The organism is Ancylobacter radicis (genome assembly GCF_018449475.1).
Lineage (GTDB): Bacteria > Pseudomonadota > Alphaproteobacteria > Rhizobiales > Xanthobacteraceae > Ancylobacter > Ancylobacter radicis.
Window position 1 is genome coordinate 55,422 of the sequence record NZ_JAHCQH010000014.1, and the last position, 54,061, is coordinate 109,482.

55 protein-coding genes and 3 tRNA genes (2 of these 58 only partly in view) are annotated in these 54,061 nt (G+C 67.4%); 29 read left to right on the forward strand and 29 right to left on the reverse strand.

Annotation, left to right across the window (positions count from 1 at the left end):
* From KIP89_RS03345 to KIP89_RS03360, 4 genes are all read right to left on the reverse strand, one after another.
* Nucleotides 1-1,499: the 5' portion of a uracil-xanthine permease family protein gene (locus tag KIP89_RS03345; protein ID WP_213754001.1), read on the reverse strand. Its footprint begins 208 nt before the window's first position; only the first 1,499 of its 1,707 coding nucleotides appear in the window; it begins with the start codon at nt 1,497-1,499; the stop codon falls past the left edge of the window.
* 337 nt (nt 1,500-1,836) lie between these two features.
* Nucleotides 1,837-1,912, reverse strand: a tRNA-Asn gene (locus KIP89_RS03350).
* A gap of 90 nt (nt 1,913-2,002) precedes the next feature.
* Nucleotides 2,003-3,802 (reverse strand): ABC transporter ATP-binding protein, encoded by a 1,800-nt coding sequence (locus KIP89_RS03355; RefSeq protein WP_213754002.1) that lies wholly within the window; start codon nt 3,800-3,802, stop codon nt 2,003-2,005.
* A 213-nt stretch (nt 3,803-4,015) separates the two neighbouring features.
* Nucleotides 4,016-4,089, reverse strand: a tRNA-Cys gene (locus tag KIP89_RS03360).
* 276 nt (nt 4,090-4,365) lie between these two features.
* Between KIP89_RS03360 and KIP89_RS03365 the strand changes: the two genes are divergently transcribed.
* From KIP89_RS03365 to KIP89_RS03385, 5 genes are all read left to right on the forward strand, one after another.
* Nucleotides 4,366-5,028: a protein-L-isoaspartate O-methyltransferase family protein gene (locus KIP89_RS03365; RefSeq protein ID WP_213754003.1), complete on the forward strand. Its 663-nt coding sequence runs from the start codon at nt 4,366-4,368 to the stop codon at nt 5,026-5,028.
* A 182-nt stretch (nt 5,029-5,210) separates the two neighbouring features.
* Nucleotides 5,211-6,620 carry a TolC family outer membrane protein gene (locus KIP89_RS03370; protein ID WP_213754004.1) on the forward strand — a complete coding sequence of 470 codons (1,410 nt, stop codon included), beginning with the start codon at nt 5,211-5,213 and terminating at the stop codon, nt 6,618-6,620.
* A 257-nt stretch (nt 6,621-6,877) separates the two neighbouring features.
* Nucleotides 6,878-8,098, forward strand: a complete 1,221-nt coding sequence (locus tag KIP89_RS20090) for a DUF2497 domain-containing protein (protein ID WP_369807038.1) — start codon at nt 6,878-6,880, stop codon at nt 8,096-8,098.
* Between the two features lie 131 nt (nt 8,099-8,229).
* The gene (locus KIP89_RS03380) at nt 8,230-11,067 is read left to right on the forward strand and encodes a valine--tRNA ligase (protein ID WP_213754005.1); all 2,838 of its coding nucleotides are present in this window, start codon (nt 8,230-8,232) and stop codon (nt 11,065-11,067) included.
* A gap of 65 nt (nt 11,068-11,132) precedes the next feature.
* Nucleotides 11,133-11,849 (forward strand): MgtC/SapB family protein, encoded by a 717-nt coding sequence (locus KIP89_RS03385; RefSeq protein ID WP_213754006.1) that lies wholly within the window; start codon nt 11,133-11,135, stop codon nt 11,847-11,849.
* 12 nt (nt 11,850-11,861) lie between these two features.
* Here KIP89_RS03385 and KIP89_RS03390 read toward each other — a convergent pair whose 3' ends face one another.
* A complete protein-coding gene (locus tag KIP89_RS03390) occupies nt 11,862-12,272 on the reverse strand; it encodes a lysozyme inhibitor LprI family protein (RefSeq protein WP_213754007.1) in 411 nt (136 codons plus the stop codon).
* Nucleotides 12,273-12,517: 245 nt separating this feature from the next.
* Here KIP89_RS03390 and ilvD point away from each other — a divergent pair, with 245 nt between their 5' ends.
* On the forward strand, nt 12,518-14,245 hold the full coding sequence (gene ilvD / locus KIP89_RS03395; protein WP_213754008.1) for a dihydroxy-acid dehydratase: 1,728 nt from the start codon (nt 12,518-12,520) through the stop codon (nt 14,243-14,245).
* Nucleotides 14,232-15,095 carry a tetratricopeptide repeat protein gene (locus KIP89_RS03400; RefSeq protein WP_213754009.1) on the forward strand — a complete coding sequence of 288 codons (864 nt, stop codon included), beginning with the start codon at nt 14,232-14,234 and terminating at the stop codon, nt 15,093-15,095. Before ilvD ends, KIP89_RS03400 begins: the two co-directional genes overlap by 14 nt.
* 78 nt (nt 15,096-15,173) lie before the next feature.
* On the opposite strand, the gene xth is transcribed toward KIP89_RS03400, so the two are convergent.
* Genes xth through KIP89_RS03415 form a run of 3 tightly spaced genes read right to left on the reverse strand, consistent with a single transcriptional unit; the run spans nt 15,174 to nt 17,112 of the window.
* Nucleotides 15,174-15,962: an exodeoxyribonuclease III gene (xth, locus tag KIP89_RS03405; RefSeq protein WP_213754010.1), complete on the reverse strand. Its 789-nt coding sequence runs from the start codon at nt 15,960-15,962 to the stop codon at nt 15,174-15,176.
* 38 nt (nt 15,963-16,000) lie between these two features.
* Nucleotides 16,001-16,750, reverse strand: coding sequence for a 5'-methylthioadenosine/adenosylhomocysteine nucleosidase (locus tag KIP89_RS03410; protein ID WP_213754493.1), 750 nt, complete (start codon nt 16,748-16,750; stop codon nt 16,001-16,003).
* Entirely contained in the window at nt 16,750-17,112 is a 363-nt protein-coding gene (locus tag KIP89_RS03415; protein ID WP_213754494.1) for a HesB/IscA family protein, read from the reverse strand. Before KIP89_RS03415 ends, KIP89_RS03410 begins: the two co-directional genes overlap by 1 nt.
* Before the next feature lie 109 nt (nt 17,113-17,221).
* Between KIP89_RS03415 and KIP89_RS03420 the strand changes: the two genes are divergently transcribed.
* The 14 genes from KIP89_RS03420 (at nt 17,222) to KIP89_RS03485 (ending at nt 32,152) form a co-directional block, all read left to right on the forward strand.
* Nucleotides 17,222-18,394: a deoxyguanosinetriphosphate triphosphohydrolase gene (locus KIP89_RS03420; protein WP_213754011.1), complete on the forward strand. Its 1,173-nt coding sequence runs from the start codon at nt 17,222-17,224 to the stop codon at nt 18,392-18,394.
* 60 nt (nt 18,395-18,454) lie between these two features.
* Complete coding sequence (gene argS / locus KIP89_RS03425; RefSeq protein WP_213754012.1) at nt 18,455-20,221, forward strand: arginine--tRNA ligase; 1,767 nt, start codon at nt 18,455-18,457, stop codon at nt 20,219-20,221.
* Nucleotides 20,222-20,341: 120 nt separating this feature from the next.
* Nucleotides 20,342-22,024 carry an SPOR domain-containing protein gene (locus KIP89_RS03430; protein WP_213754013.1) on the forward strand — a complete coding sequence of 561 codons (1,683 nt, stop codon included), beginning with the start codon at nt 20,342-20,344 and terminating at the stop codon, nt 22,022-22,024.
* A gap of 25 nt (nt 22,025-22,049) precedes the next feature.
* Nucleotides 22,050-23,078, forward strand: a complete 1,029-nt coding sequence (gene nagZ, locus KIP89_RS03435) for a beta-N-acetylhexosaminidase (RefSeq protein WP_213754014.1) — start codon at nt 22,050-22,052, stop codon at nt 23,076-23,078.
* A gap of 18 nt (nt 23,079-23,096) precedes the next feature.
* The gene (locus KIP89_RS03440; protein ID WP_213754015.1) at nt 23,097-23,900 is read left to right on the forward strand and encodes a segregation and condensation protein A; all 804 of its coding nucleotides are present in this window, start codon (nt 23,097-23,099) and stop codon (nt 23,898-23,900) included.
* Nucleotides 23,897-24,604: an SMC-Scp complex subunit ScpB gene (scpB, locus tag KIP89_RS03445; RefSeq protein WP_213754016.1), complete on the forward strand. Its 708-nt coding sequence runs from the start codon at nt 23,897-23,899 to the stop codon at nt 24,602-24,604. Before KIP89_RS03440 ends, scpB begins: the two co-directional genes overlap by 4 nt.
* Nucleotides 24,605-24,635: 31 nt before the next feature.
* Nucleotides 24,636-25,715 carry an ABC transporter ATP-binding protein gene (locus KIP89_RS03450; RefSeq protein ID WP_213754017.1) on the forward strand — a complete coding sequence of 360 codons (1,080 nt, stop codon included), beginning with the start codon at nt 24,636-24,638 and terminating at the stop codon, nt 25,713-25,715.
* 66 nt (nt 25,716-25,781) lie between these two features.
* Entirely contained in the window at nt 25,782-26,006 is a 225-nt protein-coding gene (locus KIP89_RS03455) for a twin-arginine translocase TatA/TatE family subunit (RefSeq protein WP_213754018.1), read from the forward strand.
* Between the two features lie 59 nt (nt 26,007-26,065).
* Nucleotides 26,066-26,893, forward strand: a complete 828-nt coding sequence (tatB, locus tag KIP89_RS03460) for a Sec-independent protein translocase protein TatB (RefSeq protein WP_213754019.1) — start codon at nt 26,066-26,068, stop codon at nt 26,891-26,893.
* Complete coding sequence (tatC, locus tag KIP89_RS03465; protein WP_213754020.1) at nt 26,890-27,684, forward strand: twin-arginine translocase subunit TatC; 795 nt, start codon at nt 26,890-26,892, stop codon at nt 27,682-27,684. The genes tatB and tatC overlap by 4 nt, the downstream gene beginning before the upstream one ends.
* 141 nt (nt 27,685-27,825) lie before the next feature.
* Nucleotides 27,826-29,199, forward strand: coding sequence for a serine--tRNA ligase (gene serS, locus KIP89_RS03470; protein ID WP_213754021.1), 1,374 nt, complete (start codon nt 27,826-27,828; stop codon nt 29,197-29,199).
* 132 nt (nt 29,200-29,331) lie between these two features.
* Nucleotides 29,332-30,096, forward strand: a complete 765-nt coding sequence (gene surE / locus KIP89_RS03475) for a 5'/3'-nucleotidase SurE (protein ID WP_213754022.1) — start codon at nt 29,332-29,334, stop codon at nt 30,094-30,096.
* Between the two features lie 33 nt (nt 30,097-30,129).
* Complete coding sequence (locus tag KIP89_RS03480; protein WP_213754023.1) at nt 30,130-30,780, forward strand: protein-L-isoaspartate(D-aspartate) O-methyltransferase; 651 nt, start codon at nt 30,130-30,132, stop codon at nt 30,778-30,780.
* A 151-nt stretch (nt 30,781-30,931) separates the two neighbouring features.
* Complete coding sequence (locus KIP89_RS03485) at nt 30,932-32,152, forward strand: peptidoglycan DD-metalloendopeptidase family protein (protein ID WP_250152177.1); 1,221 nt, start codon at nt 30,932-30,934, stop codon at nt 32,150-32,152.
* Between the two features lie 75 nt (nt 32,153-32,227).
* On the opposite strand, the gene KIP89_RS03490 is transcribed toward KIP89_RS03485, so the two are convergent.
* The gene (locus tag KIP89_RS03490; RefSeq protein WP_250152178.1) at nt 32,228-33,151 is read right to left on the reverse strand and encodes an ATP-binding protein; all 924 of its coding nucleotides are present in this window, start codon (nt 33,149-33,151) and stop codon (nt 32,228-32,230) included.
* A gap of 204 nt (nt 33,152-33,355) precedes the next feature.
* On the opposite strand from KIP89_RS03490, the gene yajC reads away from it, so the two are divergent.
* From yajC to KIP89_RS03520, 6 genes are all read left to right on the forward strand, one after another.
* Nucleotides 33,356-33,697 carry a preprotein translocase subunit YajC gene (yajC, locus tag KIP89_RS03495; protein WP_213754025.1) on the forward strand — a complete coding sequence of 114 codons (342 nt, stop codon included), beginning with the start codon at nt 33,356-33,358 and terminating at the stop codon, nt 33,695-33,697.
* A gap of 46 nt (nt 33,698-33,743) precedes the next feature.
* Entirely contained in the window at nt 33,744-35,342 is a 1,599-nt protein-coding gene (gene secD, locus KIP89_RS03500; RefSeq protein ID WP_213754026.1) for a protein translocase subunit SecD, read from the forward strand.
* 14 nt (nt 35,343-35,356) lie between these two features.
* Nucleotides 35,357-36,325 (forward strand): protein translocase subunit SecF, encoded by a 969-nt coding sequence (secF, locus tag KIP89_RS03505; RefSeq protein WP_213754027.1) that lies wholly within the window; start codon nt 35,357-35,359, stop codon nt 36,323-36,325.
* Between the two features lie 51 nt (nt 36,326-36,376).
* Nucleotides 36,377-36,754, forward strand: a complete 378-nt coding sequence (locus KIP89_RS03510; RefSeq protein ID WP_213754028.1) for an Mth938-like domain-containing protein — start codon at nt 36,377-36,379, stop codon at nt 36,752-36,754.
* Nucleotides 36,755-36,771: 17 nt separating this feature from the next.
* Entirely contained in the window at nt 36,772-37,623 is an 852-nt protein-coding gene (locus tag KIP89_RS03515) for a phytoene/squalene synthase family protein (protein ID WP_213754029.1), read from the forward strand.
* Between the two features lie 91 nt (nt 37,624-37,714).
* The gene (locus KIP89_RS03520) at nt 37,715-39,214 is read left to right on the forward strand and encodes a phosphomannomutase/phosphoglucomutase (protein ID WP_213754030.1); all 1,500 of its coding nucleotides are present in this window, start codon (nt 37,715-37,717) and stop codon (nt 39,212-39,214) included.
* Between the two features lie 82 nt (nt 39,215-39,296).
* On the opposite strand, the gene KIP89_RS03525 is transcribed toward KIP89_RS03520, so the two are convergent.
* The 4 genes from KIP89_RS03525 to KIP89_RS03540 form a co-directional block, all read right to left on the reverse strand.
* Nucleotides 39,297-39,692 (reverse strand): hypothetical protein, encoded by a 396-nt coding sequence (locus KIP89_RS03525; RefSeq protein WP_213754031.1) that lies wholly within the window; start codon nt 39,690-39,692, stop codon nt 39,297-39,299.
* Nucleotides 39,692-40,540 (reverse strand): 3-deoxy-8-phosphooctulonate synthase, encoded by an 849-nt coding sequence (gene kdsA / locus KIP89_RS03530; RefSeq protein ID WP_213754032.1) that lies wholly within the window; start codon nt 40,538-40,540, stop codon nt 39,692-39,694. Before kdsA ends, KIP89_RS03525 begins: the two co-directional genes overlap by 1 nt.
* A gap of 29 nt (nt 40,541-40,569) precedes the next feature.
* Complete coding sequence (locus tag KIP89_RS03535) at nt 40,570-41,580, reverse strand: KpsF/GutQ family sugar-phosphate isomerase (protein WP_213754033.1); 1,011 nt, start codon at nt 41,578-41,580, stop codon at nt 40,570-40,572.
* 145 nt (nt 41,581-41,725) lie between these two features.
* Nucleotides 41,726-43,150, reverse strand: a complete 1,425-nt coding sequence (locus tag KIP89_RS03540) for a mannose-1-phosphate guanylyltransferase/mannose-6-phosphate isomerase (RefSeq protein WP_213754034.1) — start codon at nt 43,148-43,150, stop codon at nt 41,726-41,728.
* A gap of 268 nt (nt 43,151-43,418) precedes the next feature.
* Here KIP89_RS03540 and KIP89_RS03545 point away from each other — a divergent pair, with 268 nt between their 5' ends.
* Entirely contained in the window at nt 43,419-44,531 is a 1,113-nt protein-coding gene (locus tag KIP89_RS03545) for an AI-2E family transporter (RefSeq protein ID WP_213754035.1), read from the forward strand.
* A 137-nt stretch (nt 44,532-44,668) separates the two neighbouring features.
* Nucleotides 44,669-44,745 (forward strand) — tRNA-Asp (locus KIP89_RS03550).
* A 1,263-nt stretch (nt 44,746-46,008) separates the two neighbouring features.
* Here KIP89_RS03550 and KIP89_RS03555 read toward each other — a convergent pair.
* The 16 genes in view from KIP89_RS03555 to KIP89_RS03630 are tightly spaced (at most 47 nt apart) and all read right to left on the reverse strand, a layout consistent with a single transcriptional unit that may run on beyond the window.
* Nucleotides 46,009-46,278 carry a hypothetical protein gene (locus tag KIP89_RS03555; protein WP_213754036.1) on the reverse strand — a complete coding sequence of 90 codons (270 nt, stop codon included), beginning with the start codon at nt 46,276-46,278 and terminating at the stop codon, nt 46,009-46,011.
* Nucleotides 46,275-46,739 carry a hypothetical protein gene (locus tag KIP89_RS03560; protein WP_213754037.1) on the reverse strand — a complete coding sequence of 155 codons (465 nt, stop codon included), beginning with the start codon at nt 46,737-46,739 and terminating at the stop codon, nt 46,275-46,277. Before KIP89_RS03560 ends, KIP89_RS03555 begins: the two co-directional genes overlap by 4 nt.
* Before the next feature lie 2 nt (nt 46,740-46,741).
* Complete coding sequence (locus KIP89_RS03565) at nt 46,742-47,245, reverse strand: hypothetical protein (protein WP_213754038.1); 504 nt, start codon at nt 47,243-47,245, stop codon at nt 46,742-46,744.
* Nucleotides 47,242-48,273 carry a DNA cytosine methyltransferase gene (locus KIP89_RS03570; RefSeq protein ID WP_213754039.1) on the reverse strand — a complete coding sequence of 344 codons (1,032 nt, stop codon included), beginning with the start codon at nt 48,271-48,273 and terminating at the stop codon, nt 47,242-47,244. The genes KIP89_RS03565 and KIP89_RS03570 overlap by 4 nt, the downstream gene beginning before the upstream one ends.
* Nucleotides 48,270-48,956 (reverse strand): hypothetical protein, encoded by a 687-nt coding sequence (locus KIP89_RS03575; RefSeq protein ID WP_213754040.1) that lies wholly within the window; start codon nt 48,954-48,956, stop codon nt 48,270-48,272. Before KIP89_RS03575 ends, KIP89_RS03570 begins: the two co-directional genes overlap by 4 nt.
* A complete protein-coding gene (locus tag KIP89_RS03580; protein WP_213754041.1) occupies nt 48,949-49,188 on the reverse strand; it encodes a hypothetical protein in 240 nt (79 codons plus the stop codon). The genes KIP89_RS03575 and KIP89_RS03580 overlap by 8 nt, the downstream gene beginning before the upstream one ends.
* Nucleotides 49,185-49,331 (reverse strand): hypothetical protein, encoded by a 147-nt coding sequence (locus KIP89_RS03585; RefSeq protein WP_213754042.1) that lies wholly within the window; start codon nt 49,329-49,331, stop codon nt 49,185-49,187. Before KIP89_RS03585 ends, KIP89_RS03580 begins: the two co-directional genes overlap by 4 nt.
* Nucleotides 49,328-49,693, reverse strand: a complete 366-nt coding sequence (locus tag KIP89_RS03590; protein ID WP_213754043.1) for an HNH endonuclease — start codon at nt 49,691-49,693, stop codon at nt 49,328-49,330. Before KIP89_RS03590 ends, KIP89_RS03585 begins: the two co-directional genes overlap by 4 nt.
* Nucleotides 49,683-50,750, reverse strand: a complete 1,068-nt coding sequence (locus tag KIP89_RS03595) for a DUF5131 family protein (RefSeq protein ID WP_213754044.1) — start codon at nt 50,748-50,750, stop codon at nt 49,683-49,685. The genes KIP89_RS03590 and KIP89_RS03595 overlap by 11 nt, the downstream gene beginning before the upstream one ends.
* Nucleotides 50,743-51,366, reverse strand: a complete 624-nt coding sequence (locus KIP89_RS03600; protein ID WP_213754045.1) for a DUF1643 domain-containing protein — start codon at nt 51,364-51,366, stop codon at nt 50,743-50,745. The genes KIP89_RS03595 and KIP89_RS03600 overlap by 8 nt, the downstream gene beginning before the upstream one ends.
* A complete protein-coding gene (locus tag KIP89_RS03605; RefSeq protein WP_213754046.1) occupies nt 51,359-51,604 on the reverse strand; it encodes a hypothetical protein in 246 nt (81 codons plus the stop codon). The genes KIP89_RS03600 and KIP89_RS03605 overlap by 8 nt, the downstream gene beginning before the upstream one ends.
* Nucleotides 51,597-52,166: a sulfotransferase family protein gene (locus tag KIP89_RS03610; protein ID WP_213754047.1), complete on the reverse strand. Its 570-nt coding sequence runs from the start codon at nt 52,164-52,166 to the stop codon at nt 51,597-51,599. The genes KIP89_RS03605 and KIP89_RS03610 overlap by 8 nt, the downstream gene beginning before the upstream one ends.
* Nucleotides 52,159-52,521, reverse strand: a complete 363-nt coding sequence (locus tag KIP89_RS03615) for a hypothetical protein (RefSeq protein ID WP_213754048.1) — start codon at nt 52,519-52,521, stop codon at nt 52,159-52,161. Before KIP89_RS03615 ends, KIP89_RS03610 begins: the two co-directional genes overlap by 8 nt.
* Nucleotides 52,514-53,356 carry a hypothetical protein gene (locus KIP89_RS03620; RefSeq protein WP_213754049.1) on the reverse strand — a complete coding sequence of 281 codons (843 nt, stop codon included), beginning with the start codon at nt 53,354-53,356 and terminating at the stop codon, nt 52,514-52,516. Before KIP89_RS03620 ends, KIP89_RS03615 begins: the two co-directional genes overlap by 8 nt.
* Nucleotides 53,357-53,403: 47 nt before the next feature.
* Nucleotides 53,404-53,946 (reverse strand): hypothetical protein, encoded by a 543-nt coding sequence (locus KIP89_RS03625; protein WP_213754050.1) that lies wholly within the window; start codon nt 53,944-53,946, stop codon nt 53,404-53,406.
* A protein-coding gene (locus KIP89_RS03630; protein WP_213754051.1) for a hypothetical protein crosses the window boundary here: on the reverse strand, nt 53,943-54,061 show its 3' end. 496 nt of this gene lie beyond the right edge of the window; only the last 119 of its 615 coding nucleotides appear in the window; the start codon falls outside the window, past its right edge; it ends in the stop codon at nt 53,943-53,945. Before KIP89_RS03630 ends, KIP89_RS03625 begins: the two co-directional genes overlap by 4 nt.

Here is a 54,061-nt window from a genome sequence, read left to right on the forward strand (position 1 = left end):
CGCGCCTCCATCTCCAGCGCGCCGTCGGCCACGCCCGTGTCGATGAGCGTTTCCACCGCCTCGGCCACCACCGGGATCGCGGCGGCGATGACATCGCGCCGCGCGCCCCACAGATCGCCCTGCCGCTCCAGGAACTCCATCGCGGTTGTGAAGGGGTTGTCCTCCGCCGTCACCGGGACGGAGGCGGTCTGGCGGATGCCGATCTGGAACACGAGGTTGAGGATCACGGCGACCGCCGTGGAGACCGAGAGCGGCGATTCAAGGATCGGCTGGGCCCATTCCGGCGACTGGTGGACCAGTTCCGGGAGCACCGCGACGGCAAGGCCCGCCAGCACGGCGAAGCCGACGGTGAAGATGCGCCGGTCGGACAGGCGGCGGGACAGGATCAGCTCCATGCCGGCGACGATCAGGAAGGCGGCGCTGTAGAGCAGGATGGCGCCGATCACCGGCGCCGGAATCACGGTCAGCGAGGCGATCAGCTTGGGCGAGAAGGCCGCGAGCAGCATGACCACGCCCGAGACGATGCCGATGCGCCAGGAGGTCGAGCCAGTGGCAAAGGCGACGCCGATGGCGGCGGAGGAGGAGGCGCTGGCAAAGCCCCCGGTCACCGCCGTGCCCATGTCGCTCACCGTATTGGCGCGGATGGCGCGGGCCGCCTGATTCATGTCGGCCCGGCGCCAGTCGGCATCGTCCATGCGCTGCATGGAGACGACGGTACCCAGCATGTCCACCGCCGAGATCACTCCGGTCAGGATCGCCGCCGGGAGGATGGCCCAGGAAAAGCCGAGGCCGGGCCAGCCCAGGCTCGGCAGGTCGATATAGGGCAGGGTGGAGTACGTCGCCTCGTCCGGCGCGATCGCGACGCCGGTATAGATGGCGAGGAACCAGCCGACGGCGGCGCCGATCGCCACCGCGAACAGCCGCAGCAGGCCGCGCGAGAAAATGGCCAGAAGCACGATCACCGCGAGTGCGGTGAAGCTCACCAGAATATAGCGTCCATCCGCCAGCGAGCCTGCTTCCTCGCCGAGGCCGAACATGCGGCGCAGCGAGGGCTCGGCCAGCGCCACGCCCAGCATGGTGACCGCCACGCCGCAGATTTCCGGCGGGAACAGCGTGCGCATCGCGTTCATGAAGCGGGTGAGCGAGAGCTGCGTGAGCGCCGCGATCAGGCTCATCGTCACATAGACCGCCGGGCCGCCCGCCGCATAGGACTGCATCGCCAGCGGCAGATGCGCCATGTTCGGGATCTGCACGAGCAGCAGCCCCGACCCGGTGCGCGGCCAGCATTCCAGCAGCGTCGCCACGCCCATGAAGATGATGCAGCTGGTGATCAGCGTCTGGGTGGCATCGAAGGACAGGCCTGCCTCGGTGGCCGCCACCAGCGGATAGACGATGAACAGCAGCGACAGCGTCGCGTGCTGGACGCCGAGAATCAGCAGCGTGGTGACGGGGGGCTTCTCGTCGGCGGCGTAGAGGATGTTCTGTGGCTTGCGCGGCATTCGGGAGCTCGAAAGAGAGGGAGCGTCCCGTCCGCGAAACGAGGGGCGCCGGCCCCGCGCGGGCGGTGCCGGAACGGCGCGCGTCGAGGCCGGGAATCCGTGGCGCGACTATGGCGTCAAGCCGCCACGCCCGCAAGCGCGCGGCGCGGCTGAGGCGGGCGCGAGACGCCGCCATCCCGTCTCGGACACCGGGTTCAGTTTCGTGTGCTGTGGTAGGTGCCGGCGGACATCACGGTGACGACAGGCCGCCGGATGCCGAGGGTCGCGACAAGGGTCCACGCCGCCTCGATGAAACGGCGCGGGGGCATAAGCCGGACAATGTGGGGATGAGAAAGAGTGGCTCCCTGAGCAGGACTCGAACCTGCGACCATTCGATTAACAGTCGAACGCTCTACCAACTGAGCTATCAGGGAACAGAGACGCGCCTGAGCGCCTCGGAGGCCGGCCATATAGCAACGCGATTCCGGTTTGTGAAGTCGCAACCGCGTTGCCTGTGGATATTCTCACGCGCTGAGGCGTTCTTCCTGCCCGGAAAACTGCAGCTGGTGGAAGTTGAAATAGCGCCCGCGCTTGGCCACCAGCTCTTCGTGGCGGCCACTTTCGACCACCCGGCCGCTGTCGATGACGCAGATGCGATCGGCGTTCACGACAGTCTGCAGCCGGTGGGCGATGACGATGGTGGTGCGGTTCTGTTCCAGCAGGCGCAGCGCCTTCTGGACCTCGGCCTCCGATTCGCTGTCGAGCGCGGCTGTGGCCTCGTCCAGCAGCAGGATGGGCGCGTTCTTGAGGAAGGCGCGGGCAATGGCGATGCGCTGGCGCTGGCCGCCGGAGAGCTGGGCGCCATGTTCGCCGACGCGGCTGTCATAGCCGTCATTGAAGCCCATGATGAAGTTGTGCGCATTGGCGGCACGGGCGGCTTCCATGATGTCCTCGTCGGAGGCTCCGGGACGTCCGGTCGCGATATTCTCGCGGATCGTGCCGGAGAACAGGAACACATCCTGGCTGACGAAGCCGACGGCCTCGCGCAGCGACCGGTAGGTGACGCCGCGTATGTCCTGCCCGTCGATCTGGATGGTTCCCGAATCGACCTCGTAGAACCGCTCGATGAGGCTCATGATGGTGCTCTTGCCGCCGCCCGAGGGGCCGACCAGCGCCGTCGTCTTGCCGGCCTCGGCGATGAAGCTCAGCCCGCGCAGCACCGGCTCATCCTCGCGATAGCCGAAATGGACGTCGTCGAAGGCGATTTCGCCCTTCTCGATGTTCAGCGCCGGCGTGCCGGGCTGGTCGGTCTCGACAGCGGGACGGTCGAGGATGTCGAACAGCATGCGCGCGCCGATGAGGTGCGTGGTGAGGTCGATGTTGAGCCGCGCGAGGCGCTTGGCCGGCTCATAGCTGAGCAGAAGGGCGGTGATGACGGAGAAGAACTCGCCCGGGGTCCGTCCCGCGTGCAGCACGCCCCAGCCGGCATACATGACGACCAGGCCGATCGCGACGCCGCCAAGGGCCTCCATCAGCGGGCCCGACTGCGACTGCGCCCGGATCATCCGGTTGGACGCCTTTTCCATGCGGTCGACGCGGTCATAAATCTTGGTGCGCAGGTCGTCCTCCATGGTGAAGGACTTCACCGTGCGGATGCCCTGAAACGCTTCGATCGACTCGGTCATGATCTGCGAGGCGGCGTGGAATTCCCGCGAGAAGATCTTCTGCACCTTGCGGATCAGGCCGCGCACGCCACCGACGGCGATCGGCATGACGATGAGGCCGATCAGCGCCATGAAGGGATCCTGGATGATCATGACCGCCGTCAGGCCGATGACCGAGAGAAGATCGCGGCCGAGGCTGGTGATGATGAGATTCAGGACATTGCGCGCGCCCTGCGCACCCGTGGTGAAGCGCAGCATGATTTCGGCGGTGTGGCTGCCGCTGAAGAAGCGCACATCCTGCGAGAAGAGTCGGTCGAGCACCCGCTTCTGATTGTCGGCGACGATGCGGTTGCCGACGCGGGCGAGCGTGACGGACTGCCCGTATGACGCGAAGCCCTTGATGATGCTGAGCGCCAGCACGGAAGCGGAGAGAATCCAGATCGCCGCCGAGTTCTGCTCGACGAAGATACGGTTGATCACTGTGCCCATGAGATAGGCGAGCCCCGAGGTGGAGCCGGCCATCAGACCCATGAAGACGAAGGAGATGGCGTAGCCCTTCCAGTGGCGGCGTCCATCGGTCATGAACAGCCGCTTCACCGTGTCCCGCGTCTCCGGCGAGACCATGTTGCGGAAGGTGTTGGCCAGCTTGGCAGGCACCATCAGGCAATTCCTTTGCAGAGGGCCATTGCGGTGCCGACAGGCTCCGCCCGAGGCGCGGTCGCGGGCCGCGCGCGGCGGCGGCCTCATCAACGACGATCGGCTGGCGTTGTCAAACCTGCGGCCCCCGCGCAGGCACCGGCAAGCTACGAGTGTAGCATGCGCGACACGCGCCGCCGGGTGCGTTGCGGCAATCCCGGCGGCGCGCGCGTGAACTGGAGGCCACGGAGGGAATCGAACCCCCGTACGCGGATTTGCAGTCCGCTGCGTAACCACTCCGCCACGTGGCCGATCGGTGCGCGGGATGTCTCCCGACCGAAGGACCGGGCGCCTCATAACAGAGCCGTTAGGGATCGGCAACGGACCTCATCGGTTCCATCCCCGGCGACATGACGCCAGGGTGACGATCCGGGCTGTGCGGGACGGGCGCCGCGACAAGGGAAACCGGCGACGAGGGAATCCTGCAACGAGGCTTGCATTGCGTCCGCGTGTGCCGCAATTCTGCTGCGACGTTACCGCCTGAGCCTCCCTGGGGGGCCGGGCCCGTTTCCGAAGGTTGTCTCGACATGATCGATTTCGCTGAGATGCGTCGTGCCATGGTGGACGCGCAGGTGCGCGCCAACGACGTGACCGACCTGCGCATCGTCGCCGCCATGATGGAGACACCGCGCGAGCGTTTCGTTCCGGCCGGTCTCCAGAACTTTGCCTATATCGACGATGATCTGGTGGTGAAGGAAGGCAGCCCCGCGCGCTGCCTGATGGAGCCGATGGTGCTGGCCAAGCTGCTGCAGGCCGCCGAGATCGGCCCGGATGCGCTGGTGCTCGATATCGGCGCCGCCACCGGCTATTCCACGGCCGTGCTGGCCAAGCTCGCCGGGCAGGTGGTGTCGCTTGAGGAAGATGCCGAACTCGCTGCGCAGGGTTCGAGCGTGCTGGTCGATCTCGGCCTGCTCAACGCGGCCTATGTGCAGGGGCCGATGACGGCGGGCTGGGCGGCTGAAGCCCCCTATGACGTGATTTTCATCAACGGCTCGGTTGATGATGTGCCGCCCGTGCTGTTCAGCCAGCTCAAGCCGGGCGGCCGGCTGGTGGCCGTGATCGGCCGCGGCCGGGCCGGACGGGCCACCGTGTTCACCAATACGCCCGGCGGAATCGGCTCGCGCATCGTGTTCGATGCCGGCGTGCCGACGCTTCCCGGTTTCGAGGCGCGTCCGGGTTTTGTGTTCTAAGGGTTTGCGGACAGGCTGTGGCTGATCTGCCGCGCGTCCGATTAAATCGTCCGGCGGCGCGGTGGGGACGGTTCACAGCCCCCCGCCCAGCACCTATCCTGCATAGGCGTCAGACGTGAATCAGAGAGCCGCCCTATTGTAGGCGGCTCCGAACAAGTAATGAGTTCGCAGGGGTTTGGACCATGTGGCTGTCTGCTACCGGGGGCAGGATCGTCGCGTTTGCGGCGGTCGCTTTTTTCAGTGCTTCCTCGCTTTCGGCGCACGCGCAGACCCTCGAACAGGCTCTCGCTGCCGCCTACAAGAATAATCCCACGCTTAATTCCCAGCGTGCCGCCACGCGTGCCACTGACGAATATGTGCCGATCGCCCTGGCCGGCTATCGGCCGCAGGTCTTCGGCAGTGCCTATGCTGGCGCGCAATGGGCGGAGACGCGTGTCGATTCCGGCTATGCGCTGCTGCAGGGCAACAATGCCATCAGCAACACCCGCACGACGCCGACCGGCGTCGGCGTGACCATCAGCCAGACCATCTATAACGGCCTGAGGACCGCGAACTCCGTGCGCAGCGCCGAGTCGCAGGTGAAAGGTCAGCGCGAATTGCTGCGCAATACCGAGCAACTCGTGCTGCTCGATGCCGCCACCGCCTATATGAACGTGCTTCAGAACGCCGCGCTGGTGGAACTGCAGAAGCAGAACCTTGAGGCCCTGCGCGAGGAGTTGCGGGCCGCCCGCGATCGATTCGCCGTGGGCGAGATCACCCGGACCGACGTCGCCCAGGCGGAGGCCAGCGTGGCCGACGCACAGAGCCAGCTCGCGCTCGCCGACTCCAACCTGAACGCCTCCAACGCCGTGTTCTATCAGGTGATCGGCCTGCGTCCGACCAAGCTGTCGCCGGGCCGCCCGATCGACGGCATGCTGCCCAAGACGCTGCCGGCGGCTGTGAGTTCCGGGCTCAGCAACCATCCGGCGGTAAAGTCGGCCGAGTTTGCCGTGGATGCGGCGGTGGCCAATGTTAAGGTCGCCGAAGCCGCCCTGTCGCCGACGCTGACCCTGAACGGCTCCGCGTCGTCCGACTATAACAGCGCGCAATACACCGAGCGGCAGACCGCCGCTTCGGCCACGCTCAACCTCTCCGTGCCGATCTACCAGGGTGGCAGCGAGTTCGCGACCATCCGGCAGAGCAAGGAGACGCTCGGCCAGTACCGCATCGAGGTGGATGTGAACCGGGAGCAGGTCCGCGCCAACGTGGTCCAGTACTGGGGCAATCTCGAAGCGGCCAAGGCGGCCATCGAATCGGCGCAGGCCTCCGTCGCCGCCAATGAGATCGCGCTGCGCGGCGTTCGCGAGGAATGGCGTGTCGGCCAGCGCACCACGCTCGATGTGCTGAACGCGCAGACGGCGCTGTTCGACGCCCGCGCCAATCTGGTCATCGCCCAGCGGGACCGCGTTGTCGCCTCCTATGCCGTGCTTTCCGCCACCGGCCAGTTGAATTCGACCCGGCTGGGGCTGAAGGTCGCGACCTATAACCCGCAGGTGCACTACAATCAGGTGCGCGATGCCTGGATCGGCGTGCGCACGCCCGGCGGCCAGTGAGCCAGGGCTGACCAGCCCGAGCCGGCGGCCAGCGCCGCTATCTCATCTGATTTTTCGCGCGGGCCGGCTCATGCCGGCCCGTTTTTTCATCCACAGAGACAACCCTGTCGTGCGTGGCGCGCCGCTTGATGCGGTGCCATATTCATGAAGCGTTAACGAGTGATTCGTGCCGGTCGCACGCCCTCGCTCCCGCGCCAGTTGTGTCAAAGATCGGGATCCAGCGCATGTCAGCGAGCGCGAGGGCGAGCGAGCCATCCATGGAAGAGATTCTCGCCTCCATCCGGCGCATCATCTCGGACGAAGTGGCGAGCGGCTCGCGTGACGCATCGTCGTCCGCCGTGCCGATGCGCGCCGTCGGCGACGAGCATCCGGCTTCCAGCCGACTCGGGGCTGATGCGGCAGGTTCCGCGCTTTCGCTGACGGAAGCCGAGGCCTTCGACGACGTTGCCCCGGCTCCTGAGGATCAGCGAACCGCTCCCGATCTGCCTCCCTTCGTCTCGCGCGGCGGCATGAATGCAGCGCGCGCCGAGTCCTTGCGTGTAGAGACCCCGCGCGCCGAGACCCCACGCGCCGAGGCGTCCCGTCCCGCCTATTCGAGCTACGCCCCGCTCGGGCGGACCCCCTCCACCGATCCTTTCGCGGCCCGCCGCCGCCCGGCCGGCTCTGCGGCACTGGCCGAGGAGGCCGCGCCTCCGCTCCGCTCCGCTCGGCCCGAGCCGCTATCCGCCCCGGCGCCGCGCCCCTCGCTTGCCCGGCAGGCGGCGGCCACGGCTGCGGTGCGCGCGGTTGCCGCGGCGCCCGTCGCGGTGGAAGTGGTCGATCAGGACGAACGTCTGGCGGCGGCGCTGCTCGATCTCGATCTGGTCGAGCAGGCGGTGCAGGCCGAACTGGCGATCATGTCGAACGATGCCGTGCTGGAAGCCGCTACCGCCGATTCGGACGAGACTCGGCCGATGATGGACGCAGAGCCGGCGCCGGAGGAATTCGTCGCCGATGTTCCGCCGGCTGCCTTCGTGGCGCCGCCCGCCGAGACGCCACGGCAGGAGGCCGCAACGATGGAGGTCTCCCGCCCACACGAAATCCCGTCCGTTCCGGAGAACGCCGACATGCAAGCGAAGCCTGCCCCCGTTTCGCGCTCCGCCGCCTCCGAACTGGTGGATGAGCGTCGCCCCGAGCCCCGCGCCGAACCGCGCTTCCTCCCCTCGGCGCGCCCCACCGAGCCTGCGCACATGTCCACGCCCGCGCCTGCGGCCGATGCTGCGCCGCAGCGGCTTGTGTCCGGCTCGACCACGACCGCCGTTTCCACCGCCTTCGGCACGCTGGCGCGGACCGTGGCGTCCAATTCGCGCACGGTGGACGATCTCGTCACCGAGGCGATCCGGCCGATGCTGAAGGAATGGCTCGACGAGAACCTGCCGGCCCTGGTCGAGCGGCTGGTGCGGGCGGAGATCGAGCGCGTGTCCCGCCAGGGGCAGTGATCCCCTCAGGCTAGGTGGGTCCGAACCGGCCCACCGGGCCCGCCATCTGAGTGACTTGGCCGTCCTGTGTTGACTTGGCGGCCCGGCTCCGCTTTCTCTCGCACCCATCGAAACGAGGTGCCGGAGCCAAAATGCTCGAAAACAGGTTCGATCCCGCCGCAGTCGAAGACCGCATCTACCAGAGCTGGGTGGATGGCGAGGCGTTCAAGGCCGGACGGGCGGATCGTGTAGGCGCCGAGCCCTACTGCATCGTCATCCCGCCGCCGAACGTGACCGGCTCGCTCCATATGGGGCACGCGCTCAACAACACGCTGCAGGACATTCTCTGCCGCTTCGAGCGGATGCGCGGCAAGGACGTGCTGTGGCAGGTCGGCACCGACCATGCCGGCATCGCCACGCAGATGGTGGTCGAGCGCCAGCTTGCCGAGCGCCAGCTTCCCGGCCGCCGCGAGATGGGCCGCGAGGCCTTCGTCGAGCGTGTCTGGACGTGGAAGGACGAGTCCGGCGGCACCATCATCAACCAGCTGAAGAAGCTCGGCGCGTCCTGCGACTGGTCGCGCGAACGCTTCACCATGGATGAGGGGTTGTCGCGCGCCGTCCTCAAGGTGTTCGTCCGCCTCTACAAGCAGGGGCTGATCTACAAGGACAAGCGGCTGGTGAACTGGGACCCCAAGTTCCAGTCGGCCATTTCCGACCTTGAGGTGATTCAGGTCGAGGTGAAGGGCCATCTCTGGCACTTCCGCTACCCCTTGGCCGACGGCGTGACCTATGACCACCCGGTCGCCTTCGATGAGGACGGCCAGCCGACCGAGTTCGAGACCCGCGACTACATCGTCGTCGCCACCACGCGCCCGGAGACGATGCTGGGCGACACGGCGGTCGCCGTGCATCCCGAGGATCCCCGCTATATCGGCCTCGTCGCCGCCGGCGCCAAGGTGCGCCTGCCGCTGGTCGGCCGGCTGATTCCCATCGTGCCGGACGAGTATTCCGATCCGACCAAGGGCACCGGCGCGGTCAAGATCACCCCGGCGCATGACTTCAACGATTTCGAGGTCGGCCGCCGCCATTCGCTGGCGATGATCAACATCCTCGATTCCGAGGCGCGGCTGACGCTCGCCGGCAATGAGGAGTTCCTCGCCGGGGCGCTGGCGGGTGGAGAACTCGACATCGTGCTCGGCCTCGACGGCCAGAGCCGCGAGGCGGCGCGCAAGGCGGTCGTCGCGCTGATGGAGGAGCGCGGTCTCGTCGACAAGATCGAGCCGCACCTCCACATGGTGCCGCATGGCGACCGTTCCAATGTCGTCATCGAGCCCTGGCTGACCGACCAGTGGTATGTCGACGCCCACACGCTGGCGCAGCCGGCGCTCAAGGCGGTGCGCGAGGGGCGCACGAGCTTCATCCCGAAGAACTGGGAGAAGACCTATTTCGAGTGGCTGGAGAACATCCAGCCCTGGTGCGTCTCGCGCCAGCTCTGGTGGGGCCACCAGATTCCGGCCTGGTACGGGCCGGACGGCACGGTCTTCGTCGAGGAGACGGAAGAGGAGGCGGTCGCCGCCGCGCTCGCCCATTGCGTGCAGGCGGGCATCATCACCGATGTCGAGGCGCGCGAACTGGCCGACAACCCGGAGAAGCGGGCCGCGCTCATCACCCGTGACGAGGACGTGCTCGACACCTGGTTCTCCTCCGCTCTCTGGCCCTTCTCGACGCTCGGCTGGCCGGACGAGACGGCCGAGGTGGCGCGCTATTACCCGACCTCGGTGCTGATCACCGGCTTCGACATCATCTTCTTCTGGGTCGCCCGGATGATGATGATGGGCCTGCACTTCATGGACGGCGAGATCCCGTTCAAGGACGTCTACATCCACGCCCTCGTCCGCGACGAGAAGGGCGCCAAGATGTCGAAGTCCAAGGGCAACGTCATCGACCCGCTCGACCTCATCAACCAGTACGGTGCGGACGCGCTGCGCTTCACGCTGGCGGCGATGGCGGCGCAGGGGCGCGACATCAAGCTCGCCACCTCCCGTGTCGAGGGCTATCGCAACTTCGCGACCAAGCTCTGGAACGCGGCGCGCTTTGCCGAGATGAATGGCTGCGGGCGTGACCCGGCCTTCGACCCCGCCAAGGTCTCCACCACGCTGAACCGCTGGATTCTCGGCGAGACGCAGAAGGCGGGCGAGGAGATCACCGCCGCCGTCAGTGCCTACCGGTTCAACGAGGCGGCGGGCGCGGCCTACCGCTTCGTGTGGAACATCTATTGCGACTGGTATCTGGAACTCGCCAAGCCCGTCTTCATGGGCGCGGACGAGGGCTGGAAGGCCGAGACCCGCGCCACCGCCGCCTTCGTGCTCGACGAAATCCTCAAGCTGCTGCACCCCTTCATGCCCTTCCTCACGGAGGAGCTGTGGACCCGCACGGCCGAGGGCGGGGCGCCGCGCGAGGGGCTGCTGGCGCTCGCGCCGTGGTCGGTGCTGAGCAATCTTGAGGCGCCGGAGGCGGAGGCCGAGATCGGCTGGCTGATCGACCTGGTGACGGAAATCCGCTCGGTGCGGGCCGAGATGAACGTTCCCGCCGGGGCGCAGCTTCCGCTCGTGCTGGTCGGCGCGGGCGACGAGGTGCGCCGGCGCGTCGGCATCTGGAGCGACGTGCTGATGCGTCTGGCGCGCGTCTCCGCCATCAGTTTCGAGGCGGAGGCGCCGGCCGGCGCCGTGCAGATTGTGGTGCGCGGCGAGACGGCGGCGCTGCCGCTGGCCGGCGTCATCGATCTGGATGCGGAGGCCGCGCGCCTCACCAAGGAGCTTGGCAAGGCCAGCGATGACATCGCCAAGGTCGACGCCAAGCTGAACAACCGCGATTTCCTCGCCCGCGCCAAGGAAGAGGTGATCGAGGAGCAGCGCGAGCGGCGCGATGCCGCCGAGGCCCGCGCGGCGAAGATCCGCGAGGCGCTGGCGCGTCTCGGTCGGGTGGCCTGAAACCGGGGCAGGGCGGCGGCTGCGCGCGCCCTGCCATCACCACTATCGGGCGCGCCGGGGGGCTCATGCCGTTCATCGAGAGTTTCGAGGCGGGAGATTTTCTCTCGACCTTCATCAGCCTTGCGGTGGCCTTCGCGCTCGGCACGGTGATCGGCGCCGAGCGGCAATACCGCCAGCGCACCGCCGGGCTGCGCACCAATGTGCTGGTCGCCATCGGCGCCTGCCAGTTCGTCGACATGGCGATGCATCTGAGCGGGCCAGAAGGGGCGGTGCGTGTGGTCGCCTATGTGGTCTCCGGCATCGGCTTTCTCGGCGCCGGCGTGATCATGAAGGAGGGCGCGAATATTCGCGGCCTCAACACGGCGGCGACGCTGTGGTGCTCGGCGGCGGTCGGCGCCTGTGCCGGCGCGGACCTGGTCGCACAGGCGATCCTGCTCACCTTGTTCGTGCTGGCCGGCAATACGATGCTGCGGCCGCTGGTGACGGTGCTGGAGCGGGCACCGCGCTCGGAGGAGGCGACAGAGGCCACCTATGGCGTCAGTGCCGTGGTGCGCGCCGACGCCGCCAGCGAATTGCAAGGCAAGCTGGCAGCCCTCCTGGAGGCCGCGCATTTCCCGATCGACGTCATAGAGCCGCAGGACCGGCCCGACGGAATGGTCGAACTCCGCGCCACGCTGGTGAATACCTCGGTTCGCATTGCCGAGCTGGACGCGATCATCATGCGCATCCGCCACATGCCGAACATCGTCTCGGCCACCTGGACCCGAAGCGCCGCCGATTGAGGGCGCGGGCGTTTAGTTGGCGGGCGGCACCGGACAGGATGTGTCGCCTTCCCGGCAGGCAAGCAGGGGGGCAAGCCCGGCGACCCGCTGCGTTGTCATCTCTGCCAGACACAATGCGAGGGCCATCGGATAGAGGCTGCCGCCCACGGTCCCCGAGGCGCGAAACGCGCACTCGGCGTCGCGGAAGGCGATCCACGCCTTTTGCGCCTTGACGAGGCCCGCCCTGGTGGCCGCGTCCGGTCCGATGCGGGCGACGATCTTGCCATAGACGGCATTGAGTTCCGCATCCGCCTTTTTGTACGCGGCGCCGGCACATTCATCGAGCCCCATCTGGGTCGCGTCGGTACAATCCTGCGCGAGCGCGACGGTAGGGGCGAGGCCGGACAGGCTGAGCAGGGCGGCGGCGAACCAGAAACGGCGCATCTGGATATATCCCTTATTTTTCCGTGTATTAAACGAGATTTTCGAAGTTCACGGCGCACCCGGTCGCGGGCCGGGACGGTTCTAAAGACGTGTCGCGACGGCAACAGTGTCACGCATTCGCAACCATAACCGGAACCGAAGCCGCCGATGCCGTGAAGCCGCCACAAACCGGCACGAAATCCGACGGATAGACGGGGGAGAGTAGTGTCCGATAAGCCCTCGTCTGCCGGGATGCGCATAAGAAAATGGACGTCAGGACCATCATCGACAAGCGGAACCTGCCGAGCCGGCATGTGACGGAGGGCCCGTCCCGCGCTCCGCACCGGTCCTATCTCTACGCGATGGGCCTGACCCGCGAGCAGATTCACCAGCCGCTGGTCGGCGTGGCCTCCTGCTGGAACGAGGCGGCGCCCTGCAACATCTCGCTGATGCGCCAGGCGCAGGCGGTGAAGAAGGGCGTGTCTGCTGCCGCCGGCACGCCGCGCGAATTCTGCACCATCACCGTCACCGACGGCATCGCCATGGGCCATGAGGGCATGAAGGCCTCGCTGGCCTCGCGCGAGGTGATCGCCGACAGTGTCGAGCTCACCATTCGCGGCCATGCCTATGACGCGCTGGTCGGCCTCGCCGGCTGCGACAAGTCGCTGCCGGGCATGATGATGGCGATGCTGCGCCTCAACGTGCCGTCGATCTTCATCTATGGCGGTTCCATCCTGCCGGGCTCCTTCCGTGGCCAGCCGGTGACCGTGCAGGACATGTTCGAGGCCGTCGGCAAGCACTCGGTCGGGCTGATGTCCGACGATGATCTCGACGAACTGGAGCAGGTCGCCTGTCCCTCGGCCGGGGCCTGCGGCGCCCAATTCACCGCCAACACCATGGCGACCGTGTCCGAGGCGATCGGCCTCGCGCTGCCCTATTCGGCCGGTGCGCCGGCGCCGTATGAAATCCGCGACCGGTTCTGCATGGCGGCGGGCGAGCAGATCATGGATCTCATCGCCCGCAACATCCGCCCGCGCGACATCGTCACGCTGAAGGCGCTGGAGAATGCCGCGACCGTGGTCGCCGCCTCGGGCGGTTCGACCAATGCCGCTCTGCATCTGCCGGCCATGGCGCATGAGGCCGGCATCAAGTTCGACCTGTTCGACGTCGCCGAGATCTTCAAGCGCACGCCCTACATCGCCGATCTCAAGCCCGGCGGGCGTTATGTCGCCAAGGACATGTTCGAGGCGGGCGGCATTCCGCTGCTGATGAAGACCCTGCTGGAGCATGGCTTCCTGCATGGCGACTGCCTGACCGTGACCGGCCGCACCATTGCCGAGAACCTCGCCTCGGTGAAATGGAACCCGCATCAGGACGTGGTGCGCCCCGCCAATGATCCCATCACCGTCACCGGCGGCGTGGTCGGCCTCAAGGGCAACCTCGCCACCGACGGCGCCATCGTGAAGGTGGCGGGCCTCAAGAACCTGAAGTTTTCCGGCCCGGCCCGCTGCTTCGACGGCGAGGAAGCCTGTTTCGAGGCGGTGACCCAGCGCGCCTATCAGGATGGCGACGTGCTGGTTATCCGCTATGAGGGGCCGAAGGGCGGTCCCGGCATGCGGGAAATGCTGTCCACCACCGCCGCGCTCTATGGTCAGGGCGCCGGCGACAAGGTGGCGCTGATCACCGATGGTCGTTTCTCCGGCGCCACGCGCGGCTTCTGCATCGGCCATGTCGGGCCGGAGGCGGCGGTCGGCGGGCCGATCGGGCTGATCCGCGACGGCGACATCATCACCATCGACGCTATCGAGGGCACGCTGGACGTGGCGCTCTCGGACGAGGAACTCACCGCCCGCAAGGCGCAGTGGAAGCCCCGTCCGTCGCCCGTCGGCTCGGGGGCCATCTGGAAGTTCGCGCAGGCCGTGGGCCCCGCCCGTGACGGGGCGGTCACCCATCCCGGCGGCGCGGCAGAGACATCGTGCTATGCAGATATCTGAGCGCCCATCCCTTTTCGCCCTTGGGGGCCTTGTGCTGGCCGGCGCCCTGATGGCGCTTGCGCCCGCGCCCGCGCGCGCTTTTGATGGCTCTCCCGACACGGCCTCGGCCGCGCCGGCGCTGCCGAAAGGTGTGACGCCCGGCGCCGGCGTCCGCCCGCTTGAGGAAGTCGTGCGCTTCGGGGCGCAGGCGCTGCGCTCGGGCGACATGGAGAAGGGCATCGATTCCCTGCGCTACGCCGCCGATCAGGGCCATGCCGGCGCGCAGTGGAAGCTCGGGCGCATGTATGCCGAGGGCGAGGGCGTCGAGCGCAACGACATCAAGGCGTTCGAGTATTTCACCCAGATCGCCAACATGCATGCCGACGACAATCCGTCGGCCCCGCAGGCGCGTTTCGTGGCTGACGCGTTCGTCGCGCTCGGCGGCTATTATCTGGTCGGCATCCCCAACAAGGTGCGTCGCGACGCCACCCGCGCGCGGGACATGTTCGCCTATGCGGCCTCCTATTTCGGCGATCCCGACGCGCAGTATCACCTCGCCCGGCTCTATATCGACGGCGACGGGGTCGACCGTGATCCGCGCTTTGCCGCGCGCTGGCTCGGCCTTGCCGCTCACAAGGGGCAGTATCAGGCGCAGGCGGCGCTGGGCGGCCTGCTGTTCCGGGGGGATGACGGCATTCCCCGGCAGGGCGCGCGCGGCCTGATGTGGCTGACGCTGGCCCGCGATGCGGCGGCGGGCCCCGAGGACAAATGGGTGGTCGACCTCTATGAGGAAGCGTTCACCACGGCGAGCTCGGACGAGCGGGCCATGGCGCTGGTCTATCTCGAACAATATATGAAGACCAGCCGCTGAGGCGGCATCGCTCTCCATCCCGGCAACGTCCCGGCTCGGCCTGCCGACGTCCGGGATGACGCTATCGGCGCGCGGCTCCTACACGCCGACGGCCAGATCCGCCCAGACCGGCACATGGTCGGAGGGCTTCTCCCAGCCGCGCACATGCTTGTCGATGCCCACCGCCTTCAGCCGGTCGGCCGCCTGCGGCGAAAGCAGGAGATGGTCGATCAGGATACCGTTGTTCCGCTGCCAGGCGCCGGCCTGATAATCCCAGAAGCTGTAGAGACCCGCCTCGTCGGTCGAGGCGCGCAGCGCGTTGGTCAGGCCGAGATTGAGCAGTTCGCGGAAGGCGGCGCGGGTCTGCGGCAGAAACAGCGCGTCATTCACCCAGGCCTGCGGGTTGGCCGCGTCCTCGGCTTCGGGGATGACATTGTAGTCGCCGCACACGACAAGCGGCTCCTCAAGGGTGAGGCGCGCGGCGACATGGTCCTTCAGCCGGGCCATCCAGCCGAGCTTGTAGGGATATTTCTCCGTCCCGACCGGATTGCCATTGGGCAGATAGATTCCGCAAACCCGCACCGCGCCTTCGGGCGCCGAGACGACCACCTCGATGAAACGGGACTGCACGTCCTCATCGTCTCCCGGAAGGCCGGTCGTCACCTCGTCGAAGGGCAGGCGGGAGAGCACGGCGACGCCGTTGAACCCCTTCTGGCCGTGCACCGCGACATTGTAGCCGGCCGCCTCGAAGGCCTCGCGCGGAAACTGCTCGTCCTGGCACTTGATCTCCTGAAGACAGACAATGTCGGGCTGGCGTTCCTTCAGCCAGGCCAGCGTATTGTCCAGCCGCAGGCGGACGGAATTGACGTTCCAGGTGGCGATGCGCATCGGGAGCCTGCGGAAATAAGGTGAATCGGAGCGCGAGCTTACAGCACCGGCAGCAGCCGGCGCACGATCAGCGCCGAGGACAGCGCCACCTCGTCGACGAACTGGCGGAAATCGAAATGCGATTCATTGCCGGCAAGATCCGACAGGGCGCGGATAACCAGCCACGGCACGCCAAAGGCGGCGCAGGCCTGCGCCATGGCGGCGCCTTCCATTTCCACCGCCAGCCCGCCCAGCTCCTCGTACAGGCGCCGGCGTAGGCTCTCGCTGTTGACGAACTGATCGCCGGTCAGCACCCGCCCGAAATGCAGGCGCGGCGGACGGTCGGGATCGCCGGCGGAGAGCGGCGAGAGCGCCATGTCGGCCAGGACGGCGCGCACGCGTGCCATCAGCGCCTCATCCGCGCTGTGCCCGAGCCCTTCATATGCGCTGAAGAAGGGCAGGTATCCCGCCTGATAGACGGTGAAGCCCTGTTCCGACGTATAGCCGGCATCGTGCTGGATCACGTGGTCCGCGATCACCACATCGCCAATCGCCAGCGCCGGGTCGAGGCCGCCGGCAATGCCGGAAAACATGACGAGCCGGCAGCCGAAACGCTCGATCAGCAGCGTCGCGGCGATGGCGGCGTTGACCTTGCCCATGCCGGCCCGCGCCAGCACCACCGGCTGGCCGTCGAGCCGGCCGGCATGAAAGCGCATCCCCGCCGCCTCGGAGAGGGTGGCGGCGGTCAGATTATCGGCCAGATAAGCAAGTTCCTGCGGAATGGCGCAGAGCACGCCGACCGGACGCATCACAGGGCGAAGCTGGTGCCGCAGCCGCAGGAGGAGGTGGCGTGCGGATTGCTGATGCGGAAGGAGGCGCCGATCAGGTCATCGACAAAGTCGAGCTGGGAACCCGACATGTAGTCGAGCGAGACGGGGTCGATGACCACGCGGGCGTCGCCCTGCGCGATCAGTATGTCGTCCGCCTCGCGCTCGCGCGTCACGTCGAACTTGTACTGGAAGCCGGAGCAGCCGCCGCCCTCCACGCTCACGCGCAGCATGGCGTCGTCCGCCTCGCCCTTCAGGATCTCGCCGATGCGTCGCGCGGCACTGGCCGTGACGCCGAGGCTCGGGGCGGAAAGGGGGGCGGGCTCGGGAGAAGCTTCCGGCATCAGGGGGCTTGCGCTCATCTCACGGCCTTCGGGTTGAATATGACTTGGCTGAATAGTTAAGTGCTGCCGCCCCCGAGTCAAAGGGGCTGGACGCAGGGGAGATACGCGCATGGCGGTGGCCGGAGCACAGCCGCGCGTGGCGTGGGCCTCCTTTGCGGAGGAAAGTCGCGGCCGCATCCATCCCGAATCGGAAGGCGGCGGGCGCAGCGCGTTCCGCCGCGACGCGGACCGGATCATCCATTCCTCGGCCTTTCGCCGGCTCGCCTACAAGACGCAGGTCTTTTCCTATCATGAAGGCGACCATTACCGAACCCGCCTGACCCACACGCTGGAAGTGGTGCAGGTGGCGCGCTCGCTCGCTCGCGCGCTCGGGCTCGACGAGGATCTCGCCGAGGCGCTGGCGCTGTCGCACGACCTTGGCCATCCGCCCTTTGCCCATGCCGGCGAGCGGGTGCTGGACGTCTGCATGGCGGCCTATGGCGGCTTCGATCACAACGCCCAGTCACTGCGCGTGGTCACGCGGCTGGAGAATCGCTACCCGCTGTTCGATGGCCTGAACCTCTCCTGGGAGACCCATGAGGGAATCGTGAAGCACAACGGCCCGCTGGAAGGGCCGTTGCCGCACGCGATCGAGGTTCACGCCGAGAGGCAGGATCTGTGGCTGTGGAGCTGGGCTTCCGCCGAAGCGCAGGTCGCCGCCATTTCCGACGACATCGCCTATGACGTGCACGATCTCGATGACGGCTTGCGCGCCGGCCTGTTCGACCTCGATGAATTTTCCGGCCTGCCGTTGGTCGGCGACATCATCGCCGATATCCGCCGCGCCTTTCCGGCCATGGATCGGGCGCGCTTCACCCATGAGATCGGCCGCCGGATGATCACCGCGCTGATCGAGGACGTGGTCGCCGAGACGCGCCGCCGAGCCACCCTCGCCGCGCCGGCCAGCGCGGATGAGGTGCGCCGGCTGAACGGCGCGCTGGTGGGCTTTTCGGCGGCTCTCGCCGAGGCCGAACGGGCGATCAAGGCGTTCCTGTTTCCGCGCATGTACCGCCACCCGCGCGTCATGCAGGAGATGAACGCGGCGGGCGAGGTGGTGCGCGATCTCTTCCACCGCTACATGGAGGACACGGCCGCCCTGCCCGAGGAGTGGCGCGCCAGCGTCGCCAACCGGACCGAGGCGGCACGGGCGCGGCGAATCGCCGACTTCATCGCGGGGCAAACCGACCGCTATGCGCTGGCCGAGCACGCCCGGCTCTTTGACAGCGTTCCGGAACTGCGGTAGCGGCAGCGGCCGTCCCTTCCGGCCCTGCGGGCCGACGCGCCGAGCCGAGAGCGTCCTGCGATGAACCTGTTCGCCATCTTCGCCGACCATGTCCGTGACGCCGTGCGTCAGCTCGGCACGGAGGGCGTGCTGCCCGACGGGCTCGATGTCGCGCGCGTCGTGGTCGAGCCGCCGCGCGACGCTAGCCATGGCGACCTTGCCACCAATGCGGCGATGGTGCTGGCGAAGGACGCGCGGATGAAGCCGCGCGATCTTGCGGACAAGCTGGCCGAAAAGCTGGGCGCCGTCGCTGGCGTCGCCCGCGTCGATGTGGCCGGTCCCGGCTTTATCAACATTGCGCTGGACCTCGCCTATTGGCCGCGCGTGCTGGCCGCGACGCTGGCCTCCGGCGCCGATTTCGGCCGCTCGGCGCTCGGTACGGCGGCAAAAGTGAATGTCGAATATGTCTCGGCCAATCCGACCGGCCCGATGCATGTCGGCCATTGCCGCGGCGCGGTGTTCGGCGACGCGCTGGCCAATCTTCTGGCCTTCGCCGGCTATGACGTGACGCGCGAATATTACATCAACGATGCCGGCGCGCAGGTCGATGTGCTGGCCCGCTCCGCCTATCTGCGCTACCGCGAGGTGCTGGGCGAGGCCATCACCATTCCCGAGGGGCTTTATCCGGGCGATTATCTCGTGCCGGTCGGCAAGGCGCTGGTGGTCAAATACGCCAACACGCTGCTGGACAAGCCCGAGGCCGACTGGCTGCCGCTGGTGCGCGCCGTGGCCATCGACGCGATGATGGGGATGATCCGCACCGATCTGGCGGCCCTCAACATTCGCTTCGACACTTATTTTTCCGAGCGCACGCTGCATGCCCGGAGCGGTGGCAACGCCTCGATCATCGACCGCCTGCTCGACGATATGCGGGCCCGTGATCTGGTCTATCAGGGTAGCCTTCCCCCGCCCAAGGGCGCTCCGGTGGAGGACTGGGAAGACCGCGAGCAGACGCTGTTCCGCGCCACCGGGTTCGGTGACGAGATCGACCGCCCGCTTGTCAAGTCGGATGGCACCTATACCTACTTCGCCGCCGACATCGCCTATCACAAGGACAAGTTCGATCGCGGCTTCAAGCAGATGATCGACGTCTGGGGCGCCGATCATGGCGGCTACATCAAGCGCATGCAGGCGGCGGTGAAGGCGGCCACGGCGGGCGAGGGGAGCCTCGACGTCGAAATCTGCCAGCTCGTGCGCCTGCTGCGCAATGGCGAGCCGGTCAAGATGTCGAAGCGTTCCGGCACCTTCGTCACGCTGCGTGACGTGGTCGACGAGGTCGGTGTCGATCCCGTGCGCTTCATGATGCTGTACCGCAAGAACGACGCGGTGCTCGACTTCGATCTCGCCAAGGTGATCGAGCAGTCGCGCGATAATCCAGTGTTCTATGTGCAATACGCCCATGCGCGGGCGTCCTCGATCCTGCGCAATGCGCAGGAGGCGTTCCCCGACATGCCGCAGGACCCGGCGGCCTTTGCCGCGGCCGATCTTGCGCGCCTTGATGACGAAGGGGAAATCGGCCTCGTCAAGCTGATCGCCGCCTATCCCCGCCTGATCGAGCAGGCGGCCGGCGCGCGCGAGCCGCACCGTGTTGCCTTTTACCTCTACGATCTTGCCAGCGCGCTGCATGGACAGTGGAGTCGCGGAAAAGATCGGCCACATTTACGCTTCATTATCGAAGATGATCGAAACTTGACCTACGCGCGGCTGGCCCTTGTGCATGCGGTCGCGCTGATCATCGCTTCAGGACTTTCGATTCTTGGAGTCGATGCTCCAAAAGAAATGCGGTGAGCGAGTCGCGTAGCGCGCGCTTCGTCCTGAGGCGTCTGGGTGTAACATCCGACCTGCCGCCGCCGATGTGCCGCCGTCCGGCGGGTGTGTAGCGAGACGCAGCGAACAGGTTCGGTGAACATGGCCAACGACACGACGCGTAATCGGCAGGGAAGCCCGGCCGAGGACCCGCTTGCCGAACTCGCTCGCCTGATGGGTCAGGAAGACGAATTCGCGGATCTGCTGCGTCAGACCCAGTCCGCGCGTCCCGCTCCGCGCCCGGCGGCTCCGGCCCCGGCATCGGCCGCTTCTGCCGCGCGCGCGCCCCTGCCGCCCCGTCCGGCGTCGACCCGTCCCTCCGCGCCGCCGAGCCCGAGCGCCGCTTCTCCTGCGCCGGCGCGTCCGGCGCCGCCAACCTCTTTCGCCGCGCTCGCCGCGGATGTGTTCGCCGAGACGCAGCGCCGCCCGGCGCCGTCCGCCCGGTCCTCGCTGGAGGAGACGGCGCGCGATCTCAACCGTGCCATGGTGCGGCCCGAGCGCGCCCCGGCGCCGCGTCCGACGGATGCGCGCATCGATCCCTATGCCAGCGCGCCGCGCGCGCCCGCGCCGCGCTCGTTCGACCGTGCCGTGGAAGACAGTGCGGCGGATGCTGTCTCGCGCGCGCTGTCGGAACCCTTCGATCTGGCCGACGAGCCGGTTCGGAGCGAACCGCGTGCCGCCAGCCGGGCCACCCCGCGCACCGAGACGGAGCCACCGCCGGCCTGGATGGCGCGTGGCGCTGCTTCATCTGGCGCGGCTCCGTCTCCGGCCACCGCACGGGAAATCCCCGCCGGGGACGACGCCTATGATTATGGGCGTTCGGCCAGTGCGGAGGAGCCCTATGATGAGGACGAGTTCGTCGAGCAGAATTACGAACTCGACGGCGAGGAGGCACCGCGTCCCAACCGCCGCAAACTGATGATGGTCGCCGCTCTCCTGGCCGTGACGGTTACCGGCGTGGCCATCGGCTATGTCGTCATGTCCGGCTCGCGCGGGACGGTGACCACCTCCGGCGACGCGCCGGTGATCCATGCCGAGCAGGGCCCGAACAAGATCGTGCCGGCCCAGCCGGCACAGGAGCAGGGCAGCGACGGCCAGAAGCTGATCTATGACCGCGTCGGCGGCAGCACCCCGACAGGCAATGAGCGCGTCGTCTCCAGCGAGGAGCAGCCGGTCGATATGAGCCAGGCGGCCCAGCCGCAGCCGCGTGTCATCCAGCCCGCGCCGAGCCCGAGCGCCTCGTCCTCCGCCAATGCCACCGAGCCCAAGCGGGTGCGCACGCTCACCGTGCGGGCCGATGGCAGCATTGTCGAGGACGCGCCCGCCAGTCCCGTGCCTGCCGGTTCCGCCTCGGTGCAGTCCGGTGCCCAGCCGACCGCGTCGGCGCCGATTCCGCTCAGCAGCGGCTCGGGCGCGCCGGTCTCGACCAGCCCGACGCCGCTCGCCGCGACGCCCTCTATCGTGCCCAATGCGCCGAACACCCCCGCACGCGTGGCCGCGGCCCCCGCTCCGGCCGCTTCCGCTCCGGCAGCGGCGGGCGCCTATGTCGTGCAGATCGCCTCGGTACGCTCCGAGGCGGAGGCGCAGGCGACCTGGCGCTCCATGCAGGCGAAATATCCGGGCGTGCTGGGCGGCCAATCAATGGCCGTGCGCCGCGCCGATCTCGGTGACCGGGGCATCTATTACCGGGCGCAGGTCGGCTCCTTTGCCAATCGCGACGATGCCAACGCGCTCTGCCAGGCTCTGCGCTCGCAGGGTGGCGACTGCATGGTCCAGCGCAACTGACCTCTGAACCGAAGCAGACGCATCCATGACCGCCCGTTCCGCGCCGCGCGCCTTCATTACCGGCTGCGCCGGCACGCATCTCACCGCGGAGGAGGACGCCTTCCTCCGCGAGACCAATCCCTGGGGTCTCATCCTCTTCCGCCGCAACGTGGAGACCCCGGAGCAGGTGGCCGCGCTGGTGGGCGCCTTCCGCGCGATCGTCGGGCGTCCCGATGCGCCGGTGCTGATCGACCAGGAGGGTGGGCGCGTGCAGCGGCTCGGCCCGCCGCATTGGCCGGTCTATCCGCCGGCGGATGTCTTCGCCCGCCTGACCGACGCGGCAGGCGAGGCGCGAGGCGCGGAAGCGGCCCGGCTCGGCGCGCGGCTGATGGCCGATGATCTGGCGGCGCTCGGAATCAATGTCGACTGTGTGCCCTGCGCCGATCTGCGCCTGCCGGAAGGCCATGGCATCATCGGCGACCGCGCCTATGGCGAGACGCCCGAGCGCGTCGCCCCGCTCGCCCGCGCCGCCGCCGCGGGGCTGATGGATGGCGGCGTGCTGCCGGTGCTCAAGCACATTCCCGGCCATGGCCGCGCCCGCGCGGACAGCCATGAGAGCCTCCCGGTGGTCGAGACCGCGCGGGCCGAGCTGGAAGCCACCGATTTCGAGGCCTTCCGGCTGCTGGCCGACCTGCCGCTCGGCATGACCGCTCATGTCGTTTATGCCGCCATCGATGCGGATACGCCGGCGACCACCTCGAAGCGGGTGATCGACGAGGTCATTCGCGGTTTCATCGGCTTCGACGGCGCGCTGATGAGCGACGACCTCTCCATGGGGGCACTCGCCGGCACGCTGGCAAGCCGCGCGGAAGCCTCCTTCGCCGCCGGCTGCGATCTTGCGCTGCATTGCAATGGCCGGCTTGACGAGATGCGCGAGGTCGCGTCCGCTTCGCCGCTTCTGGCGGGCGAGGCGGCCCGGCGTTGTGCCGCGGCGCTGGAGCGGATCAAGATACCCTCCGCCCGCGAGCCGACGCAGGCGCGCGCTCGATTTTCGGATATGATCGCGGCGTCCTAACGCCAGCCGCGGTCTTTCATGGAGCAGAAACAGCTCGATTTCGATGCCGATGACACCCGTCCGACGGGTGAGGTTGCGCTCGTCGTCGATGTGGACGGCTTCGAGGGGCCGCTCGATCTGCTGCTGGCGCTCGCCCGCACCCAGAAGGTGGATCTCGCGCGCATCTCCATTCTGGAGCTGGCCGAGCAATATCTCACCTTCGTCGACGAGGCCCGGCGCATCCGGCTTGAACTGGCGGCCGATTATCTGGTGATGGCGGCCTGGCTGGCCTATCTCAAATCGCGTCTTCTGCTGCCGGAACCGCCGCGCGAGGAGGGCCCGAGTGCCGCCGATCTGGCGGCGGACCTCACCGAGCGCCTGCGCCGGCTGGAACAGATTCGCGCCGCTGCCGCTCATCTCGCCACGCGCGACCGGATCGACCATGAGGTGTTTCCTCGTGGCGCGCCGGAGCCGCTGAGCAGTGGCGGCGCCCAGATCTATGAGGCGACGCTGTTTGATCTGCTGGCCGCCTATGGCGCGCAGCGCCAGAAGATGGCGCTCTCGCAGGTGCGCTTTACCCCTCGCAGCGTCATTTCCCTCGCCGAGGCGCGCGAGCGGCTGGAGCGGCTGATCGGACGCCTTGCGCTCGGCGGCGAATGGGCGCGGCTCGACGGCTTCCTTCTCGGCTGGATGGCCGATCCCAAGATGCGCGCGACCGCGCTTGCTTCCAGCTTCTCGGCCAGCCTGGAAATGGTGCGCGAAGGCTTGATCGACGTGCAGCAGGATGGGGCTTTCGCCCCCATCTGGATTCGATCCCGCTCGACCGGCGGGGAGGGGGCATGAGCGCGGAAGCGGCGCGCGCGCCGCAGCCCGATCACGAGGCCACCCTGCCGGAGAGGGCGTTCGGCCTGCGTCTGCTTGAGGCCATGCTGTTCGCCGCCGGCGAGCCGCTCGACGAGGCAACGCTTGCCGCCCGGCTGCCAGAGGGGTCCGACCTGCGGTCGCTGCTGACTGAGCTCGCCGCCGATTACGCGCCGCGCGGGGTCAACCTCGTGCGCGTCGCCGGCAAATGGATGCTGCGCACCGCCCCCGACCTCGGCTTCCTGCTCGCCCGCGACAAGCCCGAGCCGCGCCGGCTCTCCCGCGCCGGGCTGGAGACGCTCGCCATCATCGCCTACCACCAGCCGGTGACGCGGGCGGAGATCGAGGAAATCCGCGGCGTCTCCACCAATAAGGGGACGCTGGACGTGCTGCTCGCCGCCGGCTGGGTGCGCATGCGCGGGCGTCGACGCAGCCCCGGGCGGCCGGTGACCTATGGCACGACGGAGACCTTCCTCGTGCATTTCGGCCTCGACACCATCCAGGACCTGCCCGGTCTCGACGAGTTGCGCGGCACCGGGCTCATTGACGCGCGCGTCTCCGCCGGCTTAACCGTGCCCTTGCCCAGCGACGATGCCGGGCTGAAGGATGACGAGGATCCGCTCGAGCCGGAGTTCGATCTCTCCTTCGCTCCCGAGCCGGAGGCGGAGGGCGAGGACGAGGCCTGACCGGGATCGTCCTCGCACAGGAAAGGCGCGCATGTCCCAGATGGCGGTTCGTACCCCGGTCTCGCTTGCCAACCGGCTGACGCTGGATCAGGTGCGCCACGCCTATGGGGAGGCGGAATCGGTGAGGGGCATCTCGCTCACCGTCGAGCCCGGGGAGATTCTGTGCCTGCTCGGCCAGTCCGGCTGCGGCAAGACCACGCTGCTGCGTCTCATCGCCGGGATCGAGGCCCCCAGTTCCGGGCGCATCCTGCTCGACACCAAGGTGGTGGCGGGGCCGGGTGTCTTCGTGCCGCCGGAAAAGCGCAGCATCGGCCTCGTCTTTCAGGATTATGCGCTGTTTCCCCATCTCACCAATGAGCAGAACGTCGCGTTCGGGCTGCGTGCGCTGAGCGCCGCGCAGGCGCGGGCGGAGGCGCTGCGGGCGCTGACGCGGGTGCGGCTGGAAGGTCAGGCGCAGAATTATCCCCATGCGCTTTCGGGCGGCGAACAGCAGCGCGTGGCGCTCGCCCGCGCGCTCGTGCCGCGCCCCGGCATTCTCCTTATGGACGAACCGTTTTCAGGGCTCGACAGTCGCCTGCGCGGCAGTGTGCGGGCGCAGACGCTGGGCGTGCTGCGCGAGGCGCGGGCCACCTGCATCATCGTCACCCACGATCCGGAAGAAGCCATGCGGCTGGGCGACCGCATCGCCCTGATGCGTCGTGGCGAGATCGTCCAGATCGGCACGCCGGAGGAGCTGTACCGCCGCCCGACCGACCTCGCCGTCGCCCGTTTCTTCAGCGAGATCAACGAGGTGGACGGTATCGTCAGGGATGGTCGGGTGCGGACGGCGCTCGGCGAATATCCCGCTCCCGGCCTCGCCGAGGGAGCCCAGGCGACGGTTGCCATCCGCCCGCAGGGGGTGGAGCTTCGCGCGCCGGGATCGGGCGTGCGGGGCCGGGTTACCGCCCACCGTTTCCTTGGGGAACTTGATCTCTATGAGATCGCCGTGGAGGGCCTGGACATGCCTTTGGTCGCCCGTCGCCGGCCGGTTGCGGGATTGCAGCGTGGTCATGACGTAGGCGTGCACATAGACCCGGCTGAAGTCCTTGTCTTCGCCGCAACCGGGCCCTAGTGTCCGCTCACAATCGCGATGCGCCGCCGCTAGGGGCCGGCCGCGCCTCGGACAGGGAGTTGTAAAATGGGTTCGCTGAGCATCTGGCATTGGATCATCGTGCTGGTCGTCGTGCTCCTCCTCTTCGGTCGCGGCAAGCTGTCCGAGCTGATGGGGGATGCGGCCAAGGGCATCAAGGCGTTCAAGAAGGGCATGGCGGACGACGACGACAAGTCCGACAAGCCGTCCGAGCCGGTGCGCTCGCTCGATCACCAGTCCACCGTGGAAGCCGAGCGGACCAAGGTCGGCTGATTCCGTTTCTACGGGCTTCTTGATCGGGGAGGGCCGCCTCGCGCGGCCCGTCATAACCTATGCTTGATATCGGCTGGTCCGAACTTCTGGTGATCGGCGTCGTGGCGCTGGTCGTGATCGGCCCCAAAGAGTTGCCGACCGTGCTGCGCAAGGTGGGGCAGGGCATCGGCAAGCTGCGGCGCATGGCCGGCGATTTCCAGGGACAGTTCAACGAGGCGCTGCGCGAGGCGGAGCTGTCCGACCTGAAGGACAGCGTCAGCGGTCTGCGCAGCGATCTGTCGGGTCTGGCCGATAATGCGCGCTCGACGCTCGCCAATGCCTTTCCGACCAATCCGCTCCAGGATCTCGACGCCGAGATGAAGGCGACCTCGACACCGGTCGAGCGCAAGGATCTGCCGGCGGGCGAGATCGAGGCGCTGCTGCCCGAGCCGACGGAGCTGGAGAGCAACGCCTTCGAGACCATCGAGGACGAGGTCCGCGCCGCCACCGCGAAGCTGGATACGCCTTCGCCGGCACCGGCCGCGACTTCCGCCGCCGCGCCTTCTGCTTCGGCCGCGCCTGCAACGGCGGCATCGCCGGCACCCGCTGCCACGTCCTCGGCTCCCGCGTCGAGCGAGGCGCCGAAGGCCCGGCGCTCTGCCGCCTCTGCGCCGTCTGAGGCTGCCGCGCCGGCCAAGCGCGCGCCGCGCCGCAAGCCGGCCGCGGAGACCGAGGTGACGCAAGCCGTCGCCGATCTCGACGCGACCGCTCCAACTGCTGCCGAATCCGCCGCCAAACCTGCCGCCAAGCCGCGCGTTCGGGCCAAGGCGCCGGCTTCTCCCTCCGCCCGGTCCCGTGCCGCGAAGGCGCCGGGCGGCACTACCGGCAATGAAGGGCCGGGCGCATGAGCCAGGACGATATCGACGCCTCCAAGGCCCCGCTCATCGAGCACCTGATCGAGCTGCGCTCGCGGCTCATCAAGTCGCTGATCGCCTTCTTCATTGCCTTCTTCGCCTGCTTCATGCTGGGCAAGTTCATCTACAATATCCTGCTCTGGCCCTATGAGTTCGCGGCCGGGGGAACCGAGCATGTGAAGCTGATCTACACGGCGCCGCAGGAATTCCTGTTCACCCAGATCAAGCTCGGCATGTTCGGCGCGGCGTTCATCTCCTTCCCGGTGGTGGCGACGCAGATCTACATGTTCGTCGCGCCGGGCCTCTATAATCACGAGAAGAACGCCTTCCGCCCCTATTTGGTGGCGACGCCGGTGTGCTTCCTGATCGGCGCGGCCTTCGTCTATTTCGTCGCCATGCCGATGGCGATGACCTACTTCCTCTCCATGCAGCAGATGGCCGGTCCCGATACGCCGGAAATCTCCATGCTGCCGCAGGTGAGCGAATATCTCTCGCTCATCATGACGTTGATCTTCGCCTTCGGAATCTGTTTCCAGCTGCCGGTGATCCTGACGCTGCTGGCGCAGATCGGCGTCGTCTCCTCCGACCAGCTCAAGAAGTTCCGCCGCTACGCGATTGTCGGCGTGTTCGTGGTCGCGGCGGTGCTGACGCCGCCGGATGTGGTGAGCCAGCTCGGCCTCGCCATCCCGACGCTGCTGCTCTACGAGGTCTCGGTGGTGCTGGTGCGGATGATCGAGAAGCGGCGCGCCGCGCGCGAAGCGGCGACCGAGGGCTCGGTGGCGTAAGGGGCGTCCCGCGCGTCGCGTTTGATCCGTGCCCGTGCGATCTCCGCCCAATTGATCGCTGCTCTTGTCGGCGGCGCCGTCATTGGGTAGTCCCCTGCGGCACGGGCCACAGGGCCGATCAGACGCGAAAGCGAGACGTCCATGCACGACATCAAATGGATCCGCGAGGAGCCTCAGGGGCTCGTCCGCGCGCTCACCCGCCGTGGCACGGCTGAGAGTGAGGCGCAGGCGCTGGTGGACGGGCTGATCGCGCTCGACGAGCGCCGCCGCGCCGGCATCGTCAAGCTGGAGGAGCTTCAGGCCCGCCGCAACGCCGCCTCCAAGGAGATCGGCGCCGCCAAGAAGGCCGGCGACAACGCCAAGGCCGACGCGCTGATGGCCGAGGTCGGCGCGCTGAAGACCGATATTCCCGCGCTGGAAGAGGATGTGAAGGCGGCCGAGGCGGAGCTTCACACCCAGCTCGCCGCCATCCCGAACGCGCCGCTCGATGTGGTGCCGGAGGGCGCCGACGAGCACGACAATGTCGAGATCGACCGCGTCGGTGCCCCGCGCACTTACGCCTTCACGCCGAAGCAGCATTTCGAGATCGGCGAGGCGCTCGGCCAGATGGATTTCGAGGCCGCCGCCAAGCTCTCCGGCGCGCGCTTCGTGGTGCTCAAGAGCCAGCTTGCCCGGCTGGAGCGCGCCATCGGCCAGTTCTTCATCAACACCCATGTCGACGAGCACGGACTCACCGAGGTCGCGCCGCCGGTGCTGGTGAAGGACGAGGCGATGTTCGGCACCGCGCAGTTGCCGAAGTTCAGGGACGATCAGTTCTCCACGGTCCGCCATTTGTCCGATGAAGAAATAGCGAAGCTCGAGGCAGAAGCGGGCAAACTCAGTGAATTGGCTCGCCTCTACGCTTATAACAACCTCTGGCTCATCCCCACTTCCGAAGTGCCGCTGACCAATCTCGTCGCGCAGTCCATCCTCTCCGAGGAAGAACTGCCGATGCGCCTTACCGCGCTGACGCCCTGCTTCCGCGCCGAGGCCGGTTCGGCGGGGCGCGATACGCGCGGCATGATCCGCCAGCACCAGTTCAACAAGGTGGAGATGGTCACCATCTGCACGCCCGAGACCTCGCTGGACGAGCAGGAGCGCATGCTCGCCTGCGCGCAGAACGTGCTGAAGAAGCTCGATCTGCCGCACCGCGTGGTGACGCTCTGCACCGGCGACATGGGCTTCGCCTCGGCGCGCACCTTCGACATCGAGGTGTGGCTGCCCGGCCAGAACGCCTATCGCGAGATTTCCTCGGTCTCGACCTGCACCGACTTCCAGGCCCGCCGGATGAATGCGCGCTACCGGGCGAAGGACGCCAAGGCGCCGCGCTATGTCCACACGCTCAACGGCTCGGGCGTCGCGGTCGGGCGTGCGCTGGTGGCGATCCTCGAGACCTACCAGAACGAGGACGGCTCGGTGACGGTGCCGGACGTGCTGGTGCCCTATATGGGCGGGCTGACGCGGATCGACGGGTGAGGCGGACCCGCTAGAAGGCCGTCATCCCCGGGCTCGGCCCGGGGATCCACGCCTTCTGATCCGAGGTGCCCGTGAAAGACGTGGAGGACCGGGACATGCCCGGCCATGACGTTGAGAGGAGTTGGAGGACCGATGCGCATTCTGGTGACGAACGATGACGGCATCCACGCGCCGGGGCTGGAGGCCTGCGCCAATATTGCGCGGGCGCTCTCGGACGATGTGTGGATCGTCGCGCCGGAGACCGACCAGTCGGGCGTGTCGCATTCGCTCTCGCTGTCCGACCCGCTGCGGCTGCGGCAGGTGGAGGAAAAGCGTTTCGCCGTGAAGGGCACGCCGACCGACTGCGTCATCATGGCGGTCCGGCACATCCTCAAGGACCACAAGCCCGACCTCGTGCTCTCCGGCGTCAATCGCGGCCAGAACGTCGCCGAGGATGTCGGCTATTCCGGCACGGTGGCGGGCGCCATGGAGGGCACGGTGCTCGGCATCCCCTCCGTCGCCCTGTCGCAGGCCTATGGCTTCGAGACCCGCCAGGCACCGCCTTATACGGTGGCCGAGCATTTCGGGCCGCAGGTGATCCGCACTTTGCTCGCGCAGGGCATCCCGCCGGGCGTCGTCATCAATGTGAACTTCCCCAACCGTCCGGTGGGCGAGGTGCGGGGCGTCGCGGTGACCGCGCAGGGCCGGCGCAATCAAGACCTGCTGCGCATCGACCAGCGGGCCGACGGGCGCGGCAATCCCTATTACTGGATCGCCTTCGAGAAGCGCATCTTCGAGACGGTGAACGGCTCCGACCTTCACGCGCTGGATGAGGGCTTCATCTCGGTGACGCCGCTGCGCTTCGACATGACCGACGAGCCGATGATGACGCAGCTCGCCCAGCTTTTCGCCCGCTGACATGAGCGGGCAGGGGGCGGGAGCCGACGCGCGATGACCGAACCCGATGACGCGCTGGAGCGCGCGCAATTGCTGCTGGCGCTGCGCCAGCGCGGCATACGCGACCGCGCGGTGATGAGCGCGCTGGAGCGGGTGCCGCGCGAGCGGTTCATCGAGCCCGCCTTCCGCCCGCTCGCCTGGGCCGATCAGGCGCTGCCGATCGATTGCGGCCAGACCATCAGCCAGCCCGCCGTGGTGGCGCTGATGGCGCAGGCGCTCGACCTCGCTCCCGCTCACCGGGTGCTGGAGATCGGCACCGGCAGCGGCTATGCCGCCGCCATTCTCGGCCATGTCGTGCGCGAGGTGGTGACCGTGGAGCGGTTCCGCACGCTGGCCGATGCCGCCGCGCGCCGGCTCGACGCGCTCGGCCTCGCCAATGTCGAGGTGGTGATCGCCGACGGGCGGCACGGCTATGGGGCCCGTGCGCCCTATGACCGTATCCTGCTCTCCGCGGCCGTCGAGGAGGTGCCGGCGGAGCTGTTCGAGCAGCTTGGCCCGGACGGCATCCTCGTCGCCCCCGTGGGGCCGGCGCATGAGACGCAGATGCTGGTGCGTTTCGCCCGTGGCGCCACCGGGCTGGAGCGGCGCGAACTGGGTCCCGTCCGCTTCGTGCCGATGCTGCCGGGCATCGCGGCGGTGCTGTGATAGTCTGCCGCGAAAACGCCGCGAAGATTGCCGGAGCCGCGCCGACTTAAGCCCACGTTTACCTATATCGGTCTTTAATCCGAACCGTATTCTAGCGTTCGGGTGTGGTGCGATGCGTAATCTCCTGTCGGCGTCCGGTAGCAGGTCACTGATGCGTCTTTCCGTTGTCGCTCTTTTGGGCGGGACGGCGGCGGCATGCAGCTCGGACGCCGGTCGCTTCAACGACCCCAATGCCAGCCCCTTCTCCGGTGCCAGTGCGGCTCCGAGCTACACGGGCTCGGTCGCGGCGGCGCCTACCGGTGCGGTGCAGCGCGCGCCGATGGGTGGTCAGGCGGCCGGCGGGCAGGTCGCCGCTGCCCCGCTGAGCGCGCCGGGATACCCCGCTTATCCCGCTCCTTACGGCACGCCCGCCGCCAGCCCCTATGGCGCGCCGCAGCAGCTTGCCAGCGCCAGCCCGAATTATCCCGTCAGCGCCGCTCCGTCGACCTCCTATCCCGCCGCCGCTCCCGTGCCGGCGACGCAGCCGCTGTATGGCTCGCAGCCCCAGCCGCTCGCGCCTCAGCCCTCCCGTGCCGCGACCCCGGCAGCGCCCCGCGCGCCGCAGATGGCGGCTGCCGGCGGCGGTAGCCATGTGGTGCGGCCGGGCGAGACGCTCAGCTCGATCGCCCGTAATTACGGCCTGCCGCGCGGCACGCTGGCCACGGCCAATGGCCTCGACATGAACGCGCAGGTGCAGATCGGCCGCACGCTGGTGATTCCGGGCGCGGGCGCCGCCGGCAATCCCGTTGCCAGTGCTCCCAAGCCCGTCACCGCCCCGGTTGTCGCCGCCGCTCCGCCGGTCGCGGCGCCCGTAGCTGCCGCCCCCGCGCCGGCCGCTGCCAAGCCCGCCACGGTTGCCACGGCGCCCGCTCCGGCGGCCACGACCGAGAAGCCGCAGACCATCGCCGCGGTGAAGCCCTCGGAGACGCCGGACGAGATTCGCACCGCGTCCGGCCCGCAGTTCCGCTGGCCGGTGCGCGGCCGGGTGATTTCGAGCTTCGGCCCCAAGCCGGGCGGCCAGCAGAATGAGGGTATCAACGTCTCGGTGCCGGAAGGCACGGCGGTCAAGGCCGCCGAGGATGGCGTGGTCGCCTATGCCGGCAGCGAACTCAAGGGCTACGGCAATCTCGTGCTCATCAAGCACGCCGACGGCTATGTGACCGCCTACGCGCATAATAGCGAGATCGACGTGAAGAAGGGCGAGGCGGTCCGGCGCGGTCAGGTGATCGCCAAGGCCGGCCAGACCGGCAACGTCACCTCGCCCCAGGTCCATTTCGAGATTCGCAAGGGCTCGCAGCCCGTCGATCCCTCCCAGTATCTCGCGGGCCTCTGAGCCGGGACACCGATCCGGCGGAGCCCTGCGCTCCGCCGATCCCCACCCGGCGTGACGTTTGGACCTCGGCGCCGGTCAGCGCGGGGCGGCCGGCGGTTCGGACAAGGACACGCCCAGCCGCCCCGCGACATCTTGAACATATTGCCAGGCGGTCCGCCCCGAGCGGGCGCCGCGCGTGGTCGACCATTCCAGCGCCTCGCGCCGCATCGTGTCAGTGTCGAGCGGGATGGCGAAATGGGCCGCATAGGCCACGACCATGGCGAGATAATCGTCCTGGCTGCATTTGTGGAAACCGAGCCACAGGCCGAAGCGGTCCGACAGCGAGACCTTCTCCTCGACCGCCTCGCCGGGATTGATGGCGGTTGATCGCTCGTTCTCCACCATCTCCCGCGCCAGCAGGTGCCGCCGGTTCGAGGTGGCGTAGAAGATCACATTGTCCGGGCGCCCCTCGATGCCGCCCTCCAGCACCGCCTTGAGCGATTTGTAGGAGGTGTCGTCGGCGTCGAAGGAGAGGTCGTCGCAGAACACGACGAATCGGAACGGCGCCGGCCGCATCAGTCCCATCAGCGCCGGCAGCGTTTCGATATCCTCGCGATGGATCTCGACCAGCTTCAGCGGCGGCTTGCCCTCCGCCGCCATCGCCGTGTTGACGCTGGCATGGGCGGCCTTCACCAGCGAGCTCTTGCCCATGCCCCGCGCGCCCCACAGCAGCGCGTTATTGGCCGGCAGGCCGCGCGCGAAGCGCAGCGTGTTGTCGAGGAGCTGGTCGCGCGTGCGGTCGATTCCCTTGAGCAGGTCCATCTCGACCCGGCTCACGCGCGGCACGGGCTCCAGATATTGCCCGTCGGCGTGCCAGACAAAGGCGTCGGCGGCGATGAAATCGGCGCGGGCCGCCTGCGGCGGCGCCAGACGCTCCAGCGCATCGGCGATGCGCGCGAGAAGGGCACCGAGATCGGGGCCCTGCATGGCCTGGGAGAGATCTTCGCGTGAATGCGTCATGGCGGACTCCTTGTCCGTCCGGGAATAGCCAGCGCCCGGCAGAACGACAAGCGCCGTTCGAGCATGCCGATCCCGGTGGACGCTGTCCGATCCGTGACCCATCGGTGCGTGAGCGCCGTTTGCAATCGGCAGGCGCGTCAGTATAGTCCGCGCCGCTTCCGCCGGGCCTTTCGCCCGCCTCTGATCGACGGACAAGGAACCGACATGTTCATCACTCCCGCCTATGCTCAGGGCGCCCTGCCTGGTGGCGCCAGCGATATGCTGATGTCGCTGCTGCCCTTCGTGCTCATCTTCGTGATCATGTATTTCCTGATCCTGCGCCCGCAGCAGAAGAAGGTGAAGGCGCATCAGGAACTGGTGAAGAACATCCGTCGCGGCGACACGGTGGTCACCTCCGGTGGCCTGATCGGCAAGGTTGCCCGCGTGGTGGACGACACCGAGATCGAGCTGCAGCTCGCCGAAGGCGTGAAGATCCGCCAGCTGCGCGGCATGATCTCCGACGTGCGTGCCAAGGGCGAGCCGGCCAAGGAAGACGGCGCGGCCTGACGCTTACCTCTTGCGGGCGCCTTAAGGGGCGGCCGGAAAGACTGACATGCTCTATTTCTCGAAGTGGAAGGCACTGGCGATCGCAGTATTCTCGGGGATCATCTGTCTGATGATCCTGCCGAGCGTGCTGCCGCCGGCGACCTATGACAGCCTGCCGAGCGTCCTCCAGCGCAAGATCGTGCTTGGCCTCGACCTGCAGGGCGGTTCCTACATCGTCCTTCAGGTGGAAGCCGGCGATCTGCGCAAGGCGCGGCTCGAACATTTGCGCGACGATGCGCGCCGCGTGCTGCGTGACGCCAAGGTCGGCTATAGCGGCCTCGCCATCCAGGGCGACAGCGTGCAGGTGCGGGTGCGCGAGGGGCAGGACGCGGATGCCGCGCTCACCCAGCTGCGCACGCTCGCCATGCCGCTCGGTGGCGCGCTGGCCAGCACCGGCCAGCTCGACACCGACGTGTCGCGCTCCGGCGATGTCATCACCCTCACCCCGACGGCCGCGGGCATCCAGTCCCGCACCATCCAGGCGGTGTCGCAGTCCATCGAGATCATCCGCAAGCGTATCGATCAGCTCGGCACCACCGAGCCTTCGATCCAGCGGCAGGGCTCGGACCGGATCCAGGTCCAGGTGCCGGGCCTGCAGGACCCCTCGCGTCTGAAGGCGCTGCTTGGCCAGACCGCCCAGCTCACCTTCCGCCTCGTCGACACCACGATGAGCGCGCAGCAGGCGTTGCAGGGCCGCCCGCCGGCGGGCACGGATGTGCTCTATTCGGAAGACCAGCCGCCGGTGCCCTATCTGATCGAGCAGCGCGTGCTGGTGGCCGGCGAAGACCTCGTCGACGCGCAGCCGAGCTTCGATCCCACCACCCGCGAGCCGGTCGTCACCTTCCGCTTCAATACCAATGGCGCGCGGCGCTTCGCCGAGGCGACGCAGGCCAATGTCGGCCGGCCCTTCGCCATCATCCTCGACAACAAGGTGATTTCGGCGCCGGTCATCCGCGAGCCGATCCTTGGCGGCTCGGGCCAGATCAGCGGCAATTTCAGCGTCCAGCAGGCCAACGACCTCTCCATCCTGCTGCGCGCGGGCGCTCTGCCCGTGCCGCTTCAGGTGGTGGAGGAGCGGACCGTCGGTCCGGGTCTTGGCGCCGATTCGATCCGCGCGGGCATCATCGCCTCGCTGGTTGGCGCGGGCGCCGTGGCCCTGTTCATGGTCGCCACTTACGGGCTGTTCGGCGTCATCGCGGTGATTGCCGTGGCGATCAATGTCGGAATGATCTTCGGCGTGCTGGCCATGCTAGGGGCTACCCTGACTCTGCCGGGCATCGCCGGCGTGGTGCTCACCGTCGGCATCGCCGTCGATTCGAACGTGCTGATCTACGAGCGCATCCGTGAGGAGGCGCGCGCCGGTCGTTCGGCCATCTCGGCCATCGACGCCGGCTTCACCCGCGCCTTGGCGACCATCCTCGATTCGAACATCACCACCTTCATCGCGGCGGCGGTGCTGTTCTACATCGGCTCGGGCCCGGTGCGTGGCTTCGCCATCACCTTCGGCATCGGCATCATGACCACCGTGTTCACGGCTTTCACGCTGACCCGCCTGATGGTGGCGATGTGGGTGCGCTGGCGCCGTCCCCAGCGCGTGCCGATCTGAGAAAGTCGAAAGCCATGCGTCTGCTCCGCATCGTCCCTGACGATACCAATTTCGACTTCATGCGCTTCCGGCGCATCAGCTTCCCGATCTCGGCGATCCTGTCGATCGTCGCGCTGGTGGCGTTCATGACGGTCGGGCTGAATTTCGGCATCGACTTCAAGGGCGGCACGCTGCTCGAAGTGCGCTACCCGAACGCCACGCTGAACATTGCCGATGTGCGCTCGCGTCTTGAATCGCTCGATCTCGGCGAGGTGCAGATCCAGGAGATCGGCAGCGAGGGCGAGGTGCTGATCCGCGTCGCCCAGCAGCCGGGCGGCGAACAGGCGCAGCAGGCCGTGGTCGGCAAGGTGCGCGCCGCGCTCGGCGAGGGCGTCGAGTATCGCCGCGTCGAGGTGGTCGGGCCCCGCGTCTCGCAGGAACTGCTGAGCTACGGCATCGTCGGGCTCATGCTCGCGGTGTTCTGCATCCTGATCTATCTGTGGTTCCGCTTCGAGTGGCAGTTCGCGCTGGGCGCCTCGATCGCTAATTTCCACGACATCGTGCTGACCATCGGCTTCATGGCGATCTTCCAGATCGATTTCGATCTGACCAGCGTCGCCGCGCTGCTGACCATTCTCGGCTACTCGTTGAACGACACCATCGTCATCTATGACCGCATCCGTGAAATGCTGCGGCGCTACAAGAAGATGCCGACGGACGAACTGCTCAACCAGTCGATCAACTCGACCCTGTCGCGCTCGGTCATCACCCACGTCACGGTGACGCTGGCGCTGCTGGCTCTGGTGCTGTTCGGCGGGCGGGCGATCCACAGCTTCTCCATCACCATGATGTTCGGCGTGGTGCTGGTCGGCACCTACACCTCGATCTTCATCGCCTCGCCGCTGCTGATCTATCTGGGCGTCTCGACCCGCGCGCTGGCGGAGAAGGCCGAGAAGGACGCGCAGAACGCGGCGAATTCGAAGGCGGAACGCCTCGCTCCCTGAGGCGTCTTCCCCACGCCTTGATGGTCAGGGCGTGGCAGATGGAGGTCGATCATGGCGAGTCCCGACGCCCATCTGCCGCGACAGGTGCCGATCGACGGCTATGGGCGGGGTGCCTTCCACTTCGCCGGCATGGCCTCCGCCGGCTCGATCCTGGCGCTGCCGTCCGGCATCCATGCCTGGGCGCCGGGCGCGCCGGCCGACATCGACGCCGCGTCCCTGCGGCTGGTTTTCGAGCAGGCCGGCGTGATCGAACTTCTGCTGATCGGAACGGGTCTCGATCCCTGGGCGGTGCCGGAGGCGCTGCGCTGGCAGCTGCGGGACGCCGGCATTGGCGTCGATGCCATGCCGACACGCGGGGCGGCCTCCACCTATAATGTGCTGCTGGCCGAGGGGCGGCCGGTAGCGGCGGCGCTCCTCGCGCTGCCCTGAGCGGTGGCGGCGGGACGATGGGCGAGGCCAATACGGATTACTGCATGGCGCTGGTGCGCGGTTTCGACCGGGATCGCTATATCGCCGACCTGTACGCGCCGGCCGATCTGCGCGGCGCACTGTTTGCCCTGCACGCCTTCAACATCGAGATCGCCCGTGTGCGCGAGGCGATCAGCAACCCGATGGCGGGCGAGGTACGCCTGCAATGGTGGAGCGACGCCCTGATTGGCGAGGCGCGGGGCGATGTCCGCGCGAACCCCGTCGCGGACGCGCTGCTTGAGGCGGTCGAGCGTCACCGTCTTCCGCGCGAAACCTTCTTCGCGCTGCTCGATGCCCGCATCTTCGATCTCTATGACGACCCGATGCCGTCGGTGAATGATCTGGAAGGCTATGCCGGGGAAACCTCCTCCGCGCTGATCCAGCTCGCCGGCATCATCCTCACCGGCGCGGCGGATCGGCGCCTCGCCGATGCGGCGGGCCATGCCGGCGTCGCCTATGCGGTGACGGGCCTGCTGCGGTCATTTCCGATCCATGCGCGGCGTGGCCAGTGCTATGTGCCGCTCGACATCCTCGCCGCGCATGGGCTGAGCCGGGACGATGCCGTCTCCGGTCGGGTCAGTCCTGGCCTGCGGGCGGCGCTGGCGGATATGCGCAACCTTGCGCTCGAACATTATGAGCGGGCGCTGGCGAGCCTCTCCGGTGCCAATCCGGTGCTGTTGCCGGCCTTCCTGCCGCTCGTGCTCGTGCCGGGCGACCTGAAGCGCATGTCGCAAACGCATGACCCCTTCATCGAAGTGCCGGCAATGCCGCCTATAATACGTATCTGGCGCCTGTGGAGAGGGGCAGGCGCCCTGCGCCGGGCTTTCTGATTCCGCTATGGCCCGACGTGGGTGGGCATGAATCATGCTAGCGAGCATGTGTTCGAACCGCACCTTTTCCACCTCTGAGACAGGAGTGCCGATGTTCCCGCTGCCCCAGGCTTCGATCCAGCCGAACACCTACGCCTATGAGACCGTCCCGCTCGTCAAGCCGACGGGCTTTCGCGAATATGACGCGCGCTGGCTGTTTGGCAGCGAAATCAATCTCATGGGCGTGCAGGCGCTCGGCCTCGGCCTCGGGACGCTGATTCATGAGCTGGGCATTCGCCCGGAGATCGTCACCGGGCATGATTTCCGTGGCTACTCCTCCTCGATCAAGCAGGCGCTGACCCTCGGCCTGATGGCCGCCGGCATCAAGGTGCACGACATCGGCCTGGCCTTGTCGCCGATGGCCTATTTCGCGCAGTTCGCGCTCGACATTCCCTGCGTCGCGATGGTGACCGCCTCGCATAATGACAATGGCTGGACCGGCGTGAAGATGGGCGTCAACCGTCCCATGACCTTCGGTCCGGACGAGATGAGCCGGCTCAAGGAAATCGTGCTCAGCGGCGCCGGCACGCCGCGCGAGGGCGGCAGCTACGTCTATGTCGAGAATTTCCCGGAGGTCTATATCAAGGACCTCACGGATCGTCCCAAGCTGAAGAACAAGATCAAGGCCGTGGTCGCCTGCGGCAATGGCACGGCGGGCGCCTTCGCGCCGCGCATCCTGGAGGCGCTGGGCGTCGAGGTGGTGCCGCTCGATACCGAGCTGGACCACAGCTTCCCGAAATACAACCCGAACCCGGAAGACATGGAGATGCTGCACGCCATGCGCGATGCGGTGCTCGCCTCCGGTGCCGATGTCGGCCTCGGCTTCGACGGCGATGGCGACCGCTGCGGCGTGGTCGACGACCATGGCGAGGAGATCTTTGCCGACAAGGTCGGCGTGATGCTCGCCCGCGACCTCTCGGCCATTTACCCGGAAGCGCAGTTCGTGGTGGATGTGAAGTCCACCGGCCTGTTCGTCACCGATCCGGTGCTGATCGCCAATGGCGCCAAGACCGACTACTGGAAGACCGGCCATTCCTATATGAAGCGCCGCGTCAATGAGAGTGGCGCGCTGGTCGGCTTCGAGAAGTCGGGCCACTACTTCTTCAACAAGCCGATCGGGCGCGGCTATGATGACGGCCTGGTCTCGGCCATCGCCATTCTCGACATGCTCGACCGCAACCCCGGCAAGAAGCTGTCCGAACTCAAGGACGCGCTGCCCAAGACCTGGTCGTCGCCGACCATGTCGCCGCATTGCGCCGATGAGAAGAAGTACGGCGTCGTCGCCGCCGTGGTGAAGCACTTCGAGGATCTGGCCGCCAGCGGCGGGAAGATCGACGGCCAGGCGATCCGTGACATCGTCACCGTGAACGGCGTGCGCGTGACGGCGGAGGACGGTTCCTGGGGTCTGGTGCGCGCCTCCTCGAACAAGCCGGAACTGGTCGTCGTCGTCGAGAGCCCGGTCTCCGAGGCCCGTATGTACGACATGTTCAAGCTGGTGGACGGCGTGCTGCGCACCCACCCGGAAGTCGGCGCCTACAATCAGAGCCTCTGACGCATCGGGCCTTTCGCCTGTCGCATGACAAACGCCGCGGAGCTTTCGGGCTGCCGCGGCGTTTTCGTCTCTGGCCGGGGCTTCAGCGCACGGCCAGCAGGCGCCGGGCGAGCGAGCCGGCGATGAGCCCCAATGCGGCGCCAACGGCTCCAGCGGCGAATTGCGCCAGTTCCGCGTTGCGCGTGGGGGTAAAGCCCTGCGCGGTTTCCAATGCACCCGCGAGCGCGATCAGCAGCAGCGTAGCGATCAGCCTGTGACGCGGCGAGGCGATGCCGAGCGTCAGCAGGAGGCCCGTGCCGGCATAGGCGATGGCGTGTTCGAGATTCTTGCCGGCGCTCGTGCGTTCGACCACGTCGGCCGGCAGCAGCGAGAGCAGCGGCAGCGCGATAAGGCACGCGAGCGCGCTAAGGCGCGCCAGCGTTTCGATCCATCGCGGCAGGGCAGGGGAGCGGGGGAGCAACCGGTCCGCAGGCGCCATCAGGCGCCCGGTGCCTTCGCCACGGCGTCAAACGCCTGAAGGCGGGCGATGAGTGCCTCGAACTGGTTCAGCGGCACCATGTTCGGCCCGTCGGAGGGCGCCTTGTCCGGGTCCGGGTGAGTCTCGATGAACAGGCCGGCGACGCCGACCGCCACCGCCGCCCGCGCCAGCACCGGCACGAATTCGCGCTGGCCGCCGGAGGAGGTGCCCTGTCCGCCCGGCTGCTGCACCGAATGGGTGGCGTCGAAGATCACCGGGGCGCCGGTCTGCTCGGCCATGATCGGCAGCGAGCGCATGTCGGTGACCAGCGTGTTGTAGCCGAAGGAGGCGCCGCGCTCGGTCACCAGCACGTTCGGGTTGCCGCTCTCGGTGAGCTTGGCGACGACGTTCTTCATGTCCCAAGGGGCGAGGAACTGGCCCTTCTTCACATTGACCACCTTGCCGGTCGCGGCGGCGGCGATCAGCAGGTCGGTCTGGCGGCACAGGAAGGCGGGGATCTGCAGCACGTCGACCACCTCAGCCAGCGGCGCGCACTGGTCGTCATCATGCACGTCGGTCAGCACCGGCATACCGTAGCGTTCGCGAATCTCCGCGAAAATCGGCAGCGCCGCCTTCATCCCGATGCCGCGCGCGCCCTTGATCGAGGTGCGGTTGGCCTTGTCGAAGGAGGTCTTGAACACCACGCCGATGCCGCGGCGCGTGGCTATCTCCTTGATGGCGGCGGCGCATTCGAGCGCGTGCTCGCGGCTCTCCATCTGGCACGGGCCGGCGATCAGCGCGATCGGCAGATCATTGCCGAAGCGCACCTCGCCGAGGGTGACGATGGCATTGGCGGAAACGCCGCTCATGGGAAGTCCTCGCGGAAGGGCGGGCGGGGTCAGATGACGCCGGCGCGCAGGAGATCGTGAATGTGCAGGATGCCGACGGGCACGCCCTCGCGCACCGCGAAGAGCACGGTGATCTGCGTGCGGCTCATGCGGCCCAGCGCGGCGCTGGCCAGTTCATCCGGCGCGACGGTGAGCGGGGATGCCGTCATCACCGTCTCGACCGGATGGCTCAGCAGGTCGCCGCTCATGTGGCGGCGCAGGTCGCCGTCGGTCACGATGCCGACGAGGCGGCCATTGACGTCGACAACGCCGCAGCAGCCGAAGCGCTTGCCGGTGATTTCGATCAGCGCGGCGCTCATCGGCGTGCCCAGCGTGACGAGCGGCACGCTGTCTTCGCCATGCATGAGGTCGGCGACCTTCAGCAGGCGCGCGCCGAGCTTGCCGCCGGGGTGGAAGACACGGAAATCGGACGCCGAGAAGCCGCGCCGTTCCAGCAGCGTGACGGCCAGCGCGTCGCCCGCGGCGAGCTGGAGCAGGGTGGAGGTGGTGGGCGCGAGCCCGTTCGGGCAGGCTTCCTCGACCTTGGGAAGCGCCAGCACGACATCGGCGGCGCGCCCGAGCGTGCTCTCGGCGTTGCAGGTGATGGCGATCAGCGGCACTGCGAAGCGGCGCGCATAATGCACGATGTCGCTCAGCTCGGCCGTCTCGCCGGACCAGGAGAGGGCGAGCAGCACGTCGTCCGGGGTGACCATGCCGAGATCGCCATGGCTCGCCTCGGCGGCGTGCATGAACAGGGAGGGCGTGCCGGTGGAGGCGAGCGTCGCGGCGAGCTTGCGGCCGATATGCCCGCTCTTGCCCATGCCGGTGACGATGACGCGGCCGCGCGCGGCCTCGATGGTGCGGATGGCTCGTTCCATGCCATCGCCGAGCGCGCCATCAATGGCATCGACCAGGGCGGCAAGGCCCGTCGCCTCGATCACAAGGGTACGCCGGACGCTATCGCGCAGCGTTTCGTCCCGCAGGGACGTCGGAATGGCGGGGGTTGTCTCCGTCTGGGCCATGCCCACAGCGATACTCCCTTCATCGCGCGGCCGGCAATGCCGCCGGTCTGTGCCGGCGGCTCGACGCCACGGCAGGGCTGAATAAGCGCCCTTGCCCGTCGATGCAATGGAGGGGGCCAGCGGACGTGCCGCCGGCCGGGCCGCCTCAGCTGCGGTTATAGACGTCTTCGAGGCGGACGATATCGTCCTCGCCGAGATAGGAACCAGTCTGGACCTCGATCAGTTCGAGCGGGATCTTGCCGGGGTTGGCGAGGCGATGCACGCCGCCGAGCGGCAGATAGGTCGATTCGTTCTCGCGCACCTCGAACACCCGGCCGTCCAGCGTGACCTCGGCGGTGCCCTTCACCACGATCCAGTGTTCGGCGCGGTGATAGTGCTTCTGCAGCGACAGCCGCCCGCCCGGCTCGACCACGATCTTCTTCACATGGAAGCGTTCGCCGCGGCAGATGGTCTGGTAGGTGCCCCAGGGACGGTGCGCCTTCAGATGTTCGCTGGCTGCGTTGTGGCGGTCGCTCTTGAGCTTGGCGACAAGCGCCTTGACGTCCTGCGAGCGCGACGCGGGCATCACCAGCACCGCGTCTTCCGTGGCCACCACGGCGAGGTTGTCGACACCCACCGTCGCCACCAGAGGGCCGTCGGTGTGGATGTAGTTGTTGGTCGAATCGAGCAGCGTCACCGGTCCGTGCGTCACGTTGCCGGCCGCATCGCCCGGCTCCAGCGCGCGCAGCGCATCCCAGCTGCCGATGTCGGACCAGCGGAACTTGCCCTCCACGACGGCGGCGCGGGTCGTCTTTTCCATCACCGCATAGTCGATGGATTTGGCCGGCGAGTCGGCGAACGCCTTGGCGTCGAGCCGGATGAAGCCGAGATCCTCGACCGAGAGCTCAACCGCCTCGCGCACCGCCGCGACGATGGCCGGCTCGAAACGCTCGGCCTCCTCGATCAGCAGGCTGGCCGGGAACAGGAAATTGCCGGAGTTCCAGAGGTAGCCTTCCGCGAGATAACGCGCGGCGGTCACCGTGTCCGGCTTCTCGACGAAGGCGTCGACCTTGCGGGCCTCGGACGTGCCGGCGGCGCTGCCGGGGCGGATATAGCCATAGGCCGTGCTCGGCTCGGTCGGGGTGATGCCGAAGGTGACGATGTGCCCATCGCTCGCGGCGCGTCCGGCCGCACGGCAGGCGTCGACGAACAGCGCCTCGTCCAGCACCACATGGTCGGCGGCGAGCGCCAGGACCAGACAGCCCTCGCCGGCGAGGCGCTGGGCGACCATGGCGGCGGCGAGCAGCGCCGGGCCCGAATCGCGGCGCGTGGGCTCCAGCACGACGGTGGTGTCGATGCCGATATCCTGCGCCTGACGGCGGGCGAAGAAGCGGAAGTCCTCATGGGTCAGCACGATCGGCGCGCTGAACAGCGAGCGGTCGGAAACCCGCTTCAACGTATCCTGGTACAGCGTGTTTGTGCCGTGCAGCGACTGGAACTGCTTCGGCAGGCTATCTCGCGATACCGGCCAAAGTCGCGTCCCCGAACCGCCCGCCAGGATCACGGGAACGATAGAAGCAGGACTAAGCATCAAGAAATCTCCTCGCGGGGAGAATACGCGCACATGCCGCACATCCACAGGCGGGCCCCCCGACCCTTTGTGCGGTGCAGAATGCCTGAAACGCCAAAATTGTCCACGCCACACGCTTGGGTATCGACACACCGTACGAGCATCTGGCCACGCGGCGTTGAGCCACGCCGCTTTGAGCCACGCGGCTTGCTGCACGGAACCGGCGGTGCCGCCGCACGTTTCACGCTGGCGGCACTGTGCCGTCAGGCGGGGCCAAGGAATTATGCGGATGTTGCGGGGCAATGAAGAGGCCGGCGTGGTGCCGGTCGCGGTCGTCGGCACGCCGGCCGTCCTTGAGCGGAGCGAGCGTCTGTGGCGCCGCGCGACGCAGGTCGCCATCATCACCACCGCCGTCGTTGCTCTCGGTGTCACCATGGCGGTCGCGCGGCCGGTTCTGGTGCCCATCGTGGCGGCCGTCATCATCGGCAGCGTCATCGGGCCGGCGATCGAAGCGATAGCGCGACGCGGCATCCCCACGCCACTCGCCTCGATTCTCATCGTGGCCATGCTGGTTGCGGGCATTTATGGCCTTGCCGTCATGCTCGCCGCGCCCTTGGCCGAGTGGACCGCGCGGGCGCCCGAGATCGGCGGCATTCTCCAGCAAAGATTCGCCAGCTTGCAGCCGATGCTGCGCAGCATCGCCTCTTTCGTCGAATCGATCGAATCCATGGGCAGGGTCGCCGCGCCGCCGATGAAGGTTGCCATTGCCGATTCGCGCATGCTGGAGAGCGCGCTCGGCCTGGTGACGCCGGTCATCGGCCAGTTCATCCTTTTCGTCGGATCCTTGCTGTTCTTTCTGGCGGGCCGGATTCAGATCAAACGACGTGTGGTGCAGGCCATGGGCCTGCGGACCACGCGCCTTGCCGCCCTGCGCGTGTTTCGCGAGATCGAGCAGCGGCTCGGCGCCTATCTGGTTACGGCGACCTTCATCAATATCGGCCTCGGCATCGCCACGGGTCTCACGACATGGGCCATCGGCCTGCCCAATCCGCCCCTCTGGGGGGCTCTGGCCTGCATGCTCAATTACATTCCCTATGTCGGGCCCGCGGTAATGACGCTCATCCTGGCCATGGCCGGGATCGTCACCTTCCCCACGATCGTGCATGGCCTGCTGCCGGCGGCGGCCTTTCTCACCATCACCAGTGTGGAAGGGCAGTTCTTGACGCCGTTCATCATCGGGCGTCGGGTCGCGCTCAACCCCTTCGCCGTGTTCCTTTCCATGGCGCTCTGGACCTGGCTGTGGGGACCGGCGGGGACCTTTCTCTCCGTGCCGTTGCTGATCGCCGGAATGGCGCTGGCCGATAGCGCCTTCAGCAAGCGTCGCCCCCAATTGCCGGGGTAGGCACATCCGACGCCGACAGAAGGGCGGAGGTTCTGCGCATATTGCCCTGTGGATGAATGCGGCCCTGCTTGACACCCGGCGGGGCCTGCCTTAACACCCGCCCCACTCGACGCGAGGCCAACACCCGGCCGGTCGTTGGGGGTGTAGCTCAGTTGGTTAGAGCGCCGGCCTGTCACGCCGGAGGTCGCGGGTTCGAGCCCCGTCACTCCCGCCAGTCTTTTCAAAGACTTGCGACGATTTCCCCGAAAGACGTGACACTGATCCGACCGGCGCCGTGACACTTTCCGTGCCGGTTTGTTCACGGATGCGCGCTCGTCCGACCTCTCGCGCCTCATCCACCTGCCGCACAGTTGCGACGTGGACAGGGTTGTACGTCTTTTGCAGCCGGGTCGAAGCGGCGAGGGTGTTTGCCATTTTGGACGAGACGCTGCCGGCGCTTGCCCCTCCGGCGAAGGCCTCGACAGTGCCGGATCGCCGCATGTCGGCCAGCTGCCGCGATTCCTCGGCGCCGAACACCTCGTCCCTGATCGCGCGGAAGTCCTTGCCCAGCTTGTCTTTGCTGTAGGGCACTGGCCGGTATCGACGGCCGCCCTTTTCGGTGGGCTCGATATGGCGGGTGCGGAAGATGGCGGCGTTGTCGAGCACCTCGAATCCGAGGCTTGCGAGATAGGCGTCGAGCAGAGCTTCGGACCAGCGCGTAAGGGTGCCAGCTGCAGATTGACCGGTCTTGGCTCTCTCCAGCGCGAAATATCCGCCTCCAACATCGCGGCGGCGCTGCGCTGGCGTGAGCGTGCGCACATCGACCGGAGAGAGCTGGCTGTCCCACGCGACAGCGATGCAGACCGCAAGGCCTCTGTAGCCTCGGCGCCAAGCGCGCTGCACCAGCAGCTTCACCTCATGATCCGTCCAGACAGCCGAACGCGGCGCCGGGGCCGTGTTTGCCGTCGCCAGCGAGGGATCTCGGTTGAGCTCGCAATAGCCCATCACCGCCATCTTCTTCCAAAGCGCTCGCCACACCTTGATCGTTCGGAAAGCCTCGCTCTCCGATACCTTCTCGGCGATCCGTGCCCGGAAGGCTTGCATTTCCTCAGGCTGAACGGTCCTCGGATCAATGTCGCCAAAGACAGGTCCGACCCATCTCCATGCGCGATTCCAATCGTCACGGCTTGCACGCTCGGCCGTCCAGGCAATGTTCTTCGCCTTCCGCTCTTGCGCGCGAAGGGCCAACGCACGAGAGAAACCGTCACCTATGCTGCCGGCCGGGTATCGTGCCGTTGACCCGATCGGCTCGGCTCCGCGTCGCGCTCGATCCCAGTCTGCGTTCAGGGTCAGCGCCCGCAGCCGGTCAGCGTCCGTGAGCTCTCGCCCGAATGTCACCAGCCGGAAGCCGTAGCGCTTCATGGTCGCGGTGGGACGCCAGCGCCATCTGCCCTGCACAAACACCAGATAGCGGATCTTATCGGACCCCACGGCGCGCTCACAGATTGGCGATGCGGCTGAGCGCAACATCGCGAGAGTCGCGCGCCGGCTGCGGCCCCGTCAAGCCGGACCGGCTGTCCATCCAGGCGTCGATTGCCTTCAGGTCATACATGCCTGTAGTCGGATCCGGCCGCGGGAAGCCCCGCGCGTGGAGTTCCGTCAGCTTCCGCTCGAAATCGGCCATGGTGAGGTGCAGGCGACGCGCGGCTTTCTCGGCGGGCACGTCGCGGGGATCGACGCTATATCGAACAGACGGCGCTCGGATCACAGGCCGGCCTCCCTGCGGCAGAAGTGGACTATGCCTGTCAGGACAGCCACGGCCTCGTGTTCGGCCGTCTGGGCCTCTCTCAGGCCAACTGACGCGGCATAAAGGCGGGAGGCGACCACCAGCGGGTCGATATTGTGATCGATCCACCAGCCCTCCTCGCCATGCTGGTGCTGCGCGCCTCGGCTCTGGGTATGGAACCAGGGGCTCAGCGGCACCGTCCATTTGTCGTCAGGCTTGATCCCGATGCCGGTGATCGGTTTGTGGAACTGTGCGTTGGCATAACGGATGTGGGCGGCCTCGCCAGACGGGTTGAGCCCGCCGATGATGCACGGCAGTTGCCGGATCAGGGCAAGGTGCGCCGGATCCTCGAGTCGAGCCCGGAGGTTGGCAGGCCGGCTCTGCTTGCTGGACTTGTCCTTCTTCAGGGCCGGGCGGATTCCCGTATCAATGCGAAAGCCCATGATCACCGTCCCGCATAGAGGCTGAGGGCCGCGCCGCCGCGGCGATCCGAGCGAGGGCGACGTACCGGGATGAAATCGTCGGAGGGCGTGGGGTAGGGCGTTCCGTCGGGGGCTTGGTTGGCGAGAGACAGCAGCACGTCGCCGATGCACGGCCAGCCGATAGGTGGCCAGTCGGCCAGATCTCGCCCGGCCAGCTTCGTCTTGATCTCCACGATGCCGGGAGGGACATAGAGTTGGCGGCGGACCTCGACCGGCACCATGAAGTACCAGCTGACATCGTTGACCAACTCGCCAGTGATCCACCGGCGGTACATGTGCGCCAGCATCCACGACTTGTGCTTCCGATCATCGAGGTAAAGGGATCGAAGCAAGCCGATATAGGGGTGCGAGATGTCGAAAGGCGGCCACCATGGGCTCGCCTTGTCCACCCTGATGGCACGTTTCGGGATGATGGTCTCACCGGTGGCGGACCGTTTGATCTGGACGCGGCAGGGGCCCGTCGTCATTCCGCCGCCTCCCGAAACTCGGCCGGCTTTGCCCGCCGGCGCGGGGCCTCGTCGGCCATGATCGCGCCGACGCAGGCCTTCATCTTCGCCACGCTCACGGCATTGCCGATCTGCTTGATCTGCTCGGTCTTCGTGCCGGCGAATTCATAGGTGTACTCATCGGTGTTGAAGCCCATGGCGGCGGCGAGTTCGTGTGGCTCCAGCATGCGGAACAGGATGTCGTAGCGGCGCCCGTCCACCTCGCCCGAGACGAGGTTCACCCGGCCGCTGGCGCAGATGGTCGGCGCCGGCTCGGCGAGGTCGTGCACGCGCGGGGCCTGCCCCTCGCGCTCGCCGCCCTTGGCCGTAGTGAGCGTCGGAATCGGCTGCGCGACATCGCGCGCCGTGGCGCCGCCGCCCGATTGGGTGACCGGCACGACCAGCCCGAAACGGTCCTTCGTGGTGACGGTCGGCAGAGGTTCATCCTGCGAGCCCGCGACCACCGAGGCGCCGTAATAGGACATGACCAGCGCATGGGCGCCGCCGGCGCCGCCGGTTGTCTGGGTCGGCATCGGCTCATCGACCGAGCGCGGGGCGCCGCCCGAGGCCTGCGACAGGATGAAGGGCTCCACCAGCATCGGCCGCGCGCAGCCGGGGTGCTCGCTTGCCGCCGCGCCGCCGGTCGTGATGGTCGGCAAGGGTTGATCCGCCGAGCGGATGAAGCGAAGCGAGACGGCAAACTCCCCGTGGAATCGCTCACGGGCGTCGCGGAAGAACTCCTGCCGCACGCCGAGCGGCAGCACGATCAGGGCCCGCCCGCCGACCCGAGCCTTAAGCAAGCGGCAGAGCTCGATCTGCGTCGATGTCTTGTGCAGGCCGAAGCTGGCGAAGATCGCGCGGCAACCTCCGGCGGCGGCCCACTGGACGATGGCCCGGGTGAAGGGCTTCAGATCGGGGTTGATCTGATCGAGCGGCACCGAGATCCCGTTGGCCGGCGCCACCTTCATCTTGGATTCGAGGAACTGACGATAAGAGGAGGGCGCGTTCATGCTGCCTTCTCCATCGCGTCGATGTTCTGCTGATGGACGACGAATGTGTAGGCGGCGACCCACGGGTTGGCGTCCCAGGAGCCGGCGCCGTTGATGCTGTCCCAGAGCTCAAGCCACGCGTCGAAGCCGCGCTGAACAGGCTTGAAGTCGTAGATGCTTGATGCCAGCCCCTCGGCGCAGATGTCGCCGAGGGTGATGTCCCGCACGCGCTGCACCCGCACGTCGGTGACGATCAGCGTCAGGCGGGAGGCGGCACGGGGCATGAATCGACCGAGGCGCTTGTGCCATGCGGGCGTGGCCAAATCGTCCGGGTGGCGCCCTTTCCGGTAGATCGGCGGGGCTTCGAACTGGATCACGTCATCGTCGGGAACGAAGCGCCACTTCTGTCGACCGCCCTTGCGGGTGACCGCGCCGTGAACCGGCTCCCAACGGCCGCGCTGGAAATAGCTCTCCCGGACCCAGAGACGGTCGCCGGGCTGGATCGGCAGATAGTCCTTTGCGAGTTCACCGACATCGGCCTCGTCACGGCAGAGCGTTCCGCCGGCCCGCCCCTTAACGTGCCACCAGCCAGTGGAGGTCTGCTCTATTGCGGGGACGCCATTGAGCCGCCGCGTCTGCGTCTTCGTGCCGGCTAGGAGGGCGCGCACCATCGGTGCACTGAACAGGATGGGGCGGTCAGCCATGGGGAGGCAGCCTTGCTGCGCGGCGCTCTATCACCGACCAGATCTTCTCGGCGGTGGCGTCATTGGCGCGAATGAAAAAGCGAAATGGATCTTGGCTAAAGATGACCCATGCATTGCGGTCGCCATGCAGAATGACGCCGGCTGCTTCAAGCTCATGCATGTCGATGCCGAGCATGATCCTGAGCCGGTTGCGGAAGTCGTCCATCGCGGCCGCCGAGGTCGCTGCGCTCATGGCTTCGGCTCCCGCTTGGCGCGCAGGGCGGCGCGGTTGGTCTGATAGCTGTCGACCACCTTGGCGAGGTAGTCGCCGACCTCGCGCGGGGCCCACATCGCCCAAATGACGACGATGGTCAGCACTCCCCCGAGGGCGGTCATGACCGCACCTCGGGCAGGGCATTGTGCTCGACACCGTCGAGCAGCCGGCCGGTTTCCGGGCAGCGAGGCCGATTCCGCAGGTGGAGCGCGTTGTGCTCCGACTTCGTCATGAGGTGCAGGTTCTCGATACGGTTGTCGGTCTTATCCTCATTGAGGTGGTGCAAAACTTCACCACGGCCCGGCCGTGGCCGCCCGGCGGCGCACCAGACGACAAGGTGCTCGTAGGCCCATCCATTTGGGTCAGCGAGCGGATGGCTACGGCCTACGCGGACCTTCACATGCCCTGTCGAGCCGACCCGGCTTCCGGGCTTCCAACGATGTTGGCGCGAGGCCGTCACATGATGCCCGTGCTTACCGCGCATGGGGCATCTCCCTGATCATGAGATCGTCAGGGATTGCCGGCATGCTGGACTTCAGCCTGCCTTGGGTCTGCTTCATGAAAAAGGCGGTGCCAGCTGTCCTGCACTGGTCCCGTATTGATCGGGCGGCGGCGTAGAACCCTTCCCAAACTCGGGCGTTCGGGCCGCTCTCACCGCCCGCTATGACGAGGTTGAGTTTGCTACCCAGATCAGTGGGGCAAACCGCCATGTGCTGCGGTGTATGGACGATAAGCCCCCGGAGAGCGTCGATCTCGCTTTCGTCTCCATGGGCGATCCGGTCGAACCTGATCGCACCGAGCAGCGGCTCGGCAGAGACGAAGCGGATGGCGGCGGGGGTGGCGAGCAGATCCGGCACCCGCTCATCGGCGCGGCGCTGATCCTCCGTCGACACGCCGAGCCAGACATTCGGGAGGGGCCGGCGCGGCCATGCTGGGCGCCCAATCAGAGAGCCCTCTGGAGTCCAGAACCGCTCGTGATCGAACAAGGGGTTCATGGTCACGTCGTCGATGGCCAGATTGATCCGGTCCCAGCGGTCGCTTGGCCGCTTTTCGGCGGGGATGTCGATGGTCTTGTCGCCACCCAAGTGGATCGACCGCGCAGGCGCGGGTTGCCACGTCTCGGCAAAATACTCCCGCATCCGGCCGCTGCGCTTGGTCAGCACCTGGTAGGTGTGCTGCGGCGAGAGCGCCATGACGGCGAAGGCGATGTCGATCCATTCGTCGGGGATGCTCTCATGGAACAGGTCGCTCATGGAGTTGACGAAGATCCGGCGCGGGCGGCGCCAGCGCAGCGGCTGGGTCAGGATGTGCTCGGGCGCGAGCGCGACCTTGCCGCTCCACACGGCGCCAGCTTTCGAGCCCTGCGTCGTGCCGGCATAATGCGAGCCGGGCTGCATCCGCTCGATCCGCGCCGCCATGCCCATCGCATAGCAATTGGTGCAGCCGGGCGAGACGAGGCTGCACCCGACGACCGGATTCCACGTCGCACCTGGAGAGCCGTCCGGCCCTCGCGTCCATTCGATGCCGGTGCGGTCAGCCATGCGCATACACTCCAATGTGCGGGCGGAAGAGGCTCGGCGCGGCGTCGCCTGCGACATAGAGGGGGTGGCGGGGGTGTCCGTCCTTCGTGAGGCCGAGGGCATGCCTCGCCCGCGCTCCGAGCCAACCCAGCGCCGTCTCGTCCTGGCCGAGATGGGCGCCGTGCGCGCCCCATGCGCAGATGATCGTGCCAACCGGATGCCCGCCGAACAGCACAGCATCGAATGCCTCCCGATTCCGGGGGCCGACGGGATCATCATTGTGCGTGAGGGCGAGCAGGGCCTGAGGATCGGTCGCCCGATGGGCGAACAGGTTGATTACCTCCAGCCGGTCATATCCCCATGCGCGGGCGAAGCCGACGCAGCGACGGATGGTCGGGTCATCATCATTCCCATCGGCCGTCGACGGGTTGAGCATGATGAAGATGCAGGCCTTCGGCTCCCCGATCTGCTGGCCCGCGCCATCGACGACCGGCGTGCCGTCGTCTTCGGCCCACATATCCCACTGAGCCGGAAGAGGGTGCAGGCGCCACTCGCGCCACAGGCGGTAGCGGTAGCGCCCGCACGGAGAGATGTCGGCGCCCTTGGCGATGTAGGTGATGCCGGTGCGGTCAGCCATGGTTGGCTCCCGAGCGACGATGCTCTCCGCACCAGCTCGACGGGAACACCTGCGGCCAGGTGGAGCCATGTGGCGGGTATCGGCGGCACGCGCCGAAATTGGAGTGCCGCTGCCAATAGAGGCAGTTCTCGCAGCGGGTCGGGTCCATCTTTTCCCGCTCGCGGAACGCAGCCATGTCCTGTTCCATGGGCGAGGGGCGTTTGACCCAGGCGATGAGCTTGGTGAGGACGTCAGCCATTGAGCGCCTTCCGCATGAGACGGGCTTCGATGATGAGGTCGGGGGCGCAGGCTGTGTGCCGGCGGATGACGGCGGCCGAGGCCTTGCCGATGTCGAGGTGGCCGAGGAAGTCCCGGATGCGCGCCGCTTCGATGATGGGAGCGGCAAGGATCCGCTCGAAGGTCATCGGCAGGACGGGACCAAGCCGGTCCACGATCTGGCGTGCCTTGACCGTGTCCGAGCGTATGCCCGATGCCAAGGCACGGACCTGGGCACGGGTGGCCTTTAGCCCGAGCAGCTTGAACTGTGAGCGGGCTTGCTCGATCGGATCGCGCTCAAGCCAGATCGTGCGGGCGCGCATCAACGGCGGCAGCTTCGCAAGCGTCGGGTCGATCCATTTGATCGCAACGCCCCGGAAGGGCTCAAGGTCTGCCATCATCACCTTGCCGGGCCGAAGGGGTGTGCGGTCCTCATAGGCCGGCGGCACATCACCAACCGGGAAGCCGCCACGGTCAAGCATGGTCATGACCATGGTGGTCCCGCAGCGACCCAGCCCCGCGACGAAGATGAAGGGCTTATCCATGGCGGGCCTCCGCCAGGGAGATGAGGGCGTTCAGCACGGCAACCACCAGCGCCTTGCCGGGCGTCGGGGCTTGCCCGCCGGCTTCGTCGAGCCGATCGCAGTGATTGGCATCGAGCCGATTGATGAAGGCCCAACCGTCAAAAAGGGTGGTACGGCCACAGCGCCAGTACCAGCCCGGAAGCATGGCTTCCTTGAACGCGACGGCGGCATCGACGCCCTCGCGGCCGAGTGTGGCGTTCTGGGCCAGCATGACGTGATCGCCGAAGGCTTCGATAGCGACAGCGTCCGCGCCGCCGATGTAGCCGCCGGCGGCAACGATGTCGCGGAAGTGGCGAAGGGTGACGGCATCAGCCATGGGGCGCCTCCATCTTCCAGATCCGAAGGGAGGCGGCGACTATCAAGAGGTCGGCCAGATCGTTCTCGTTGAGAGGAAGCCCAAATGCTTTAACGCCACAGACAATTCGTTCGATCCGGCATGGGTAGTCCTCAAACACCCGAGAAACATCAAGCGCAGGAAGATGGCGCAGAAGGTCGCCATAGAGGACTGCAGCTTCGTCCGTGGTGATCTCGGGGTGGTCTTTGATCATCCCCGCCATCACAGCCGCACTTCTCTGGCTGGACTTGTCGTCCGGCGTCGTTCCACGGGGATGGGCGCTGCCGAGGCGCTCGGCATAGGAGCGAACCGATTCGGCCAGTTGGCGGGAAAGAGCGGCAAGATCGACATAAGGTGCCGAGGGGATGGCGGCGTTGCCTTCGCGTGCCATGCGGGTGGCGTCTTCTAGGCCTTCGGCAATCTTGATGAACGCTGTCCCCTTGCCACTCTCAGCAGCCGGTTTTTGCAGCGGGGCGGATTGGCCTGCGCATGACCAGACGCCCGCCTCCGCAAGCGCAACAAGCGCGTTCAAACAGGCGAGGACAATGGCTTCGCCGCGAGAGGAGGCGTAGCCGCTTGCCGAGCTTTCGTCGGGCGCTTTGGAAGACAACGGAGACTGCGTCAAGTGAGCATAGCCACCCGCCGCCGTTTCTCCGGACGAGAGAACCCACCCAGAGAGTGCAGGCCTTATGAGCCGCACCGCCGCTCTGTACCCTTTGGGGCCGATGCGTGTGGTCGCAATCTCGGCATCGCGGGCCCCAGCGACGCCGAACACGGCAACCGCATCCGGATCGTTGGCCGGGATGAAGCTGTCCATCGCCAGCCGGTCCCTGAGCCTGTGGAGAGGCGTCTTACCTACAAGCATCACGCGGCCTCGTTGTTCTGGTAGAAGCGCGCCCGGATATTTTGCAGGTCGGCCTCGGTGAGGTGGCGGTCGACGACCTGTTGCGGTTTGATCGCCCGGCCGACCGCTTCGAAGAACCCGCCGGCCTGCGCGCATTCGGCGCCCGTGGCATCACGCAGGGCCTTGCCGTTCGGCAGGACGAGGTTGAGCAGCACCACAGCGCGAAGGTCGGCCTTCATCCGCTCATAGGCGGCGGCGGTGCGCGCGGCCGATTCCTCGCGGGTGCGGCGGACAAGAGCGGCTGCCGGCGCAGTGCGTGGGCCGCTCATGCGCTCGATCTTGTCCTGTGCCGGGCCGGTGCGGACGAAGGCGGCAGTTGCCGGCGTCTCGGTGCGAACGGTCCACGTCGCCGCCATGCGCTCGAAATAGTCGATGGCGAGCATGTCGAAATAGGCGGGATCGGTCTTCATGTGGGCGACGAAGGCGTCTTGCGCTTCCTTGCGCGAGCCTTCGGCCGTCTCCAGCATCGTCGAGCGGAACACGTCGAAAAGGGGCTTGGTCACAGCAGCGCCTCCAGTCCTTGGGCTTCCAGTTCCTGAAGAATCTTGATGGCGGCAGATCTGGCCGATGTGCGGTCGCGGCTCCGCTTACGATGCGTCTCTAGGTTCGCATCGCGCT

Coding starts and splice junctions, on each gene's coding strand:
- KIP89_RS03355 (WP_213754002.1), bottom strand. CDS start 3,802: ATGGTGCCTGCCAAGCTGGCCAACACCTTCCGCAACATGGTCTCGCCG.
- KIP89_RS03365 (WP_213754003.1), top strand. CDS start 4,366: ATGATCGATTTCGCTGAGATGCGTCGTGCCATGGTGGACGCGCAGGTG.
- KIP89_RS03370 (WP_213754004.1), top strand. CDS start 5,211: ATGTGGCTGTCTGCTACCGGGGGCAGGATCGTCGCGTTTGCGGCGGTC.
- KIP89_RS20090 (WP_369807038.1), top strand. CDS start 6,878: ATGGAAGAGATTCTCGCCTCCATCCGGCGCATCATCTCGGACGAAGTG.
- KIP89_RS03380 (WP_213754005.1), top strand. CDS start 8,230: ATGCTCGAAAACAGGTTCGATCCCGCCGCAGTCGAAGACCGCATCTAC.
- KIP89_RS03385 (WP_213754006.1), top strand. CDS start 11,133: ATGCCGTTCATCGAGAGTTTCGAGGCGGGAGATTTTCTCTCGACCTTC.
- KIP89_RS03390 (WP_213754007.1), bottom strand. CDS start 12,272: ATGCGCCGTTTCTGGTTCGCCGCCGCCCTGCTCAGCCTGTCCGGCCTC.
- ilvD (WP_213754008.1), top strand. CDS start 12,518: ATGGACGTCAGGACCATCATCGACAAGCGGAACCTGCCGAGCCGGCAT.
- KIP89_RS03400 (WP_213754009.1), top strand. CDS start 14,232: ATGCAGATATCTGAGCGCCCATCCCTTTTCGCCCTTGGGGGCCTTGTG.
- xth (WP_213754010.1), bottom strand. CDS start 15,962: ATGCGCATCGCCACCTGGAACGTCAATTCCGTCCGCCTGCGGCTGGAC.
- KIP89_RS03410 (WP_213754493.1), bottom strand. CDS start 16,750: ATGCGTCCGGTCGGCGTGCTCTGCGCCATTCCGCAGGAACTTGCTTAT.
- KIP89_RS03415 (WP_213754494.1), bottom strand. CDS start 17,112: ATGCCGGAAGCTTCTCCCGAGCCCGCCCCCCTTTCCGCCCCGAGCCTC.
- KIP89_RS03420 (WP_213754011.1), top strand. CDS start 17,222: ATGGCGGTGGCCGGAGCACAGCCGCGCGTGGCGTGGGCCTCCTTTGCG.
- argS (WP_213754012.1), top strand. CDS start 18,455: ATGAACCTGTTCGCCATCTTCGCCGACCATGTCCGTGACGCCGTGCGT.
- KIP89_RS03430 (WP_213754013.1), top strand. CDS start 20,342: ATGGCCAACGACACGACGCGTAATCGGCAGGGAAGCCCGGCCGAGGAC.
- nagZ (WP_213754014.1), top strand. CDS start 22,050: ATGACCGCCCGTTCCGCGCCGCGCGCCTTCATTACCGGCTGCGCCGGC.
- KIP89_RS03440 (WP_213754015.1), top strand. CDS start 23,097: ATGGAGCAGAAACAGCTCGATTTCGATGCCGATGACACCCGTCCGACG.
- scpB (WP_213754016.1), top strand. CDS start 23,897: ATGAGCGCGGAAGCGGCGCGCGCGCCGCAGCCCGATCACGAGGCCACC.
- KIP89_RS03450 (WP_213754017.1), top strand. CDS start 24,636: ATGTCCCAGATGGCGGTTCGTACCCCGGTCTCGCTTGCCAACCGGCTG.
- KIP89_RS03455 (WP_213754018.1), top strand. CDS start 25,782: ATGGGTTCGCTGAGCATCTGGCATTGGATCATCGTGCTGGTCGTCGTG.
- tatB (WP_213754019.1), top strand. CDS start 26,066: ATGCTTGATATCGGCTGGTCCGAACTTCTGGTGATCGGCGTCGTGGCG.
- tatC (WP_213754020.1), top strand. CDS start 26,890: ATGAGCCAGGACGATATCGACGCCTCCAAGGCCCCGCTCATCGAGCAC.
- serS (WP_213754021.1), top strand. CDS start 27,826: ATGCACGACATCAAATGGATCCGCGAGGAGCCTCAGGGGCTCGTCCGC.
- surE (WP_213754022.1), top strand. CDS start 29,332: ATGCGCATTCTGGTGACGAACGATGACGGCATCCACGCGCCGGGGCTG.
- KIP89_RS03480 (WP_213754023.1), top strand. CDS start 30,130: ATGACCGAACCCGATGACGCGCTGGAGCGCGCGCAATTGCTGCTGGCG.
- KIP89_RS03485 (WP_250152177.1), top strand. CDS start 30,932: ATGCGTCTTTCCGTTGTCGCTCTTTTGGGCGGGACGGCGGCGGCATGC.
- KIP89_RS03490 (WP_250152178.1), bottom strand. CDS start 33,151: ATGACGCATTCACGCGAAGATCTCTCCCAGGCCATGCAGGGCCCCGAT.
- yajC (WP_213754025.1), top strand. CDS start 33,356: ATGTTCATCACTCCCGCCTATGCTCAGGGCGCCCTGCCTGGTGGCGCC.
- secD (WP_213754026.1), top strand. CDS start 33,744: ATGCTCTATTTCTCGAAGTGGAAGGCACTGGCGATCGCAGTATTCTCG.
- secF (WP_213754027.1), top strand. CDS start 35,357: ATGCGTCTGCTCCGCATCGTCCCTGACGATACCAATTTCGACTTCATG.
- KIP89_RS03510 (WP_213754028.1), top strand. CDS start 36,377: ATGGCGAGTCCCGACGCCCATCTGCCGCGACAGGTGCCGATCGACGGC.
- KIP89_RS03515 (WP_213754029.1), top strand. CDS start 36,772: ATGGGCGAGGCCAATACGGATTACTGCATGGCGCTGGTGCGCGGTTTC.
- KIP89_RS03520 (WP_213754030.1), top strand. CDS start 37,715: ATGTTCCCGCTGCCCCAGGCTTCGATCCAGCCGAACACCTACGCCTAT.
- KIP89_RS03525 (WP_213754031.1), bottom strand. CDS start 39,692: ATGGCGCCTGCGGACCGGTTGCTCCCCCGCTCCCCTGCCCTGCCGCGA.
- kdsA (WP_213754032.1), bottom strand. CDS start 40,540: ATGAGCGGCGTTTCCGCCAATGCCATCGTCACCCTCGGCGAGGTGCGC.
- KIP89_RS03535 (WP_213754033.1), bottom strand. CDS start 41,580: ATGGCCCAGACGGAGACAACCCCCGCCATTCCGACGTCCCTGCGGGAC.
- KIP89_RS03540 (WP_213754034.1), bottom strand. CDS start 43,150: ATGCTTAGTCCTGCTTCTATCGTTCCCGTGATCCTGGCGGGCGGTTCG.
- KIP89_RS03545 (WP_213754035.1), top strand. CDS start 43,419: ATGTTGCGGGGCAATGAAGAGGCCGGCGTGGTGCCGGTCGCGGTCGTC.
- KIP89_RS03560 (WP_213754037.1), bottom strand. CDS start 46,739: ATGGGCTTTCGCATTGATACGGGAATCCGCCCGGCCCTGAAGAAGGAC.
- KIP89_RS03565 (WP_213754038.1), bottom strand. CDS start 47,245: ATGACGACGGGCCCCTGCCGCGTCCAGATCAAACGGTCCGCCACCGGT.
- KIP89_RS03570 (WP_213754039.1), bottom strand. CDS start 48,273: ATGAACGCGCCCTCCTCTTATCGTCAGTTCCTCGAATCCAAGATGAAG.
- KIP89_RS03575 (WP_213754040.1), bottom strand. CDS start 48,956: ATGGCTGACCGCCCCATCCTGTTCAGTGCACCGATGGTGCGCGCCCTC.
- KIP89_RS03580 (WP_213754041.1), bottom strand. CDS start 49,188: ATGAGCGCAGCGACCTCGGCGGCCGCGATGGACGACTTCCGCAACCGG.
- KIP89_RS03585 (WP_213754042.1), bottom strand. CDS start 49,331: ATGACCGCCCTCGGGGGAGTGCTGACCATCGTCGTCATTTGGGCGATG.
- KIP89_RS03590 (WP_213754043.1), bottom strand. CDS start 49,693: ATGCGCGGTAAGCACGGGCATCATGTGACGGCCTCGCGCCAACATCGT.
- KIP89_RS03595 (WP_213754044.1), bottom strand. CDS start 50,750: ATGGCTGACCGCACCGGCATCGAATGGACGCGAGGGCCGGACGGCTCT.
- KIP89_RS03600 (WP_213754045.1), bottom strand. CDS start 51,366: ATGGCTGACCGCACCGGCATCACCTACATCGCCAAGGGCGCCGACATC.
- KIP89_RS03605 (WP_213754046.1), bottom strand. CDS start 51,604: ATGGCTGACGTCCTCACCAAGCTCATCGCCTGGGTCAAACGCCCCTCG.
- KIP89_RS03610 (WP_213754047.1), bottom strand. CDS start 52,166: ATGGATAAGCCCTTCATCTTCGTCGCGGGGCTGGGTCGCTGCGGGACC.
- KIP89_RS03615 (WP_213754048.1), bottom strand. CDS start 52,521: ATGGCTGATGCCGTCACCCTTCGCCACTTCCGCGACATCGTTGCCGCC.
- KIP89_RS03620 (WP_213754049.1), bottom strand. CDS start 53,356: ATGGACAGCTTCATCCCGGCCAACGATCCGGATGCGGTTGCCGTGTTC.